This is a genomic window from uncultured Hymenobacter sp., from assembly GCF_964243305.1.
Classification (GTDB): domain Bacteria; phylum Bacteroidota; class Bacteroidia; order Cytophagales; family Hymenobacteraceae; genus Hymenobacter.
Window position 1 is genome coordinate 1 of the sequence record NZ_CAXTEF010000021.1, and the last position, 53712, is coordinate 53712.

Here is a 53712-nt window from a genome sequence, read left to right on the forward strand (position 1 = left end):
TAGTATGAGAGTTTCCGAAGCTCTTGATCTAGGTTCGATTCCTAGCGCGACCACTGAGAAGGCCGTTTCCTCACCGGAAACGGCCTTTTTGCATTTAGGGAGGCAGTTTCTGTGGCAGTTTACCGAATCTGCGCCCCACTCCTATCCGCTTCGCGCTCGCTGAGCCGGGTTTCGACGTTGGCCGTGTCCTCGGCATCCCAGTCGATGCGCAGCCGGGAAGGAATGCGCTCGATGCCGTCGCGAATCTGGGTTAGCAGCTGCTCGGATTTATCGGCCCCGCCGGCAGCGGGCGCCGGGCCGGCGGCCGGCGCGGCGCCAGTTACGCCCCCCTCTTCGTAGTAGCCGCCCGGCCGGCGGCGCACCGGGGCGCCGCCGCGGTGCAGGCTCGTGTCGAGCAGCTCATCGACCAGCTCGCGGTTGTTGGCGTAGGTCGAGCGGGATAAAATCATGTAGGGCTCGCCCCGCTCCCACTCGCCCAGGTGCTCGCCGGTGGCCCCGTCAACCATGCGGATGCCGCCCCCACTGTGCAGCTGGCCCGCATTCGCTACGCCGGCGGTGGGGTTGATTTTGCCCCCGCTGGCGAAATGCCGCACCTTCTCGCGCCAGCTCAGCTTCGGGCCGACCACCCCGCCCTTCGCGAACTCTGGAATGGGGGTAGCAATGATTTTAGCGACGCCGGCGGCGGCCATCAGGCCGGTAGCAATCTGAAGCGGAATATTGGGCGCGGCCTCGATGACGGCCAGCGTACCCGAAATGATGGCCTGCGCAATCGCAAACTGCTTTTCCTTTTCGGCTGCCTGCTTTTTAATGGAGCGCGTTTTCGCGTCGTAGTTTGATTCGATGGTGGACTTTTGCTGCTCGTAGGCGTCCTTGCTGATGACGCCGGCCTTGTACTCCTGGTCGAGCTTCAGCAGCTTGGCTTTCTTGTCTTTCTCGGCGCGGGCCAGGGCCTTGTCCGAGCCGATTTTCTCGAAGTCGCCAACCACCTGCACGGCCTGCTGGGAGACTTGCAGGCCAAACTCGGCCGTGGCCCTGTTCCGGCTGCGGGCGCGGTCGGCGAATTCCTCTTCCAGCACGTCCTTTTCCTCCAGGTAGCGGCGCGAGATGGCCAGCTTCTCGGCTTCGGTCAGGTCCGCCTGAAACAACTCGGCCGCGTACTGGCTGTCGAGCTTGGCGCGCTGGGCGGCCAGCTCGTCCTCATCGGCGCGCTTGCGCGCGTCGCTGCCCTCCGGGGCGCGCTGCCCCGCGCGCTGCGCCCGGCTCAGAGCAATGTCCTGGTCAATCTGCTCGATGCGCCGGACAATCTGGCCCTGCTTCTCGACCCGGTCAGCCTCCAGGGCCAGCAAGTCCTGCTGAAGCTTGGCCTGAATCAGGCGGCGCTGCTCGGCCACCTGACTATCCGTGCCCTTGAGCTTAACCGACTCGGCCGCGGCGGCAGCGCGCAGCTCCTCGGCCCTACGCTTATACTCGTCCTTCTCCAGGGCGGCCTGCCGGCGCAGGATGTTGGCGGCGGCTTCGGCTTCTTCGAGCGCCGCTTTCTCAGCCTCCTTTCTATCGGCTTCGGCCTGCTTGCGGGCGTCCTCGGCTTTTTTCTTGCGAAAGTCAGCGTTGAGCTTGTCCAGCTCCAGCTGCGCTTTGCCCTGAATCAGCACCCGCTCGTCGGCGGTTTTCTTGGCGTCCGCCAGCTCAATGTCGCGGGCCACCAGCACGAGCTGCTTCTTCACCTTCAGCTCCTGCTCACTGCCCTCCTGGGCGGCGGCCAACTGGCGCTGCAACTGAATCTCGCGCAGCTTGAGCTGCTGCACGTGGTTTTTCTGCTCTTCCTCGGCCAGGGCGGCGGCCAGGTTGGCGGCGGCCTGCTTTTCACGCTGGAGCTTGTCGGCGGCGGCTTTCTGGTCGCGGGCGGTGTTGTCCTGCTGGCGCTTTTCCTCGCGGCCGCCCTGGGCGGCGTGCTCCTTGGCCTGCTGGGCAGCGAAGCCCTCGTTGTAGGCTTTCGAGACGTCGCCGCCGGCCTTTTTCAGCTCGGCCAGGCCGGCCTGAATCTGGGCCGGGTTGAAGGTGAAGATGCCGGCCAGCAGGTTGCCGATGCCGCCCAGCGAGGTCAGGGCCACCTCCTTGATGTTGGTGAACACGAACCTGGCCACATTGCCCAGGCCCGCGATGGTTTCGCGCACCCGCTCGCTGCGCTCGTAGAGCGTGATGAAGCCGCCGACGAGCAGCGCCACGGCGGCCACGACCAGGCCAATAGGGTTGGCGGTCATGGCCCCGTTGAGCAGCCGCTGGGCAATGGCGCTGGCCCGCAGCGCCACGGCCCGGCCTTTTTCGACCACTGTGCCGTAGAGCGTGGCCGCATTAGTGGCAATCTGCTGGGCATTGAGCGCCAGCAGGGCCACGGCCAGCCCCTTGAGCACGGCACTGTTCTCGCGTACGAACGCCGGGATACCTTTCAGAATGGCCAGGAACAGGCCTGAATACTGAAGGGCAGCGATGTAAATCGGAATCAGCTGCTCCCCCAGCTCGCGCCGGTACTGCGCGAAACCCTTCTCGGCCTTGGCAATCTCGGCGGCCGAGTTGGTGTTTTTCTTGGTGAACTCCTCCGTCAGGCTCGTGCCCTTCTGCATCTCGGCCGCGGCCAGGGCCTGCTTCTGGCGCACGATGTCGGTCTGGTTGGCCAGCAGGCTCACCACCTTGGTAGCCTCCTGGCTCTTGATGCCGAGCTTGTCGAGCGTGGCCACAATCTCCGTGTTGCTGGCGCCCTTGAGGCTTTCAGCCAGCTTAAGAATCACCTCGTTAGGGTCGGAATTTAGCAGCCCTACGAACTGCTTCTGGGTCAGGCCCAGCTGCTTGGCGAAGCCGGCCGTGTCCTTCGAGGCGGTGAGCAGCACGTTGGTGAGGCCGCCGCTCGAAATCTCGGCCGACAAGCCCAGCTCCTGAAAGGCGGCGCCCAGGCCCAGGGTCTGGGAAATCTGCGGGGCCAGGTCGCCGAGCTGGCCGATGCGGGCCGCAAATTCGGCCACGACCGGCGCCGTGGCCGCGCCATCGGCGCCCAGGGCGTTGAGGGCCGAGCCAATTTTGGTGATGGCCTGGTCGGGCTTTAAGTCGGCCGTCTCCTTGAACAGCTTTTGCAGGCCGCCAATCTCCTTGGTCACCTGGTCCACGCCGCCGGTGAACTCGTCGCCCAGGGCGACAACGGCCTGGTCCACGGCGACGGTGAATTCGTCCACGTCGGCGGCGGCCACGCCCAGCTGGCCGCCGGCAATGGCAATGCCCTCCAAATCTTCCTGCGTCGTGCGCGTGTCGATGCCCTCCAGTTGCTCGCGTAGGGCCTTGGCGCCCTCCGTCGTGACGCCCAGGCTCTTTTCCATGTCGGCGATGGCATCCGAGCCTTCGGCCGCGGCGTCGATGCTCTCGGAGCCCAGCTGCCTGAGACCACTGACCACGCCCTCGATGCCGAGTTGAATGCCGGCGAAGGCGGCCGACTTCTTCACGAACGAGAGGAAGCCGTTGCCGCTGTTTTCCAGCTCCTCCTTTACCTTCCGGGCTTCGTCGCGCACCTGGGCCAAGCGCCCATCCACCTCGGCAATTTGCTTGGCTTTGTCGGTGAAGGCCTGCGTGCTGGGCGTGAGCGTGAGCAACTCACGGTTAAGCTGGCCCGAGAGGGCCCTGAGCTGGTTGATGTTGAGCGAGGTCAGCCCGATTTCCTTCTGCAGCTCGCCCATGCGGGCGGTGACCTGGCGCAGCTCCTGGTTTTTATCGACGTACTCCTGGGTGCCCTTGCGCAAGCCTTTGAGGTCTTCTTGCAGCACTTTGGACTTGCGGCTCAGGTTGTCGAGTTCGGTGCGCGACTGCGAGCCGTCGATTTCGAGCTTAATCTGGACGTTATCCTGTCTGACGTTAGCCATGATGCGATTAGAGGCGGATGAGGCCGGCGATGTGCTGGCCGGTCTGGGCGGCGTAGCGGGTGGTGACCGCGTCGATGAAGCGGTTGATGCTGGCGTAGAAGGTTTTGGCGAACCAGCGCTTGGGCCGCACCTCGCTCTTGTCGCGCAGCTTGGCGCGGGCGATGCCCCAGGCGATGCGGTTGATGGCCATGCTCGAGGTGGGCGACACCTTCGAGCGGTCCGTGTAGCCGGGGATGTAGTCGAAGCGGGCCAGGCCCACTTTGCGCACGAACTTCTCAATCTCCTCAATGGGCGGGGCCTTGGTGCGATTGAGGCCCTTCATGTCGCGGATGCGGCCGTACTGCTCGAAGGCGATGCCCATGCTGGCCACGTGCTGGGCGCTGGCGGCCACGACCTCCGAGCGCAGCGACTGAAGCAGCTGCTCGCTCAGCACGAGGCCCTTAGCCTGAATGGCAGCGGAAAGCAGCGCCAGCGCCCGGGCGGCGTAGTTGCCCACTTCCTCGTCGAGGATGCGCTTAAAGTCGGCCTGGAAGTCACTCATGCTCCCAAGATGCGGGCGCAGGCCAGCGGGGAGTAGGACTAAAAATGCCCCAGCGGAGGGCCAGGGCATTTTGTACTATTTATAATAGTGATAATAGCACAAATTCACATGCCGGCCGTATATTTGTTCCGATAGTCAGCACAGTAAACAAGGGCCGCCCCTCGCGGCACGGCCCTTGTAGCCTACTTAATCCAATGAGCGGCTGCCGATAGGGCGCTGCCACTCACTAGAAACCCCACGAGCCACTTGACTAGCTCAGGGGGTAGTCGGAGCCTGACCTTCAGGTCGAGCCCCGTCTTCGCACGTTCGTCTCTCATGTTGGAGAAAGAAGTTAGGTGCTTGTTCCACCTGCTTCTTTAGAACCCTGGCCGTCCTACCGGCCAGGGTTCTGTCTTTTTAGGGACTAGCCGAGGTGAGGTGGAGTAACCGTGCGATAAACCAAAGGTAGCACCTACATAGCGGTACCAAAAACCTTAACGGGGCATACATAGCAAAACATATATGCTCTGCTCGCGCGCGCCCGCACACGTATTAATTGATAACATATACTAATTATATTAACAATACGCGCGAGGGATTTTCTTGAAAAAATATTTTTCTGAAGGGCTAAAAAATTTACACTATCTCTAATTTACCCTTGAACAAGAGGTTTCAAAGCATTATGGCTAGCAGGCGCTTGCGCTGCCAGTAGAGCAGCCCGACCGCCGGCACGAGCAGCCACCAGTAGCTCAGGCCGCTCTTCGTAGTGGCCGTGGCCGAGGCATCGGGGCCTACCGCGCCCGCACCGCCTCGCTGGCCCTGCTTGCGGGCATCCGTGGCCGTGCTGCCGGCGCCGGTCGCTACCGGCGCCTGGGGCTTGCTGATGGCCACGGCCCCGGCGCCGGCAGCCACGGTGCTTTTGTGCAGCTTCACTTTGGCCGGGGCGTGGCCGGCGCGGGCCAGGTTGGCGGCCTGGGCCTTTTGCCACTGCCGGCGCTGACGCGGGCTGGAGCCGGCCGGCGCCGGCACTAGGTACGCCGGCAGCTGGGCCAGCGAGTCGAGGCTGACCGAGCTGCTTCGGGAGGTGGCCGGAGCCTCGGCTTCCGCCACGAGCCGGTTCGTGGTGCAGCAGGCCAGGCTTAGCGAACACAGGGCGATGAGGAGGGCTGTTTTCATGCGTGCAGGTAGAGCGCGGCTTCGCGGGCGCGGCGGGCGGTGAGGCCGGCGCTGGGGCGCAGCAGCTTGGTTTTAGGGTCAGTTACTTTGTTCCAGGCCGCGAACGCGGCCGTGATGGCGGCGGCCGTGGCGTTGCCGGCATTGGTCAGGCGCAGCACTGACGACTTGTCGAAGCCGCCCGTGCCGATGTTGAAGCACAGCGACACCATCGCATCAAACTGCTGCTGCGTTACTGGGCGCGTGAGGCGCCGGGCCACGTGGGCGCCGTACTGGCGGCTCACGTCCTGGCGCAGCAGCTCCGTGGCCTGGGCTTCAGTGAGGCGCGACTTATAAAGCTTTTCTTCGCCGGCCACTAGCACGTGGCCGTAGCCGATAGTGGGGCGGCCGGCCTCACAGCGGTACCAGGTGGCGCGGAAGGATTCCTCGCGCTTAATCAGGGCCAGGCCCGTTTCGGAAATCTGCCTCATAAGCTACTCTTTTTCGGCTTCGCGCCGGCGGCGGGCCTGCTTGGCCTGGTTGAAGAAAATGGTGTGCAGGCTCGTGGTAGCCGTCTGCTCGTAGGTGCCGTAGGTGCCGCGCTCGGCCAGCTCGGCCAGCAGCTCCAGCGCCTCCGTGCCGTCGCTGCTGGGCGGCGGGGCGGGGGCGGGCCCCGCCCCGGGCGTCAGCTTCTTAAATAAGTCGGGATAGGCGCTGTGAATGAAGCGCTTGGCCTGGAGGAAATGGTGCAGCACGACGATTTTTACCCCTAGCGGCAGGTCGGCCAGCTCCTGGGCGCGGGCCTCCGCGATTTTGCCGTTGTACTTCTCGCGGCGCTGGCCGTCCCACTGCGGGTCGTTCACGTCGAGGCTGGCGGCCTGGGGGCGGCAGAGCGTGGCTACGAGCTGGTCGAGGGCCTGCGGGCCGGCGGGCTGGCGCCCCGGCCGGGCAAACTGCTGAAAGAACACGCAGGCCATCGCGTACTCCACGAGCACGGCATCGAGCAGCTGCGCTTCGGGCAGCAGGTAGACCCGGCCCCGGTGGCGGAAGCTGGCCAGGGCGCTGGTGTTGACCTCCTCGCGCCAGACCCAGCCGACCTCACTCAGCAGGTCCCAGAGCTGGTCGGCCGTGAGGCGGCGCACGTCCTTATCCCGGAGCTTGGGGCACCAGGCGCGCACGATGGCCAGCCGGGCGGCGGCCGAGTCGGGGCCGGCCAGCTGCGGGGCGGCAGCCAGCAGCTGGGCCTGGCTCAGCTCGGCCCAGCGCTCGGGCAGGTGGTGGGGGCGGCCGTCGAGGCGAAACGTGGGCATCAGGCGGCGGGAAGGGCGGGTTGCGGTTCAGGCTCGGCTACCGGCTTCGGCAGAGCCACTGTCGCCTCAGCCGCCGCCTCAGCGGCGCGCGTAATGCGCTTGCCCAGCAGGTCAGCGACCTCATTATCAACCAAATCCAGCTTGCCGAAGGTGATGATGAGCCGGCGCATGTGCACGATGACGAAGGGAGCCAGGGCCAGCTGGGAGAGGAAAAACAGCCCCTTCTCGTGCTGGGAAAAGCCGTGGGCCAGGGCCAGCAGCACGGTGTAGGCCATCAGGCGCAGGGCCAGGTTGCGCGGCACCAGGCGCTTGCCGAGCAGAAAGTTGTTGGTCACCACGTCGAGCACGACGAGCACCAGCAGCAGGTAGTAGGTGTAGGCCGGCGACCAGATGTGCATCTCCACAAAGCCGCCGAGGCCGGCGGCGCCGATGGCCAAGTACTGGAGCATTTCCAGGGGTTCGAGTTTGAGCAGGCGCAGCATCAGACGCGAAAGGAGGGGGAGTTGGAATTGTCGGGCAGCTCGGCCGCCCAGGGCTCGTCGCCCGGAGCCGTGCGCCCGGCGTCGACCAGGCGGTTGAGGCGTTCGAGGTACTGCGTGGCCAGGCCCTGCGCCCGGCGGCTGAGGCCGGCCACCACCTCGGGCGAGGCGGCCTGGCGCTGGCGGATGCCGTCGTTGTCGCTCAGCACCCGGATGCCGGCGCCGGTGACGCTCACCGAGAGTTCGGGCAGGGCCGCAGCCATCGCCCCGTGCGCCAGCGCCGGGCGCACGGCGGCCAGCAGGTCTTTATCGGCGGCGCTGAGCGCCGGGCCGGCGGCCAGGGCTTCGTGCAGCGCGTCGAGGCGCTCGTTGCCCAGCAGCGGGCGCAGGTCCAGCTCCTCGACCCGCGAGAGGAACGGCAGCAGGGCCAGGTAGGCGCGGCGACTGTTCTTGATGCTCAGGTACTTGCCCAGCTCGTGGGCATTGCGCAACAGCTGGGCGCGGCTTTCGCGGACGGTTTCCGACTCCGCGTACTCGGGGAACTCGGCGGCCTTGAACTCCAGCCACACCAGGGCCACGTCCAGCAGCTGGTCGGCCTGCTCGGCGGCGGCGTCCACGAAGTTGTGGTACACCCATTGGCGGGTGGGCGTGGCGTTGCCGGCGCTCTGCTCGACCAGGCCCAGCTCGCCCATGGCCACGGCCAGGAAGGGAGCGGCTTCGAGCACGGCATAATGCACCAGCGGCGCCCGCAGGCGGGTGCGCAGGGCCAGGTAGTCGGCGCTGAGCTGGGCCGTGGGCTCGGCGAGCTTTTCGAGCAGCTCCAGCCCTACGGCCGGCGCCAGGTGCTTGGCCTCGGCCTGCTCCACGAAGGAAAGCAGCGTCTCGAAGCGCAGGTTTTTGTGCAGCGTGCCCAGGGCGGCCTTCAGCTCGTCGGTACTTGTAAACAGCATTGACAACTTAACTTATAAGTGAAGTATGGCCCTACATCGACTGGTTGACGGTCTTCTGCTTGCCCGTGGGGTTCTCGGCAATGGTCACGATGTCGATGTCCTCGAAGCCGAAGACGTGCTCGGGGTTGAAGCCCATGATTTTCTTGGCCGCCTCGAACTGGCCCAGCAGGATGCGGCGCTTGACGGGCGTGCGCAGGGCGATATGCAGCTGGTAGCTGATGCGCTTCTCGCTGCCGCTACCCCCCATTTTGCTGCCGGTGTCGATGCCAGCCAGGCTGGGGTCGATGCCGTGGCCGGAGGTGTGGGCGATGTTGGCCTGGTTGTTCACCGAGTCGTAGGCCTTGTCGGTCATCTTGTTCTCGATGGGCACGATTTCCCAGCCCGGCAGCGACTTGCCCTGGGCATCGACGCCGAACTTGCTCACGAAGGCCTTATCGACGTTGTCGACGCCGGCCAGCATCGTGTTCATGTTCTCCATCAGCTCCTTTTCGGCCTTGGCCTGGGCCTTGGCGTCGCCGAACTGGAGGAAATAATCCTTCGGGATTTTGATGTGGTACTTGACGTTGTAGCCGTTATCGAGCCCGGAGGAGTGGTATTTGGGAATTTTGTTGCTGACCTCCGTCCACTTGCGGGTGCCCCACCAGGCGGTGGAGTCGTAGTACTTCTGCCCCGGCGTCCAGTCGCGGCCGTGGTAGATGAAATCGCCGTACCTGGCCGGGTTGCGGCGGTCGTAGGCCGGCAGGGTCTTCACCTCCGAGGCCTTGAAATTGGCCCAGTCCGGGTGCAGGTGGTACTTCTCGGGCCGGCGGGCCGTGGTGACGGCGGCGCGCACCGTGGGCGCGTCGAAGGGCACCATGTCGCCGACCGACGAGGCGCCATCGAGCGAGAAGGCCGTGAAGTAGTTGCCGAAGTACTCCAGGTTCATGGCCGAGCTGGCCAGCACGAAATCGGCGTCAATCAGCTCCAGCCACTCCTCCATTTCCCGGTCAAGCACCGGCTCCAGCACGAGCTTGCCGGCCACAATCTGGCGGGTGAAAATGCCCAGGCGCGAGCCGAGCAGAAAATCCCGGCTCGTGAGCAGTAGCTGGGGCTTGAGGTGGTTGTTGAACACCAGCTTGAGCATCTCCTGCGGCTGCAAGTTGCTGGCGCCCCAAGGCGCGATTTCCAGCCCGCCGCTCTTCAGCGCCGACTGGGCGCCGAAATTCACGTCCTGGCCCTTGCCGCCGGCAAACTCGACCACCGCCCCTACCCCCTTCAGGACGTAGAGGTCCTCCCCTATTTGTTGGATGTTGTCCGTCATGTGGCTAGGCGTGGCGGATGAGCACCCCGTTGTAATGCGTGAGCAAAATGATTTTCAACCCCAGCGGCTTGCCCGTTTTCTGGTCCACGACCTGGAGGGTGCCCTTTTCCTTAACCTTGTAGCGGAAGCCGCCGCTGCCGGCAGCCGGGCCGGGGCCGGCCCCGCTGGCGCCGCTCTTGCGCAGCGTGGCCTTGCGCCCCTTCGTGCCGTCCGTTTTGTAGTACTGAAGCGAGAAAGTGCGGGGACTGCCGTCCGCCTCGCCCAGGTCAATCTCGGCCAGCACCGTGCTGATATGAATGCGTTCCATAGCCCTCAAGATGTCGCAGTTGCCCGCCGGCCCGTAGGACGGAAATAGTAAAACCGCATTTTATTGCGGCTTTGGGGGGTAGGCGCCCGAAAATCAGCGCCTTGACGCCGGAATTGCCCGCTTTTTTATTGTCTGACGCACGCTAGAGAGCGCGCCCTTTAGCATCCGGCAATTGCCAGAGCGGCAATTTTTAGGGAATATATGAACGGGGTGTCCGGCTGGCGCGGACAGCAAAAAGGGCCCTGGCAATAGTGCCAGGGCCCTTTCTTAGTACGTTCAAATGGCAATTGCCGCTAGTAAGTCTGCCTCATGTCCTACCTGTCTTAGCCGCGGCCCAGGAAGTACACCTGGTAGGAAGTATCGGCCCGGCCGAAGAGGTGGCCGTACTTCCGATAGACGATGTTGTCGAAGCAGTCCGAGAGGTGAGTAGCGCGCTCCTGGGGGATGTTCATCTTCTCACTGTTTTTGTTCTTCTTCCAGTCGGGCGTGATGGGCGACTGCTGAATGGAGATGATGAGAAACTTGGCCTTGTTGCGGTTGATGCGGATCAGGGGTAAACGCGGGTTGGTCTCGGCCAGCAGCTCGTTGATGGCAATGTGCTTGAGGCGGTGGTCGGGGTCGAGGCCATCGACCATCACCTCCGAGGACCAGCCCCGCTCCTGAAGCTTGAGCTGAATCTGCTGGTAGTAGGTCAGGTTGGAGTTCGCCTGCTTGTTGTTGCCGTTCCTATCCCCGTAGATAATGAGGTGCTTGGCCTGGTGGTCCTCGTAGTTGTCGCAGAACTTGGCAACCAGCGCATCGAGGACGCTGGTGGTGCTCTGGGTCACCCACAGCGCGTCAAGGGTGCGGAACTCCATGCCGTGCTCCTGGTGCAGGGTCAGGGAGGTGAAGGCCGCGTTGAAGTCAAAGCTGGCCTCTAGGGGGCGCTTGCTATCACGGTCGCTGTCCGTGGGCAGGGTCAGGCCCGTGGCCTCGTCATACTCGTAGGAGTAGGTTTTCCAGACCCCGTGCTTTTCCTCGTTGAAGGCGGGGTAGAAGGAATTAGGCAGCTTGGTGAGGCGCTGGTTCATCACCTCCACGTCCCACTCCAGCTGGCTCATGCCGTTGCGCAGGTTGCGCAGGTACTTCTCGCCCAGCACGTCCACGTTGTCGTAGGCAGTGGATTCCAGGAAGAAATAATCTTCCGGCTCCGACTTGGCCAATTCTTCCGTGTTGAACACCCACTGGCCCGAAGGCAGCCAGGGCACGGACGTATAGTCGCAGAGCGTTTGGTGCAGGTAGTGGCTGAAGCGGTAGATGTTGCCCCGAATCATGGGGCTCAGAATCTTGGTCACGTGCTCGTGCCTGACCAGGCCCGACTCATCGATGTGGCCGCCGTCGAAGTTGCCGCCCCGGTTCAGCTCGGAGCGGTCCATGCTCAGCAGCTGCACGGTGTAGCCGTTGATAAACGAGACGACGTTTTCGTAGGTCTGGGGCGGCTGATAGGGCTTGAGCCAGTCCACCGGGGGGCGCTTGCCGATGACGTAGTGCCCTACCCCCAGCTTGTCGTTGTACTCGCGCAGGCCGTGCGCCTTCCACGAGTCCTCCATCGCCGGCACCGTGTTCAGGCGCAGCTGCGTGTAGGTGAGGCCCGCCAGGAACACCTTGGCGCGGGGCAGGTAGTTCATCTCCATGCGGGTCTGGTGGCCGGCCACGGACGTTTTGCCACTGCCCCTACCCCCCACGTAAGTCCGGCGCTTCTGCCGGGCGCTGAGAAATTGCCGCTGCTTGTCGTTGACGTAGACGCGGCGCTGCTGGTCCTGGAATTTGCTACTCCGCATCCTCGTAGTCGGTGTAGTCGGTATCTTCCTGCTGCTGCTCGCGCAGCACGGCCGGGTCGGTGGTGAACATCATCGGCACGGGCACCAGGAAGGCTTTGGGGTCCATGCCCGCCTTTTCCGGCTCGAACAGGCCTTGCAGCTTGTCGGCATTCTCCTGGGCGCGAATCGCGGCCGCGTAGTTGCCGTCCTTGCGGGCCAGGTTGGCCAGCAGCTCGTAGCGCTCGATGGAAATCTGCCGGCGGCCCTTGCGGTCGATTTCGGCGACGCTGCCGTAGAGTTCGGTACTCTCGCGGATGATGGCGTAGAGCTGGGGGGTGCTCAGCTCGTACTCCTTCTCCAGAGCCGAGAGTACCTGATTGCGCGAGAAGCCGAGGCTGGCCAGGTTGTAGGCCTTGCGGTAGCGACTTAGCATGAGCAACTGCTCCTCGCTCAGCTCAGCGCCCTCAAAGAGGAAATTGCGGTATTTATCGAGCTTGTCGGGCTTGCCGAGTTGTTTCTGGGCCATAAAAAAGCGGGGTTGCTACCTAAGTAGCAGCCCCGCTCAGCGCGCCCGTAGGACGTAATTAGCCGGTTTACTGTGACATTTACTGTGACATTGAATGTCACAGTAAATGTCACAGTAAACCGGCCACAGCCTGCGCCGGCACCGGCCGGATGGTCAGGCAGCCGTCCTCGACGACGATTTCCACTTGGTCGCCGCAGCCGAAGCCGGCGGCTTCGAGCCACTTGCCCTTGAGCAGAATCTGAGCTACGGGCGACTGGACGCCCCACTTGCCGGCGCGCCAGCGGCGCTCAATGCGGAGGTTACGGGTATTTTTCATGCTGTTGTGGGATGAGATGAAGGGGTGAACTGATGATGTAAAGGTCTTCATACAGAACGAGTTACAGAAATTTAACAACCTTTATTTGTTGCTGGAACAGCATTTTTTTCGGCTTTCTTGTAGCTTTACAGCTCATTCTTCGACAGTGAGATGACGAAGGGTGAACTGAAATAGAGGCCCCGGCAATTGCCGGGGCTTTTATCATTTAAAACGGCGGCTCTTCGTCCTCTTTTGACTGCTGGGCCTGTATCAGACCGAGCAAGTCACTGGCAAACTGGTAGGTGAGCCGGAAGCCGGCCACGCGCCGGAAGGAGGCCGCCAGGCGCTGCCCGTAGGTGTCGGGCGCGTAGGTGTGCTGGCCGCCCGGATGCGCCACGATGAAGGCCCACAGCTCATCCGGGGCCAGCTCTACCCCCCCTTCGTGGCTCAGGCCCTGGGCCTGCACGTCGAGCGGCTGGCCGCCCGGCCGGCAGTAGCGGCGCAGCAGCTGCGGCGTGAAGTGGGCCGCGTCGCCCCAGCGCCGCAGGCTGGCCTCACTCGTGGCCACGAGGCCCGCCGCGATGCGCCCCCACAGTGTGGCGTCCGGCTCCTGATCACCGCCCACCTCCACGTAGGTGCGCAGCAGCGTCATCGGGCAGTTGCTCTGCTCGATTATCCACTCCATCAGCTCCTCGCCGGGCAGCGCCGGCGGGGCGGGGCGGCCCTGCCCGTCGAGCAGGGCCAGGGGCTCCAGGCCGTAAGCTGCCAGCAGCTGGGCCGTGCGCACGTTGAAGTGGCGCTGCTGCCCGACTACCGACGCGAAGGCGTAGTAGCCGGGCTCATCGAGGCCGCGCTTGCGCATCACGCGGCTTTTCTGCTCTCCCCTACCCATCCGTCGGCTCCGCTGAGGGGGTAGGGATTTCCAGCGGGAACATCGACGGTACGCCCTGGCTGCTCACCGCTTCCATCGCCCGGTGCCGGTACTCCGCCTCCTGCGGCACGGAGCCCGACCGGTCGAGCTGCGTGCCTTCGGCGAAAAAATGCTTCCAGCCCCTCCCCAGCCGCCGGCCGCGCTCGTTGTGCTTGTCCAGGGCCACGTCGGGCACGTCCAGATGCACGTGCTCGTGGCGCATCCAGTGGTAGAGCAGCGCGTGGTCCACGACCCGGCTTTTGGGGGCGCGGCAGAGCATCAGCACGGCGTGGGTAAGAAACAGCCGCTCGGGCTGGTTCTTATCCTCTTTCTTAACAGCTTGCAGCTTGTGGTGCTGGTAGAGCGCCTGCACCTCGGCCACGATGCCGGGCTGGGCCAAGCCTACATCTTCTGAGGCCATGATGCGCAGCCGCTTCCAGGCGTACTCCACGTAGCCGGAATTAAACAGCTCCACGGCCCAGTACATGGCGTCGTCTTCGAGGCCCCGGCGGATGGACTTTTGCAAGGCGCTCGACACCTCGAAGAAGTCGTAGCCTTTCGCGGTCTTCAAATTGTATTTGGACATACTTTTTTTAGCAAAGCAGCGGCTAGGCCCCGGCCAGTTCGGGCCGGGGCACAGGACGCTAAGCGGGAAATGAGAGGGTTAGGCGCGGGCCAGGTAGAACTGGTGCGCTTCGATGTGACGGCCGATGATGAGGCCACTGGGCGTGGTTTTCAGAGCCTCCGTGGTGTGGTTATAGATGTCCCACAGCGTGCCATTGCCGAAGTTGGTTTGCTCGCGCAGCTCGCCGCGAATGATGCGCAGCTGGGCCTCGCTCACCACGGATTCCGAGTAGAATAGCTCGCCCAGGATTTCGTGAATCAGGCGCGGGTTCACTTCGACCTGCTTGAGGCGGTCGCTGTCAGCCTGGAGCTTGCGGTAGTGGTCTTCGAGGCGGTCGGCCGCCTTGCCCAGCATCGTGTTCAGCTCCTGCACGACGTTACCCTGGTGCATTTGCAGGGCCTTGAAGTCGCCGGCAAACATCATGTTCGAGCAGACGATAACGCGCGAGCCGCCCACTACGCCGACCTGCATACTCTTGTCGTAGGAGTTGCGAAAGCCCAGGCACATATCCTGCTCGCCGTTGAGGCCCTGCACCGTCACGTGGCCGAACATCTGCTGGCCCTTGCGATTCTCGCTATAGCGCTCGTCTTTCACGACCAGGCCGCGCTTATCAAGCTGCTCCTTGACCGAGTTAATCAGGTCGAGGTGGCTCAGCGGCGAGTACGTTTTCGTACTCGCCGGCACCTGGGCGCTCAAGATAAGCTCCAGCGCCTCGGAGCGGAAGGCCTGGCGCTCGGCCGGCGTAACCTGATGCACTGACTCCGGGGCCGCAACTTCGGCCACTACGACCACGGCCGGGGGGGTAGGCGCGGGCGCCTCGACTACTAGGGCGGCCTCGATGGAGGCAATGGGGGCGGCGGCTACTGCGATGCGGCGGGCCTTGCGCTTGGCCGGCTGGGTGCCGGCGGTCTGGGGTTGCACTTGCTTCTTCATGGGGTTTGTGAGATGAGGTTGTAAAGTGGTGAACTGATGATGTAAAGGTCTTCATACAGAACGAGTTACAGAAATTTAACAACCTTTATTTTCATTTATTTTCTAATAAAATTCTGGCAAAAAAAAGCCCCGCGGCGGGTGCTGCGGGGCTTTTGCGTCGAGATTTTAATTAACCCAACTAATCCTCTCTGTGACCTTTTTCGAATACTATAAGTAAGTCTCCAGATGCCATGATTGACAGCAGACATTTGAAATCGATTCGGTTGCCTATTTCAAATTCATGGCCGATAGCACTACAAGCAGAGCGTACACTAAGAGGGGAGTCACTTTCCTCATCTTGAGCAATCAAACCTTCAAGTGTAGCCCTGTTAATAAGAGCTTCCCTAGCTGTGTCTGAGTGGCGGAATTGCATAGTCGTCGCTTGCTCCGTACTAAGCCATAGCAAGAATGGCTCGACCTTCGTGAATTTCCGTAAGTCGTCTTGAGTCCTGTTAGCAATCCTACTACGGCTCAGCTTTCCTACTAAGCGCTGATTAAAATCGCTTCTATTCCATTCCTGGTCTTCCATAGCTTCGGGTTTAGTGAATACCTCTAAACACAAGGTAATCATCAAAACGGCAGCTTCATCGTCTTCTGAAACTGGTGCTTGCGCTTGGCCAGCACCGAGTCTTTCTTCTCCTGTACCGCCTCGCCGAAGCACTGGCGCAGCAGCTCAAAGTCCTGGCGCTCGGCGTCGATGTTGCGGAACTCGGCCAGGCCGCCCTGCCCAACGAACGTATCCTTCTGGATGAAGCCAAACCGCATATCCTTCCAGATGAGGCGGTGGTAGTAGGCGTTCAGGCAGGAAATCCAGTAGTCCTCGTTGCAGATGATGCTGGAGTTGTACCAGAGCTTCGAGCCGGCCAGCAGCCCGGTGGCGCAGCCCGTCACGTAGCCCGTCAGACTGAGGGGGTTCAGCGTCTTGTACATCGTCGGGTTGGGGTTCGAGTTGAAGCCCCACAGGTAGGCGCCCGCCTGCTTGGCCGCGTAAGCCGTCTCGGCAATGATGGCCAGGGCCCGCGTCTCCCCGATGCTCACCGGCTCGCCGGCCGGCAGGTACATGCGCCGGAAGTCGGTGATGTCGTCGTCGAGCATGAGCAGGTTGCCGAAGTGCTGGTACATCCAGTTGCGCTTGGCGGCCAGGCCAACCACCGAATCGGGATGCAGCACAAACTGCGCCTGCGGGTGCGCAGCCCGGTACTCGGCCGCCTGGCTCGCGGGCACGCACACGATGGCCGAGGGAAACAAAGCCAGCGTAGCCAGGCGCCCGGCCCGCTTGTGGCTGGGAATGACTACTTCAACTTGCATCGCTCGGCGAAGGCCTTGGCCTCAATAACGTGGGTTTGCCCTACTTCCTGGCTCTTGTAGCTGCGGCGCTTCTCCACGCCCAGCAGCTCGCGCACGTTGTTCTCATCAATCTCATTGCGGCAGACAATGATGTAGGCGCTGTACTTCTCCGAGAATTCGGCCACGATGGGAAACTCCGGGGTTGCTTCTTTTTTGCCGTTCGCGTCGGCGGCCAGCTGCTCATCGATGGCGCCCAGCATCACGCCCATCTCATCGAGCACGTCGGCGTACTGCTCGCGCAGGATGTCATCAATCCACTCCCCCTCGTTCACGTTCGAGGCCAGGATGATTTTCTTGCGCACATCCTCGCTCAGCGCCTGCTCCGGCACGAGCACCGTCACCTCGTAGGCCGGGCCGTAGAGGCCCAGCAGTAGGTTGTGGCGCTTGTTGAAGGTCAGCAGCACGCCATCGGCATCGACCGTGGCCGCCTCAAAGGTGCCCAGCTCCTGAAGCTTCTGCTCCAGGCGTCGGCGCTTGGCCTGGCTGATTTTGCCGAACGGGTTATTCTCCAGCGGCGTGAGCTGGTCGAGGCGGCGCTGCTCAGGCCGCCACTTAATGGTTGTCTGTTCCACGAGGGGTAGGAATGGGTAGGGATGGGTCGCGGTGCACAGTGCGCGGCGCGGCCGAGGGGTAAGGATGAGTGCGGTAGTAGTTGCGGCGGCCAGTTACGCCCGGCTGGCCCGCGCAGCTGCTCAGCAGCAGCACGGCCCCGAAAAGCAATCCTTTCATTTGGGACGGGGCGTGTAGTAGCTGCGCATTCGCGCCCGGTGGGCCTGGCGCTGGGCCTCCTCCAGGCTGCGCGGCGCGCGGCGCGGCAACCGGTCAGTGAGGCAGCAGCTGCTCAGCGCGCACACCAGCACTACCAGCAGCGCGCCGATGAGAAGGGCCAAGGTGCGGCGCACTTGGCGCCGGCCGGCTAGTGGGGGGGTAGGCGTCATGCCGGCAGCTGCTTAATCTGCGTTTCCAGCACGTCAAGTTCCACTAGTAGCTTGGCCACCTTCTCGGCCTTCAGCGCATCGTCGGGATGCTTAGCCGCTGCGGCTTTGGCCTTGCTCACCTGGGAGCGCAGGTTGCCGCGCTTCTGGAGCAGGTCGGCCCGGTCAGCCGGTGCGGCTGCGACGTCACCGGCGGCAGGGGGGGTAGGCAATTCGGCCACGGGTTCACCGGCCAGCAGGCTGCGCCGCTTCCCCGAGAGGGCGTTGTACTGGTTTTGCAGGCTCAGGATTTCGGCCACCACGCGCGGCCCCTCCCCTTCCGGCAACTCGCCCAGCGTGTTGCTCAGTTGGCAGCGCTGGTTGTAGACCTGTTGCATGAGCCGGGTTAGGTCCTCGACCTGGCCACGGGCGGCTTCGGGCACCTGCTCAACGCCGGGGGCCGGCTCTTCGGGCTGGGTGAGGGCGGCTACGGCCAGGCTGGCCAGCGCGGCGGGCACGGCCTTCTGCACGGCCTGGGCGAAGTGGCTCAGCACCTCGCTCACGTCCGCGAGGCGGCCACCGCAGCCGATTTTCACCAGCTCGTAGCGCAGCTTTTCGTGGTTGTTCGCGGACTCCTTGCGCTGGAGCTGGCTCACCAGCGAGCGGTTGCGGCCGTGCGCTTCGAGCAGGCGCACGCCAGCGCGGTAGTCGGCCGCCTCACCGGCTTCGAGCCACTCAATAACTTCCTCAAGAGGGTTTTCCATCGGATAGACTAAGATTTCAGGTTGATTGAAATCAAAGCTATCCGATTCGCTTACCGGCCCGTAGGACGGAATTAGAGCTGGTCGAGGCGGTCAGCGAAGCCCTGCACCACCTGGATGCGGTCGTGCTCGGCCACGTAGTTCAGGGGGTCGCGGTACTCGTCCCGCCCTTGCAGCACCAGGTGCGCTTCCTCCAGCCAGGTGGTAAGGGCCTTGCGCAGCTTGCCCAGCCGGATATCCTGCTCGGCCAGGTAGTCGGCCAGCGAGGGCAGCTGCGAATCCGCAATCTGGTAGGGGTCAGTGGGGGCCATCCGCGGGGCGAGCCCCTGGAAAAGCCGGAGGAATCGCTGCGAATACCTGCGCGACTGAACGCGGCAGATGTTACGGGACTTTCACCCGCACGCTCCTCCGGCCGGTTCCTGGGGTAGGGCACGGCCGCAAGCGTTCAGTCAGCATCAGCAGGGCAACAGGTATTCGCGCTGCGAAGATAGCCTAGCCACTGGTAAGCCAACAAAAAAAGCCCCGCCGGTTGGGGCGGGGCTTTTTTTACTACTTACGACCGGGCAGGCCTTACTTGTCCTGCTTCTCGCTGGCGGCCTGGGCCTTGGCCACTGCCGCCGGCGTCTTAGCCTTCAGAATGTGGGTCTTGCCCACCAGCTGCTCGGCCATCTCGTCGGTGATGTCGGCCAGCTTCACGAAGTCACCGTTGAAGTTGATGCCCGACAGACCACTGGTGTTGACCAGCTCGTACTTACTAAGTGCCATGTGCTTGACTACTAGAACGTGAGGAATAATTTACCTGCCTGACGCGGCCGGGGACTAGCTGCCCGGTACGGCCATTACCGGGATGGCGGCCGTGTAGTAGTAGGGCACGTGGGTAAAGCCCTCCCCCGCGAACTTGAAGTCCGTGCCGTTCTTGTCGGTGCCCTTCTTGCCCGACTTGTAGTCGTGCTCGAACTTCACGCCCCGGCGCTTGTCGCCTACCACGCGCTGGTAGCCGTTGGAGTCGCGGCCAATTACGACGAAGTCGCCGTTCAAGGCCGCCTGCACGACGGCGTCAGTCGAGGCCGAGCCGCGGGGCACGTACACGCCCAGGTCGTGGGCGATGCTCTGGTTGCCGGCATCCCCGGAGCTTTTGTGGTTGACCTCGCCCGAGTCGGCGGCAAATTCCCACGGCACGAAGCCGCAGCCCGGCTTGGGCACAATGGCCGTGCTCAGGGTCACCTTGTCAGCGTCCGGCTCCGGGAAGGTGAGAATGTCGCGCCGGCGAATCACGTGCAGGTCGGTCAGGCCGCCGGGGTTGGGGCAGTCATCGAGCACGATGCTCGTGATGGGCACCACCACGCAGGCCAGGCTCACGCCCGTGGCGCCGCCCACCAGGGCGTGCAACACGTCGGCGCCGTGGGGCACGGCCAAGGCCAGCGCCAGCGCCTGGGCGGGGAAGACGGTGCTCACCAGCGTGAGCAGGCCGACTATAAACAACACCATCGTAGCGATGGAAAACAGCTTTTTCATGGGGGTAGGGAAAGTTTTTATAAGTCAGAAATGGGGTATCGACCGTGAGATGAGGCAGTTGAACTGAAGCCCGGCTAGGCCCGGCTACCTGGTCGGCAGCCGGGCTTTGCTGGCGGCATTACTCGGCCGGCTCGGCGGCGGCGGCGGCGCGCAGGGCCACCCCTTTGGCCAGCGTGAGGTCCGTGGTCCAGACGTACTCGGCAATGGACAGGTCCGCCGAGGCCTCGAAGTCGGCCATGATTTTCACCACCCGCTCCGCCTTCTCGACGGTGAAGGAGTCCTGCTTACTGAGCTGACCCGTGAGCCACACCAGGTTTTCCTGGGGCGTAATCATCATGCCGCCCGTGGAGGCCAGGCCGGGCTCGGCCACGATGCGGATGTTGGTGCCGTCGAGCGTGGTGTGCTCGAAGCCGCCGGTGTTGTTCGTGTTCGTGCCGAAGGTGGCGCGGTAGTCCCGGTTGTAGAACTTGGCGACGGTGGGCTCGCAGAGTAGCACCAGGTTGGTGTTGACCAGGTGCGAGGGCACCTTGTCGGCCAGGCCTTCGAGCTGGTCGATGGCGTTGGCCTGGGTCACGACGTCGCCGTCGAAGATGTTGCCGGCCGGCACGATGCCGGCATCGGAGAGCAGCGGCAGGATGCCGTCGAACACGCGGTTGGCCTGGTTCGAGTCTTCGCGGTACACGCCCTTGAAAACCGCCTCCAGGTGCATTTCCTCCTTGCCCTTGGCCGCAATCATGTCCATGATGTACTGCTGGAACGGCACGTCGTACACCTCGCCGCGCTTGCTCTTGGCAATGCGGCCCAGGTAGCCCTTCCACATGGAAGTAATCTGCTTGGGCGTGAGCTTGAAGTCAATCTTGCACGAGCGAACCTTGCCGATGCGGTTCTTGAACTTCACGGCACCCTTCGGGGTGAAGGTGTCTTTGTTGCCCGGCTGGAGCACCGAGTCAACGAACATTTGGGTTAGCGCCTGCTCATCCTGCACATCGACCAGCAGGCCCATGTAGGTGAGAAAGCTTTGGTTGGTGATGAGAATCTGGCTCAGCAGCGTCTCTGAATCACGGGTCGAGTACGATTGAAGACGAGCGGGCAGGCCGCTGAAATCAACCCCGGTTGTTCCTGCCATGGTAGTTATCCTGGAAAGGGTGAGGTGGAAAAATTGAAAAATGAATGCGTTGGGGCGGGCTTATTTTTTCTCGCCGAGGCGGCTCTTAACCCGCGAAATCTGGGCGGCAGCCTCCAGCTCGAAGGCGGCTTTCGGCTCAGTGCCGTTGTCGTCGAGCTTGTTGCTCTCGTCCTCGCTGCGGCCGTCGGTGGCCTGCTGCGCTTTCTTCCAGCCTTCGAGCGTGGCCACCTTGCCCTCAGCGGCAGTCAGCTTGCCCTGGGATTCGGTCAGCGCGCCCTGGGCGACGCCCAAATCGGCCGTGGCTTTGTCGAGCGAAGCCTGCACCGTGGCCAGGCTGCCCTCGGCCGTGGTGGCGCGCAGCTCGGCGGCGGCGCGGGCCTGCTCGACGCCGGCGATTTTGTCGTCGGCGGCCTGCAGGTGGGCTTCGGTGACGGCCTCCTTATCGGAGCCCATGCCCAGGAAGCCTAGGATATTGGCGAACTTGTTTGCCATGCGGAATTAAAATTTTGGGTGAAGGAGGAAGCGGAGTTGCCCGCCCCCTGGCCCGACTGGGCCAGCTGGGCGGCTTTGTTGACGGCGTCTTGCAGGGAGCCGATGGCATCCACGAGGCCGTGCTTTTTGGCTTCGGCGCCGCGGTACACCTTGCCGGTGAATACATCTTCTTTGGTCGAGAGCTTGCCGGCGCGCCCGCGCTCGACGGCCGCGATGAACGTCTCGCCAATCTGGTCCAGGTCGGCCTGCACCACGGCGCGCACGGCGTCGCTGAGCGGCTCCACCGGGTTGAGGCGGGCCTTGTCCACGGCGCGGGTCGAGCGCAGGATTTCGACCTTGTAGCCCTGCTTCTCCAGAAACACGGTCTGGTCGATACTCATGCAGAGCACGCCCAGGCTGCCGGCGTAGCCGGTGCTCGCGGAGTTGAGGAAGATGTAGCTGCACTGGGCAGCAATCCAGTAGGCGGCCGACGCCACCAGGCCGTCGCCGTAGGCCACCACCGGCTTGCTGGAGCGGCGCACGGCCTCAGCGAATTCCTCCGTGCCATCGACCTGCCCGCCGGGCGAGTCGATGTCGAGCACGATGGCCGACACTTCCGGGTCGCGGCTGGCGGCCTGGAGCATCGACACTAAATCCTTGGTGCCCAACGAGCAGTAGCCCCCGCGCTTCTGGATGGTGCCCTGCACCGGGATGATGGCCACCTTCGAGCCAGAGGTGTTGGCGCTGCCTGCGCGGCCGCTGGCTCCTACAACTACGCCGTTGCCGGCCAGCACCTGGGCCAGCACCTGGGTCAGGCCCACGGCCAGGTTCAGCCCGGACTCTGGGGAGGCGGGGGCCAGCGCAACGCCGGCGCACTCGCCGGCTTGGCTCACCCACATCGTGGGGTAGCCCTGGGCGTCCACGTGGGGGTAGCGCCGGGGCCGGGCCTCGTCAGCCGACAAGGCCGACAAGCCCTTCCCAATCCGCGCCAGGATGCGCTCCTTGGCGATGGAGTAGAACTTCGATTCAAGGGCCCAGGCGGAGCTGGTAAGCAGGTCGTACATAAAGGGGCCGCTTAGGAGGCGGCATACAAGGTTAGCCAATTAGGCCCCCGACCCATAGGACGGATTTAGCATTCACGAAAAAGCCCCGCCTTATTAGGGCGGGGCTTTGGCGTTAGGGGCGGCGCGTGGCGTGCCAGACGACGCGGGCCACGCCGGCGAGCAGCAGCCCGGCCGCGGCCCGCGGCAGCCCGGGGGGTAGGCTCCTCATGCGAAGCGGCCCATCGCGTCGGCTTGCTGAATGTGGTGCAGCAGCAGCGCGCGCAGATTGATTTGCTGCGTGTCGCGCACCAGCAGGAAAAAATTACCTTGCAGCATCGTCGGCAGGTGCTCAAATTTGGCCTGCTCGGCTTCCCAATCCGCGCCGAACTCCGGGCTGCGAATGGCTAGAATCCGCCCGAAGTCGGGGCTGGCCGGGTCGGAAACGTCCACCAGCGTATCGTTGTCGGCCGTCAAAAAATCGGGATAGGAGTCCGGCAGCGGGTATTGCAGCCGCTCGCCGTAGCCGTCCCCGTCCGGCGAATACAGCCAGATTTTCAAGTCAATGCGGGCGCTGGGAAACCCGCGCTGGCTATCGTCGTGGGTCAGGCGCAGGAACTCGACGCGCTGCTTGACCAGCAAATCGCCCTGGCGGCGGTCGCAAACGTCGAGTAGAATCGGGTCGTGGGGGTAGGGCTGCTGGGGCATGAGGAGCGGAAAAAGGAGGGGCTGAAATCGGGGGTAGGCACTTACGAAATGGGGTAGCTGGCCAGCAGCACCTGCTCAATCTCGGCGCGGTAGGGGTCCGTCAGGTCGTCCAGGTAGACGCGGGCGTGGTAAATAGTGCCCTGCCAGGTATAGGAGCTGTTGGTGTCGCCGCCCAGCGTGAAGGTGTCGGACCAGGTGCGCGGCGGCAGCCCGCCCGGATAAAGGCTCAGGTTTTGCAGCTGGCCGTTGAGCCAGAGCTGCAAATTATTATTAATAGTATTATTGTAGAGCTTGGCCGTGAGCAGCACCACGCGGCTGTTGGCCAGGTTGGCGTTGAACGTCCAAAAGCCGGAGCCGTAGCTGTTGAGGCCAATAGCCCGGTTCGGCGTGACTTCGGTGCCGGTATAGCACAAGTCCGTGCGGGTGCCGTCGAGAACGTAGGTGCCATTGGCTTGGCGGGTGCCGGTTTGGATGGCGCACATCATCTTAAAGCTGTCCACGGCCGCGGCCTTGGAGAACACTAAGAAAATAGTGGCGACCGGCGCCAGGCCCAACCCCGGCACGGGGAAGTTCTGAAAGGCATTCGTGAGCGGCCCGCTGACCAGCAAGGCCGCGGGCGGGCGCGGGTCTTTGCTGAGGATGCTGCCCAGAAAGGCCAGGTCGGCCAGGCTGTGGGGGTGGGACGAAGGCATGGCTTAGGATTCAGCGCCGTAGGCGGCCCAGATGGTGTTTTCGGCCGGCTCGGCGCTGCTGCTTATGCAGCGCAGAGTCAGGGCCGCGGATTTAAGCGGGCCCAGACTGCTGGGCTTGACGCCCACGAACTTCCACGCCGCCAGAAAGCTGAGCGCCAGCGGGGTATTCGTGGTATTGACCAGGTAGAGCTGCACGTAGCGCAGCGGGGCGCGGTTGAGCGAGGCCGTGAAGCTGACGGCGCCGCCGACGTTGAGCAGCTGCACGGTGGCGCCGCTCAGGTCCACGCTCATGCCCGCGCCGTTGTAGGCGAGCGTGCTCAGCGTGTCGGCGGCCTGCTTGCCGGGCAGGGCGGCTTCTACTTGGCTTACGCGCAGCTTTAGGGCGGTGTCGTCGTAGGCCGCGGCGGGGGTGGCACTCGCGCCGAGGCGCTTATAATTGGCGTTTGCCTGCGTCGAGCTGGTGCTTAAAAACGGCTCGACCTGCGGGTTGGTCAGGTTCGAGCGGGGGTAAAAGTCGACGCCCTCGCTGTTGAATTTCAGCTCGCCGGCCAGCAGCTGCTGCCCCGGCACGAAGGCCGTGGCGACGGCGGGGCCGGCCGGGAGCGGGCTGGTGGCGTCCGTGTTCAAGTCGTAGCCCACCAACTCGCGGCCCAGCGGCAGCCCCAGCGGGTAACTGACCAGGTAGCCGGTCGGCTCCAGCTCGGCCATCGTCAGGGCGCGCACGCGCACTTCGGGCAAGCGCACCCCCGCCGCGTTCACCCGCTCGTGCACCACGTAGAGGCGGCCGGGCACAAAGCCGCCGCGCAGGCTGCGCAACTCGGCCAGGCGCACGAACTGGAAGCTCACGTAGGCCGGCGTGGGCCGGGCCACGGCCTGCCAGTTATAATCCCCGTTGGCGCTGGTCGGGGCCGGCAGCTGGCCCGCCACGATGGATTGAAACAGCAGGAACGTGGCCAGGAACTGGTGGGTGACCGTGAAGCCCACCGGGTAGCCCGGCGGGGTGCCGTTCTGGTTGAAGGTGGCGCTCCAGGGCGGTACGCTGGCTACCAGCGCCTGCTGGGCCTCGTCGGAGTCCAGCAGCACCCACCTGGCCCCAATCTTCTCCCCGCCGAACTCGCGCCACACCACCAGGTCCGGCGCGGCACGGCCGTCATAAATCAGCTCGTAGCGCTGGTGGACGCCATCGGGTCCAAACTCCACCAGGCATTGCGCACCCAGGGCCAGAAATTGCGTTTTCAGCCCCGTGAGCAAGTCGCCGCCGTACTCGTCATCCACCCACGCGGCCGAGTAGAAGCGGGCAACCTTGAAAAAGTCGGGGCGGTCGTTGGGGCCGGGCAGGTCAGTGCCCGGCACCTCGTTGCCCGGCACCTGCGGGTCGCTGGCCGGCAGCAGGGCCGAGTCCACCAGCTCGCTGAGCACCAGGCGCATGTCGGCCGGGGTGATGTCGCCGGTGTCATTGTCGGGCAGGCGGTCTACTATCAGGTCGCGCAGCTCTTCTCGCTCACGTTGGGCCATGTCAGGTATCAGCTAAAGTCCAGGGAGAAGCCGGCCGACCAGGCGCGGCGGGTGGCCGGCCGGTTGATTTCCTGCTCCAGGTAAAAGGGGGCCCGCACGGGCAGCTCGCCGGCGAAGGAAAATTGCAGGGCGTTGCGGTCGGTGGGGCGCTTGCCGGTTTCGGTCCCCACGAGCAGGCGCAGCGGCCACTCAGGCGTACCAGCCAGCTTGGTGCGGCCGTTGCCATCCTGGAAGGCGACGAGGTAGCGCCCGCCCGCCAGCGTGGCTACGGCCTGGCTCACGTCCGGCGCGTCCGCCGGCACCAGCAGCACCAGCTTGGCTTTATAAAACAGGCCCTGCTCGTTTTCGCCGGGCTCCTCGTCGTAGCCGGCCGAGCCATCCAGGAAGTACACGTCGGCGTACTGCCGGGAATCGAGCAGCTCCAGCGCCTGGCTGATGCGCCCCCCTGCCGGCGCCGGGTAGCGGCGCACGTTCGCGGCCGGCCACAGGCGCAGGGCGCCCAGCGACAAGCCCCCGATGTTGGGGCAGTAAGTGGGCGGTATGGAGCGCGGCGCCAGCACTAGCGGATGGTCAGCTCGATGCTCGAATACTTCACCAGCTCGCTCATCAGCTGCTCAAAAGCTTCCCGCGAGCGGTAAATCTTGGTGTTGCTGGGCAGCTTGGCCAGCCCGATGAGCAGGCAGCCCAGCGTGTCGGCGCTCGTGTTGCCGGCGTGGATGCGCACGCCCGCGAAGCCAGGCACCGCCCCGAGCAGCGGCATGAGCTGCTTGAAGCGCCGGCTGATGCTGAGCGTGACGGGGTAGGTGCCGGCGCCGATGGCCGTGCGGCCGGGCACCTTGGTGGCCTTGGGCCCCCGTACCTCGTCTTCGAGCGTGTAGCAAAAAAACTTGCCGTTGAGCGACAGCTCCCCGATAGTGCAGCCATTGGCCGACGCCGCGCGCCGCACCTCTAAAAATACTTTCATGCTCCCAAGAAGCTTCGCGCGCGCACCGGCGCGTAGGCCGGAGCCGAAGCGGAGCCGGGCGGGAGCTAACCAAGAGCCAGCGGCGGCAATTGCCGGCTGGTGCCGGATGCGGGCGGAGCGGAGCGGACCGGGCCTGGGCCACAAGTGGCAAATCCTGGGCCCCTGGCGGCAACTCTTTTTTTTGAAAAAAGAAACCTGCTGCTACGAGGCACGTACCAGTTCGGCCCCAACGGGTTTGCGCAGCGGCACCGTGGGCGAGAGCTTGCGCACGAAGTATTCCACGCCGTCGAGGCGCACCTTGCGGCTCAGGTCGAGCCGGCCCAAATCGAGTGAACTCAGGCGCAGCGCCTGCTTCACTACCACGCCCCGGCGCTGCACCTCCAGCCAGCCGCGCAGCAGCTGGACGTAGGTGCCGGCCGGCCCGCTCAGGCGCAGGCTCAGCTGACCAACCGTCTGCCCGGCCTGGTTGGTGTGCAAGGGGGTAAGCAAGGGATAAAGGCTGGTGCCGTCGCTGGCCGGCTGCAGGCCGCGCCAGAACAGCAGCCGCAGGGCCGTGGGCCGTCCCGGAGCCGTCGGGTCCAGGTTGCCCGGCTCGAAGCCCGGCCGCCGCATGGCCGGTACTTCCATGAACTCGGTAGCCCTCGGGTCCAGCTGGTAGGCATTCGCCGGGTCGAGTTGAAACGGAGCCCGCCCCAATTGCGTGAAGGCGAAGCCCTGGGCCTGCTCCGGGCCGCCGGCGCCCCCTACTTGGACGCCATCGAGCTGCTCGGCCAGGAAAAACCAGCTTAGCTCCGTCGTAGAAGCGGCGGAGTAGGTGGCGCGGCTCCGGTAGTAGGCGCCCGCCTGCCGCACGAGCCGGGTTTCGGGCGGCAAGCCGACCAAGCCCACGCGGGGCAGTTCGGCCAGCGTGTCCACGGCTGGTCCGAGCGTGGCCGGGTCGGGCGCCTGCTGCAGCAAGTCCTTGGTCAAGGCGTCGTCGGGGTCGGTTTCATAAACCAGCTTCAGGGCCGACGCGCCGGCAATCTCCACCTCGGCCGGGCCGGCCAGGCGCCCGGTCCAGTCGTCGGCTTCCGCCGCCGGCGTGGCCACCAGCTCGTGCAGGTAGCGCGTGTACACCAGGCCCGTGGCCGGGTCGGTATCCACTACTACGCCCAGGCCGCGGCGCAGGGCCAGCAGCAGCTGCGCTACGCTCACGTCGGGCAGGGCGTCCGCCAGGCGAAAGCTGCTTTGCAGAACGCCGGCCGGGTCGGGCCGGCCACTGAGGGCATTGTGGGGGCTGACAATGACCAGCTCCCCTAGCTCGCCGGGTAGAAACCGCGGCTCGTCGAGGCGCTGTCCGCTTTCCTCGAAGATGCAGCGCAGCACGTAGCGCAGCCGCGGGAAGGGGCAGGCCAGCTGCCCGAAGACCGGCAGGACAATCGTCTCGCCCGAGGGCGTGGTGGGCTGCACCGTACCCAGGCCTCCACTGCCGAAAATGTTGGGCAGCGTCAGCCGCACCCGCTGGTAGCCAATGAAGCCGTTGGGCGTGAACGTGCCGCCGGCGGGCAGCCCGTAGGCGTTGGCGGCGTTGGAGTTGGCCACCCAGGGGTTAAGCACGATGGGCGGCACGGCCGCCGGCGGCGGGTCGGTTGCGGCCGGGGCGGGCTCGTAGAAATTATCCACCCGAACCGGGGCAAACACGTAGTCGTAGCTCTCGGGGTGGCGCACCACCTCGTTGGCGTGCAGTACCCAGCCCGGCACCTGGAGCAGGCCGCCCACCTCCCCGCCCCCGTAGGGCTGAGCCGGGGGCATCTGGCGCAGGCCACCGTACTCGAAGGAAGGAATGGCCCGCCTACTCAGGGCCGCGGCTAATCCGCCGAGCGTACCATTCAGGCTCACGCTGTACTTTTTCTCGCCGGCCGAGCGCACCCGCTGCGTACCCAGCAGCAGGGGCAGCCCGTCCAGGCGCAGCTCGGCCGGCAGCTCGGCGCCGGGCGGCTGGTCGGCGTCGAGGCGTTCGGGAAAGCCGTAGAGCGGGCCGTTGGGGAAGGCCGGGATGCTGAACGAGTACGCGAACGAGCCGCGCACCACTTCCTCGTCAAAGAGCGGTGAGTTCAGCTCCAGCTGCAGGCTGGTGCCGGGGCTGAGCGCGACCGGCCGGCCGGCGGAAGAGAGTTCGAGCATGAGGTAAGCTACAAGCTACAGGTGAACAGCAGCAGCGCACTGCTGAGTAGCGCGCTTCTAGCGCAGGGAAGCGTAGGCGCCAGGCACGAACGCGTAATCGAATTCCAGCACCACGCCGCGCAGCGCGTCGGTATCCGACTCGAAGAGCAGCTGGCGCCTGGTCAAGTCCAGCGGCAGCAGCCGGCCGCCGGCCGGCTGCCACTCCCACACTTCGCGGGCGAGCATCAGCTCCTGGAGCCAGCGCAGCTCGGCTGCCGTGAGCCAGCCCGTGGCCAGCTTGAGCTTGCGCTGCGCACTCACGTCGAACGTGAAGCGCTCGGCCGCGGGCGCCGGCCCGGACCCGCTGCCGGGGGGTAGGAAGGGCAGCTCGGCGCGGTCAGCGGCCACTTCGAGCACGGCTTCGAGCCGGCCCTCGGTGCGCAGCGTGTCGAAGCCGCCGAGCGAGTTGGTGAAGAGCAGGTAGCGGCTGCGCTCCGTGGCGGCCACCACCTCATAGCGGGCTTCGGCGCTGAGCGCCACGCCCTGCTCGGAGTACAGGCGCACCACGACGGTGGTGCCCGCGCCGCGCGGGCGCACGGGAATGGCCAGCAGCTGCCCTTCCACGATATATACCAGCTCGGTTTCCGTGGCCGGCAGCAGCTCCGCGCCGGCATAGTGGCAGCGCACTTCCACCGCGCCCGGCGCGCCGGGCGGCACGAGCCAGAACAGCCACTCCGGCTGGACGGCGGTAATGGTCTTGCCCGGACCGGGCTGCCAGCTCAGGAACGGCACCCCATCGGGCCGGGCGAGCCGGTACTGAAAATAGTCGACGTCGCGCAGCTCGGCCGGCAGCGCCCCGCGCAGGGCTATGCGCAGCGGGCCGTTGACGAAGGCCGCCGGGCGGCCCGGCGCCGGCACCACGGCCGTGCGCACGAAGTAGCCCAGCAGTTGCGTGGAGCAGTCCACGACCCGCGCAGATGCGGCCGGCGGGGCGAAGGCGCGCAGCAGCGGGGCCAGCAGCGGGTCGAGGCGGAAATTGACGCGGCCGAGGTGGTCGGCCTGCCGCCGCAAGCTCATCACCAGGCTAAAGTCCGCCAGGCCGCGCCGGCTCTCGGCGTAGAGGTGAAGCACGACCTGGGCGCCCGCCGGCGCCGAAACCGAATACCAGATGGGCTGCAAGGCCAGGTCGATGCCGGCGGGCGGGCCCGCGGGCGCGGCCGCCGGCGGCGGCGCGGCCACGAGTACCTCCACCGTGCGGGCGCAGCTGCTCACGCCCATGTCCTGGGCCTGGAGCACGTGGCGGCCGGGGGCCAAGTTGTAGAAGCGCGGGCTGAGCTGCGCCGGGCCGCCGTCGAGGCGGTACTGCACCGCCCCGTGGGCCGCCTGGGCCTGGGCGAGCAGGTCGGCGCCGACGGCCGTGGCGGTCAGCTCGTAGCTTACCACCAGCTCACACGTGGGCGGCTCGGCCGGCACGAAGCCGCAGCTGAGGCTGTTGGCCTGGGGCTCCACCGTGAAGCCGCCAAAGCCATCGTGCACGTAGCTCAGGCGCGTGGTGCCCTCGCACTTACCGAAAAACTCCCCCTCGTAGCTGAAAGCGTACTGGTCGGGCGAGTTCTGGTCCTGAAACGAATCATAGGTGCCCACGCCGTGGCCGACGGTTTCGGTTACCTCGTCAAAGTGGTACGTGTCGCTGCGGTAGCGGGTGCCGTAAATACGGTCGTCGTTCTCATCAACGTAGTTCTGGGGCTCGGAGTAAGCTTGCAGCAGTAGAATCACGGCGCTACCACTCCTTCCTGCGCGGGCTGGGCCTGCCAGCGGCTTTCCTGGTAGGGCAGCGGCACGTACTGCTCCAGCGTGAACTCCAGGCGCCAGCCGATTTCGTTGTCCACGGTGAGCGTGGCCACGGGCTCCAGGGGGTGCTCATTAAGCGAAAAACTGAACTGGCGCGCCTTGCGGTCGCGCACCATGCGGCTGAGCACGTCCAGGGCCAGGCCTTCGGTTAGCGCCCAGCCCGCGTCCTGGGCCTCGTAGTCATCGGTGGGCACCCCCAGCAGCACCACGAAGGCGCAGTGGCGGCGGCCCAGGGGGGCGGTGCCGTCTTTCTCGCTCAGGGCCAGCGTGGGCGTCTCCAGCCACAGGCAGGGGTAGGTAATGCCCGAGCGGCTGCCGCTGATGATGCGCCCGGCCGCGCCGTGCACGAAGCTCTGCAGCTCGACGTGCTCGGCGGCCAGCCGGCGGAAGTAGTCGATGAAGGCGGGCAGCGTATTCGGGTTAGCGCACATTAGTCGGCCGCGGCGTAGTCGGAGAATAATTCTTCGGCCTGCTCGCCGTAGAGCATAGCGAAGTGGCCGTTGGCCTTGAGCACCTTGTCCTTGTAGTCGCGGAACACCTTGCGCGCGGCCTCCAGGTCGTAGTCGGAGGGGTTAATTTCGTAGAGCTTGAAAAAGGAGCGCAGCGCGGCGCGCTCGTTGCCCGTGACGGCAATCTGGCCCTTGACGAAGAGAATCAGCTGCTGCTGGAAAAACTTGTCGAGCGTCTCGCCCATCTCCCGCAGCGACTCGAGCGTGAGCACGTAGTGCTTCAGGGCCGTGGGCAGGGTCAGGCGGTAGCTGGCCTGCTCGGACGGGGCCACCACGCGGTGCAGCTGCCGGTAGGGCTGCTTTTCCACGTTCATGGCCACCATGCGGCCCAGGAAGGTGTTCTGGTGAATCTGAAGCGGCTCGGGGCCGAACTCCTTTAAAAAGTACTGTTTCACATGCGGCCGCATGGGAATGGCGAATGCCGGGGCTTTGCTCACGGGGGGGGTAAAGAAGTAGGAGTGCTTCAAATCTAGCGGGGTGGGGTGGCCGGTACTAGGACGCCTCTGGCGGGGCCGCCAGGGGGCTCAGCTCACCGCGCCGGACCAGCGCGGCCCGTACCTTCTGCACCGTGAACTTGGAGCACTTAGCGATTCCCATCGCCTCACGAATGCTAATATCTCTACGCAACAATTTAGCCACTTTGTCCCATTTCTTTAGCAAGGCCTCGTCGCCCTGGGTCGTGCCGACCGGGCGGCCCTTTTGCGCCCCCTCGGCGTAGGCTTTGGCCTGGCCGGAGCGGATGCGGTGGCTGGTGCGCTCGGTTTCCATCTCGTCCACCTCCATGAGCACCGTCATCACCAGCCGGGCAATGGGGTTGGGCTTGCCACCCGGCAGCAGCGAGCCGAGCTGAATGTTGAGGGCGAAGACCGACACGCCCAGGTCGGCCAGCTCCTCGACGATTTTGCGCGTCTCGCGGGCCCGGCGCCCCAGGCGGCTCAGCTCGGTGACCAGCACCTCTTTGATGCGCCCGGTTCGGGCCAGCGCCAGCAGCTCATCCAGGTCGGGCCGCCGGCTGCGGCTGCGGCGCGAGCCGCTGAGCTTCTCGGCAATCGTGGCCACGACCTGCTGGCCGCCGCGCTCCGCATGACGTTGCAGGTCCACGAGCTGACGGCCGAAGTCCTGGGCCTCGGAGGAGACGCGGGCGAAGAGCACGACGGGGGTAGGCGCCTCGGGCGGCTGGGTCATATTAAGCAGGTGGTTTTCGCAGCCCGGTTTTTCAGCGTGAAAAACGGCACCGGCGGGCTCGTTTGGGGGGTGTTTTGCGGCAACACTTAAAACAGTACACTCTCAGCCGGAGAACTTGATGAAGCGCTCCAGATTCAGCGACTTCTGGTGAAACTTGCCCAGCACCGCCGGCAGCTGCTCGCCCCCTACGATGCTTTGCAGCGAGGTTTGAAACTCGCGCAGCGCCACCAGCTCGGCGTAGGGTACCCGCAGCAGCCGCGGCCTGGCCGCTCGCCCAGGGCGCAGGGCCTGCCAGCTCTCCGACTCGTGGCGCCGCAGCAGCCGGCGGCGCAGCAGCTCCAGGGGCGTCAGGGCCAGCGCCTCCTGCCAGTAGAGCTTCTGAGCGTAGTCGGGCCGGCTGATGGCCTCGGCCAGGTAGCGGCCGATGGCGTGCGCCACGACGAAGGCCTCGCCGCGGTGCAGCGGCACGAGCTGGTCAAGGAGCGGCAGCTTCATCTTTTAAGCGCTTTTTTAAGCTGCGGGCTTCCGCATTATTGGCTTGGATACAGCCCCTGAGCACCTTGGCGTTTGCGTACTCATCCTCGTCAATGAGCTGAGGGATGGCAATGCGCATCTGGGCGTTGTCAGCGGCCAAAAATTCGAGGCGAGCAAGGATTTCTGCGTGGGTCATTTGGAAAGCGCAGCCAAGGCTTTGCCGCGGGCTAAGATGATGCGCTCCTGCTGCTGCTCTTTTCCCGCCTCGCTCAGCGTGGCGTCGCGGCCGGCGGCTCCGAGCAGGCGCCGCGCCGCGGTGCGGATGTCGCCCTCACTGGCGGTGGGCGGCAGGCCCAACACGGCTGGCCAGGGCTCGTCGGCATTGGGCGCCCCCGTGCGGGCCGGCGCCAGGGCCAGCAGCCCGCTAAAGGTGCCGCGCAAAATATCACTACACCCCCAGCGGTCGAGCCCGCGCAGAGCTTCCACAGTTTTGCGCAGGGCCTGCACGTTGTGCTCGATGGCCGCCCACTTGTCCGAGGCCAGCACGCGCTGCCCGTCGAGGTACGTGAAGTACACCGCTACGCCGGGGTCCGTGATGCCGACCTTCTGAGCGTATGGCTGCCCATTGGCCTTCACTGGCAGGTTAGAGCTGACGATGACGCCGGTGGCGCCCAGCTGCCGCAGCTCGTCGTAGAGGCCTTTTAAGGCGTTGCCCAGCAGGGTCTTAAAGGTCGCGCTGGACCGCTGACTTGTGCGCGGAAACTGCACGGGCCATTGCAGGGGGTAGGCCGTGATGGTCTTGCCGGTTTCGTCGGTAGTATAAGTGCTCATGGGGCAGGCAGTGGTTCAGGGTGGAATAAATCCAGCACCTGCGCGGCACCGGGGTATTTGGTCGTGGCCGCCGCCTGCGCGGCCGTCACGGGCTTGTCATAGCGCACGTGGCACTGCTGGCACATCAGACCCAGGTTGGCATCGGAGTGGTCTACCAGCGAGTGGTCGAGGTGCACGACGTTGAGCAAGATGCGCAGGAACCGGAAACCAGCCGGCGGGGCGGCGCCCTCGGCCAGCTCGTGGAAGCGGCCGGCCGAGTCGCGGTAGCCGCCGGCGTGATTTTCCACCCGGCAACAGCGGCAGCGGTTGCCGTCGCGGGCCAGGATGCGGGGCCGCACTTCCTTGCGCCAGCGCTTGGGGTATTTGAAGTAGTCGAGCGGCATGTTAAGAGGCGGTGACCGGCACGGGCTGATAGTAGCCGGCCCATTCCAGAATCCTGTACTGGCGGCCGTGAGTGCGTTCGCAAATTCGATAGTAGGCCAGTTGCTCGCCCAGGCGGTTGCGCAGCACCCGCAGGTACTCCAGCCCGGCCGCATCGTTGGTGTAGGAGTAGAAGGTGCATTTGCGCTGAATGCCCGCCGCCGCCGGCGTGCCCGGCGCCCGCTCCTGGAACACGGCCCAGAGCCAGTAGCTGGCCGTCTGGCTGAGCTTGCTCGGCTCGGCCCGCCGGGGGGGCAGGGGCTTGCTGGGCGGGGTTTTGGTGAGGAAGTCGTTGAAGTCCTTGTAGCCGCGGTACAGTTCGTTATGGGCCTGCACGCGGCCGGCCGGCAGGGCCTGGCGCAGCAGGCGCAGCGCCCGCTCGCCGGCCGCGTCGTTGTCGCCGAACCAGTGCACCACGGGCGCCTCCAGCAGCTGCGGCAGCGACTCCATGAGCAGGCTCACCGAGTTGAGCACCAGCACCGTGCTGTTGAAGTACGGCCGCTTGTAGTAGGTCAGGGCGCTGAGGTAGTCCATGAAGCCCTCGAACACCACCACGCCCGGCTCGCGGCCCGGCAGCCAGGTCAGGCCCTTGCCGCCGATGGTGCCCTGGAACTTCGGGCTGCGCACCTCCCAGCCAGCCGCGGTCTTCCAGCCCAGCCCGAAGTACGGCTTCTCGCGGGTGCTGCCGGCGGGGCGGTAGAATATCTGCTGCAAGTGGGCCAGCAGCCGCTGGCTGCGCTGCACCAGGCCCCAGTCGATGCCGCGGCCCGTCAGGTACTGAGTCAGCGCCGCCCACTGCAAGGGCTCGGTGCGCACGTCCTCGAACGTGAGCCGGCCGCTGCTAATCTGCCGGCCCTTGGGCACGGGCGGCAGGCCCGCCAGCTCCTGGGGCGTGGCCAGGTCGGCCGCCCAGGACCGCAGCACCTGGCGGGCCTGCGGCAGGGCAAAGCCCGTTAGCAGCATCACGAGCTTGAGTACGTCGCCGCCGGCGGCTTTTTGGCCGGGGTCCGGGGCCATGCCGAAGTCGGCCCACACGTTTTTATGCTCGCTTACCACGAAGGAAGGCGTTTGCTCGTCGGGCCGGAAGGGCGAGATGAAGAAATGGTTGCCGCCGGCGGAATGACCCAGTTGCCGGTGGCCCAGGCGGGCCATCAGGTGCAGCAGCGACACCTGCTTGTCGGCCGCGCGGGCCGCTTTGGCAGAAAGCGGAAGCGGTGATGACACGTTTTTTTAATTTTTGGGTAAAGCGGCCCCTACCCACGCGCCGGGAGGCGGTAGCCAGGGTGTAAAACCGGCCGCGCGCTGCGGCCCCCCTGCTTTTTTTTCTAGCCAGCCCTGGCTTATGCACCCTGGGGCTGTGGAGAAAACGTCCGAAAACCGACGTTCCTATGCTTCATAGCTTTCTTGGGAGGTCTTCATCCTATAAAGCCACCCAAAATGCCCGCTTTGAGTTTTTTAAGTAGGCCGCCGGCCCAGGTTAGCGAAATTTTGGGCCAGGGCGCGCAGGGCGGCCAGGCCCTGCTCCGGGGTGACCAGGGGCAATTCGGGCGCCTGGGCGGGCCGGGAGGCTAGTCCCGCGGCCTGCACCACGGCTGGGACCGCGTCGAAGACGATGAGGTCAGGGCAAAGCAGCAGTTGCAGGCCGCCGCGCACGTGCACCTTGCCCCGCAGGAAGCCGTGCTCAATCAGGGTCAGGATGTGACGGTAAGCAGTCTTGGGGTCCAGGTTCTGGCAGCGCTTGGCCAGGCTGCTGCGGGTAGTCTGGATGGCCAGGTTGATGGGCCGGGGAGCCTGGCGCCACTGGGCCAGGAAAATGGTGAGAATCTCCTTCATCGTGTGCAGCACGTTGCCCTTGAGGCCGGGATTGCCGGCCTTGAGCGGCGAGCCCAGGTGCTCGGCCAGGTGGACGGGCGGCGCGGCCGGCCGAATGGGGGCCGGGTTGCGGAAAAAGCGCGTGAGCTGCTGCCAGGTCTGGAGGTAGTTGATGCGGAGCTTAGGAGTAAAAGCTGGTCGATACATAGAGAGGAAAAGGGGTAGGGAATGGATAGGTAATTGGTTTTCCCGGCCAGTGTCGAGCTGGCATCTGCGCGCTAGAGGGGTCTCCCCTACCCTTCCACAGGTGGCGCGCCGGCTTCGTTAGCCGAAGGGAAAAAGAGTGATGGTTCGTTAGCTACTCCGCCACCCCTCCTTTCTTTAGCCCGACCAGCAGGTACTCCCGCGTCAGGATTTCGAGCACCTGCTTGCTGTTGGCCTCGACATTCATTTTCCGAATTGAATAGTCGATTTCCAGCTTCACGCACGCCAGCAGCATGACGCGCACCCATTCGTGCACGCCTTTGGTTTGGATGCCCGTGCGCTGCTCCATTTCATCCTTGATGGTCTTGGCTACGGCGAGTTGGTTGGACTCGGTCATGGCGCTGAAATCAAGGGTTTTGATAGTTACCTCAGCCATCACCCAGCCCTCCTTCCTGCCGGTGGCGCTGCTCTTCCCAGTCCATGCCCAGGTAGAAAATGTCGTCTACCGTGGCCACCTCGACCGTGAAATACTGGTTTTCGCGCACGTCAACGATGCGGGCGAACTGCTTCAGGACGCTGTCCTGGCCGAACTTGCCGACCAACTCGCGGAAGCGCTGCTGCTTGGACTCGGCCAGGCTCAGCGTGAAGCGGACCGGGCGCTCATCAGACGGCGCCAGCTGCGCCTCCAGCAGCTCGTTCTGCCGCTCCAGGGCCTCGGCCGTGCGCAGCGCAATGCTGAGTTGCATCAGCTCCTTATCCTGCTTGCGGCCTTCCTCATCAAAGAGGAAAAGCGCCGGGTTGCCGACCCCGAGTTCCTGGCGCGAGTAATCGCGCAGCGGCGTGAGCGTAACTTCCCGGCTCATCGCTGCGACCCTCCTTCCTGCTGGCTGGCCGGCGCGGGGCCGGTCGGCTCATCATCTTCCAGGAGCCAGCGGCAGCGCGAGCCAGCCGGCGCCGGGGGCGGCAGTTCGGCCAGCGGGCGCACCTGCACGGGGCGGCCAGATGCCGCGACTAGGTGGCGGGCGGCGCGCAGCACCTCGGCGCTGGCCGGCACGGAGGTATATAAGTTGATGGTTTGCATGGGGTTAGGCAGCGGTTTGCAGGTAGGCGAATCCGTCCAGAAGGGCCGTGGTGGCGCGGCGCTGGGCTGCGCGCGGGCGCAGCTCCTGCACGCGCTGGGCGTGCAGCTTGCTGAGCGTGTGCACGCGGCCGCACTCGGTGCTGAGCGCGTCGGCTTCGGCGAAATCGGTGGTGAGGGCCAGGCGGGCGCGCAGGGCGGCCAGGCGGTGGCGGTAGGCGCGAAGGGCGGCCAGGTGGTCCGAGAGGCTCAGCGACGCGAAGTCATCGAGCGTGAGGGAGGGAATCAACATGGGGGTGAGATGAAAAAGGGTTAGGTGAACTGAAATGGGAGAATCAGGGCGTCAGGCCACGCGCAGGGCCTTTTCGGAGGGCTGCGGGGGCGATTTCTTGTGGCGGGTAGGCTTGCCTTTCGGCGGCGGCTCCGCGCTGCTCAGCAGCTGCGGCCGTACGGTCACGCCCAGCCCTTGGGCGTAGGCGTCCACGTCGGCGCGCTTGAAGCGCAGGCCCTGCCCGAAATCATGCACCGGCAGCCAGATGCGCTTGCCGCTGCCGTGCTTCTCGAAGCGGCCCTCGGTGTACCAGGACTTGACCACGCGGCGGTCAAAGCCGGTGTAGGCGGCCACCTGGTTGGTATCGAGCAGGTCGCCTGCGTGGGGGCCGGGCTGCTGGGCCAGCAGCTCGGCCACCTGGGCGAGCCACTGCTGGCCGAAGCGGGCCAAATCGGCGGGGGTGAGCAGCTCCACGTTCATGGCTCTACAGGCTGAAGGTGGGCGGGCAGCAGCGCGCCGGAAGCCAGCGCGGCGCGGCGGGCCTCGGCGTAGTAGACGTTGCTGAGCAGCAGGAAGCGCGCCTCGCGCTGGCGGTTGACCTGCGCCTTATGCACGAGGCCCGCGTGCATCATTCCGCGTGCATCCAGCTGGCCCAGGAGCTGAAAAATGCCCCCCTCGCCCGGCACGAAGGCGTAGCTCACCCGGTAGAGGGTGTCATCGGGGCCTCGCCAGGCCGCTTCCAGCGACGTGGGCGCCACGCCGCCCTGCTCAGTGACAAGAAAGCCCATGCGGCGCAGCCACGCCGCGAGCGGGCCGGCTAGGTTGTGCGGGCCTTTCGGCGCGGCCGGGGGGGTAAGAAGCGGCTCCACGAGATTAGGAGAGTTGAAGCTGTTGCTGACCCTTCTGCTTCATGTGAGCCGGTATGTCATCTTCAAAAAGATAGATATGTGTCCCTTTGAAGTTTTCCTCTAACCACGAGCGCAGAACGCGGGCTTCTGTTACCGTGATAGGCTGATTGCCTTTGTTTCGAAAGAGCTGTGTGAAGCGCTTCGCGCTCATGCCCCATTTCTCTAATTGTACATCGGTCAGTCGGGGCTGGTGCAGCCCTAGCTTGCCGAAAATCTCAGAAAGGCGGTTGACTGGCTCCATGTTATTCCTGTTTTGGCGGGCTTTATTTTGAAAATCACAGCCGTCTTTTCATCTTTGAGGTGTGATAACGATGCAATACTAACACATTTGCCAATTATTCACAAATGTGTGAGGGCAAAAATGACATCATTTTTACAATGTTGGGTCATATTCTTCAAAAAGCTATAAAAAATGCTGACATTCCCATATCTGATGCTGCATCATATATGGGAATCAGTGAGACGAATCTGTACAGGCTCTTCAAAAAAGAGAGTTTTGAGGTTTCATATTTGAAAAAGGCGGCGGCATTGCTAAATCTGCCCCTCACATATTTCTTCGAGGATGATGTGCCAGGGGCCACTACTCAATCTGGCACTTACAACCAAGCTGGCAACGGCAACACCCAGAAGATTAAGACCAGCAAGGCCCCCTCGCAGGAGTTGGCCGCCGACCTGGCCGCCTGCCGGCGGGAGTTGGCCCTAACTCAGGCGCTGGTCGAGAGCCAGAGCGAAACCATCACCCTGCTGCGCGCCAGCTACAACCGCCCCAACTAACATGCTCGGCCAGCGCCTAAAAGATGCCATCCAGGCTTCCCCGCTCACCTTTGAGCAAGCCGCCGCCGCTATGCAGGTGAGCCGGTCAGGGCTGGACAAGGTCTGTCTGAAGGAAAGCTTTGACGTGAGCTGGCTGCGCAAGGCCTCGGCCGTGCTGGGGCTGCCGCTGAGCTACTTCCTTCCCGAGATGGATGGGCCGCCGCACGCGGCCGTGCTAGCTGCGTGCCAGCAGCAGTGCCAGGAGCTGCAAGCCCAGTTGGCCGAGGCGCGGGCCCTCACCGCACCCGCCTTGGCCCAGGAACTGGCCACCACCCGGCGCCGGTGCCGCGAACTGGCCGACGAGCGCGACCAGACACTGGAGACGCTGGCCACCAAGGAGCTTATCATCACTCAACTACGAGCACGTCAGCCTCGGCCAGCCCATGCCTTGAGCGGCAGGCCGCCCGCCCCCAAACGGAAATCCTAAACCGGCCACGCGCCAGCTATAACCGTCCTCAATTATCAATTAATCAATGAAATCAACTCTACTTGTTCTACCCCTCCTTTTCTCCCTCACTGCTACTGCCCAGAAGCTAATGGCAACTGCGCCGCCCAAAACCTACCGCGTGGGCCCGGAGCGAGCGCCGCTTTATCGCAATGTGGCCGATACGCTCAAATCCCCTTCAACCCACCTGCCAGCCAATGAGGAAGCGACGGTGGTAGGCCAGTTTTCGCCACGCTGGCTCGTAGTGAAGCGGCAGGGCTTTCTGTATCTGGCGCCCAGTGCCCGCCTACGGGCCTCGGATGCCCCGTTTACCTCGGCGGCGCTGCTCGATGGCACGGCCTTACCCTTTGATGAGACGACCCACCAAATCACCTATCAGGGCGTCGTGGACGTGCCGGGCCTGACCAAAGACCAACTCTATGTGCGCGCCCACGAGTGGCTGGCCAAGGCCTACCGCTCGGCCAACGACGTGATTCAGATGCAGGACAAGGAAGCTGGCCGACTGGTAGGCAAGGGCACCACGCGAGTGATGGTGCGAGGCTATGACGCCGGGTATGTGCGCCATACCCTCACTATCTACTTGAAGGACGGCCGCTATAAGTACGTTCTCACCGACCTAAGCCACGACGCGCCGGGCCTCAAGAATTTCGTATCGGGCGGTCCCCTAGAGCGCCCCAACGGGGAAGTAATGGTAATGGGGGGTAAAAAACAGTGGGACGAGGTTCGCCGCGACGCCGACCGCGACGCCCGGCGCCTAGTGAGTGAGTTGCAAACCGCGATGAGCGTCAAGGCGGGCAAAGACCCCAGCGATTTCTAACCCAACCCTAAAAAAAATGCCCCACTCCCACTACGCCTTCCGCGCCTTGTCCTTCGAGCAGCAGCTGCCGCTGGTGTGGCAGGAAGGCACGTTCCTGGCCCGGCGCTGGGAAGAGGAGGATGGCGTGGCGCTCTACCAAATGGATGACGGCTTCTTCTGCGAGGTGTACCTCGAGCTGGAGCACTACAAGGTGCTGCGGCTGCGCACCTTCACTAGTTCGGCCGACCTGGAGGATTATGCCTGCTACATCCGGCTGGATGACTTGAGTGAACCGAAACTCTAGGGTTCTGTGCGGCAGCTACAATCGACTGAACTGAACCACTAAACGACTCTGATCTGTGGCAAAACCCACTACCGGCATCAAAGGCTTTATCCGTCTCACATCGATACGAGACGAACATTTGTTGATTGGCCTTCATAACATCTCGACCGTTCGACCAACGGGCGAAAACTGCTTACTCCTTTTGATAAATTCTCCTTATGTGCAGCATATGGGCTCGCATGAGTTACATATAAAAGAGAGCTTTGAGGATGTAGCTCGTCTTATTAGTGAAGCACAATAACTATGGCAAAACCAGTCAATGCTATTAAGGGCTTCATTGAAGTCACGATTCAGGGAGATTCTATTCCGATGCTCATCCCGCTCCATAATATTGCTGGCGTCACTCAGCGTAATAGCATTACAAAAATTACGGTAATAAAATATTTCGCTGGAGTGGATGTCAACAGTCATACAGTCCTTGTGGCACAATCATATGAGGAAGTGCTAAGACGTATCAAAGAATCTGCACAATAAATAGTCTTTTATTACTTAGCATAATTAGCATGACAGCTAAAGAGAGGAACGAATGTGTTGACGCCTGCGAACATATTCAAGCACTGGACATCGAGGCACTAGCTGCCAAGCAATACAATAATTTAAAATTAGAAGAACTCGAACAGTTCAGCCTGCCTGAGGTAATCAATATGCTCAAACGGGCTGTTAAACAACTTTTAAACCAGCTCCAGACAGATAACTGGAAGCTCTTACCCAATGAAGTGTCTGACCCAGCGATCAATCTAACTGGTGCTAAGCAGAACGTTGCAAAATTAGAAGACCAAATAAGTTTTATACATTCCTCACTTCTAGACGAGGATTCCTTCACAAATTGGTTACCTGAACTACTTTTCGTAGTTAGGTATGAGATGCACCACGGATTTTGGGACCGCGCCGAAGCACGTGTCCACAGTCCTGATGAGCTAGCATTGAGCGAAGCGCAAACGGAGGTAGGGTTATTGATTCAACAACTCAAAAATGGCCTGAACGAAGCCAGTGAGGCACACAAGCGTCTTGAGGAGAAAACGCAGTCAATCAACGAATTCCAGCTTTTAAAAGAAAAGCAGTTCACAGACCTTGATGAAAATCTTGATTCCCTAAAAATATTACTGTCCTCTGTCCAAGAGTCTGAAAAACAAGCTGCTGTAGGTAACGGTAAAATATCAACGTTGTTAGAGCAATCCGACAAAACGCTGGAAGCATCACGTAAAAAGATAGCACAAGACCGCAAAACTTTCCATGAATTAGAGTCACATATTGACCATTTAACGCATCAGTTTTCGCAACAATTACAAGATCTTAACGTGCAAAGCGAAAGTTTTGATGGGCTAATTGATTCTGCTCGTGAAAAAGAGCAAAATATACTTGCTCAAGAGAAAGAAATTATGCGGCTTATTGGCCATGCAGCCGATGGTCGCTTGGCTACAGCCTTCAACGACCGAGAAAAAGCAGTAAGCAGTCGAGTTGACTGGTGGCGTACGGCAAGCCTATGGGTCGTGCTTCTTGCTATCTGTTGGATTGTCGCAATTTTCTTTATTAGCCCAATTCAAAGCCAGAATGGCATCAACTGGGCTATCATGGTGGCTAATATAGTCCGTACTGCTCCCGCGTTTATTCTTGTATTTTTCTGCCAATCTCAGTACACCAAAGAGCGGAATATCCAAGAAGAGTATGCCTTCAAAGCTGCCGTTTCCCGCACGGTTACGTCATATGCTGACATGATTGGCACAGGAGAAGTAAATGAGCGGGTGAAAATGCTTGTCGATACCATTCAACGCATCTACTCGCCGCCAGTACTAGGCAAATCTGTTGAACCCATTTCACTCAAGTCCGAGCACATTGCTCAGACCGCAAAGAGCATGTCTGATACAGCGCAAAATCTAAAATCCGCTGTGACAGATATACTGAAACCTTCTAAATCAACGCCAGAAGTTTAAACTACATAAACTCGCATTAAAGCTACAAATCATGACTGACCAGCAATACAACACATTAAGAAACATGATGCAAGAGTTGCTTGAAAAGCAAAAGGTTGTTCTCAACAATCAAGTCATCACAGGAAATAAGCTGAATGCCTTACAGCAAGATGTTAACAGCATTAAAACTTCGGAGGGCAGAATTTTGGGAGAGTTAGACCGTATCAAACGCAACACGAATAAATAGTTAACTAAATAGTCTGATGAAAATCAGCCGGCAGCTGCGCCTGGACCAGCTCAACGCCGACGGGCAGGCCCCGATTCAGCTTACCATTACGTGGGAGGGTAACCGGGTGCGCGTCGGAACGGGGGCCACGGTGCTGCCGGCGCACTGGGATGCAGAAACGCAGCTACTTAAAACCATCAACGGCACGGCCCACAGCAGCATCAACCCCCGCCTGAACCGCGCCACGGAGGCCGCCGGCGAGGCCCAGGAAACTGCCCGCAAAGAGTTTCGCCGCCTGCCTCTGGTCGAGCTGCGCGCGGCCGTGCTCAGGTCGCTGGCCCTGGCCGAAGCCTCCCCTACCCCTGCCGCAGCCGAGCCGACAACTGCCCCCGAGTCGGCGGGCTTCCTGGCGCTGATGAGCGAGTGGATCGAGCAGTACCGCCTGCGCTTCAATCCGCGCACCCACCTGCCCATCTCGGAAACCTACATCCGGGCCCTGCACTCGACCCGAAGCCGGTTCGTGGAGTTTGCGCAGTTCTGGCCGCGGGAGCTGAGCCTGGCCAACATGGACCAGGGCTTCTACCACGACTTCTACCGCTACGAGCGGGAGCACCTGGGGCAAAAGCTTAACACCTTCGGCAAGCACATCAGCCGGCTGGGAGCCTTTCTGGAATGGTGCGAGCAGGAAAAGGACTTGGCCGTCAACATCAAATACCGCAAGTTTCAGGCCCCTACCGAGTACGTGGGCGTGGACGCGCTCACCGAAGCCGAGCTGCGCGGGCTGCAAGCCCTCGACTTTTGCTCGGCCGATATGGCCACGCGCCTGGTCGAGCTGCGCGGGCAGCAGCGGGCCAAGGGCCTGCTGCCGCAGCAGGCCAGCTTTCAGCAGTGGGCGGCTACGCTGGAGCTGGCCCGCGACAAATTTTTGCTCTGCTGCTACACCGGCCTGCGCATCAGCGACGCCGAGCGCCTGGGCTGGCAGCACATTAAGGGCCAGGTCATTAAAATCCGGGCCGGCAAGAATCAGCACGACTGCTACATCCCCTACTACGATGACGAGCTGTTTCACCTCGTGGCGCTGGTAGCCCGCTACGATGGCCGCGCCCCGCAGGGGCTGCTGCTGCCCACGTGCAGCCACGTCAACGACGCCCTCAAGCTCGTGCAGCAGCTGGCCGGCATCCGCCGCCTCTCGCTGAGCACGAAGCTGGGCCGCAAAACCTTCGTTACCCTCAAGCTCTACCAGGGCGTGCCGGCGCGCACGGTGATGCAGACCACGGGCCACACCACGGAAAAAGCGTTCAACCAGTACGTAGGCGTCGACACGCTGGAGCTGCTCAAGGCCTTCGTCACCAAGTCGCCGGGGATGCGCCGGCACGCGGCATAAGAGAGGCAGTTTGAGTGGCAGATTCGCTGTAAACGAGTGTCAGCTGATGAATAAGGACGCGCGGGTTTGGTAGTTTCTAGGCCGGCCAAGCAACATTTAGGTACATCTTATGACAGGGGTACGCGGGCGGGCAATCCTAGCGCGACCACTAAAAACCCTCTCTACAAGCTGTAGAAAGGGTTTTTTCGTACCTGGAGTACAGTATAGGGTACAGATTGACTTTTTGAATTTCTCCCCTAGCGGCCCTCAAGGCTAGCTAGTCAGAGGTCGATTCGTTGGAGCAGTAAGCTGAACTCATCGAACGCAGGCTGAGCTTCGCACGCGGCAACAGCTCTTCGCGACTGAAGCGCCAGGGTGAGTAGCTGACTATCTGCCCCAGCATATCACATCTCTGCTCCGCTCTGCTGCTTGACAGCACGCTGGCCCGGTTGGCCCCGTCGCTGAAGCCGCCCGGCAGGCCCACCGGGCGAGTGGGGACGAGCAGGGCCGGCGCCTGGACGCGGGCTATGACCCGAAACAAGTACGTAACACGCTGGCCGCCCTGGGCTACACGGCCCACATTCGGTCCCGGAGTCAGGAAGCCCAAGCCAAACAGGCGGACCAGCAAGCCCGCCGCTGGGTCGTGGAGCGTCCCCATTCGTGGCTCAACCGCTTTCGGTACCTGCTCATCCGCCGGGCCAAATAGCCCGAGAACCGCCTGGCCATGCTCCATTTTGCTTGTGCGCAAATCACCAGGCACAACTACCTATTTGGATAACTTCTAAATCGAACCGCCGGTGCGCATCGGCAAAAAAGGCTTGAAAATCCGAGCGGTGGCCCGTGCCGCCGGACTCCTGCTCCACTCCTGCGTAGACCGTGTAGCCGTGCGCTTGCGCAAAACGCCGCAGCTCGGGCAACTGATTCTCGGTGCTCTGCCCTTTGTCCTTGGTTGAGATGCGGACACACAGAGCGACGGTCGTCATGTTCCGAAGGTACTCCAATAAAGGCTAGCCGAAAAAGTCTCTCAAAAAGCGTCTCTACGCGCTGGAAACACCAGCGATGAAACCATTTAGTAAGGGCCTCCTTCTGGAAGGAAGTGGTCGCCTCGCGCCAACGGCCCGGCCTGTGCAACTAGCCTTTGGGCTTGCTAAGGACGCTGCACCACGGTTGGTGCCCACCTTAAGAGCGCACGGTCAGCCGCCACCGACGTATTTTGCCCCCGCCGGCGATGTTTTGCGCCGCTGAGCCCGTGCTAGTTTCCTCCCGCAGCTATTCCTTGCCCCATGAGCGTTCCTACTGAAGTCTTCGTACACCACGTCTTGTTTTACACGAACGCCGCGGCCAGCGACGCCGACCGCGGCCAGCTGCTGGAAGGACTGCATAAACTACGGAGCATTCCGACGATCAAGCTGGCGCATATCGGCACGCCGGCGGGGACTGACCGCGCTGTCATTGAGCGTACTTATACCTACTCGTGGCTGTGCTTGTTTGAGAGTGCCGCCGATGAGCTAAGCTATCAGCAGCACCCGATTCACGACGAGTTTCGGCGCCACTACGCGCGCTACTGGGAAAAAGTCGTCATCTACGACGCGGTAGGGCCGACGCTAGTCGCCTAGGCTACTGCCAACGAGGCGGCGGCCGCCCCTGGTGTGCTCATTGCGCGCCGGGGCACGCTCTTTGCCCGTCACCAACTCCGCACCAACCGTTGGCTACCCTGCTCAGGTGCGCTGGTGCCTGGGGTGCGCCCGGCCACGCATTCAGCTGTTTTCCATCCTTTTCGCTCTCTTTCTTGTTAATGGTCACTGCTGCTCGCATCCCCTCACCTGCCAGCCAGCCGCCCCTGCCGCCCAGCAAGCGCGCCCGCCTGAAGGAAGTGCTCTTTTTGAGCCAAAACATTGTGCGCGGCAATCTGCTCCACAACACCGGCGGCGGCTTTCAAGTCCTGCGCCTGCTCTCGGTGCATAAAATGCGGGCTGGTCTGCTCGCCGCTGACCACCCCTGGGTCACGGGTTTGGCCCCGCAGGACCACTTGCCCATCTGGCCCCGCAACGTGGTGTTTCGCACCCCCGTGGGTCGGCACTGGGCGCAGCCTGACTACCAGCCCGAGCCCGACGAGGTTATCGTGAGCAAGATTGGCAAGTTCCTGGCCGCGATGGTGAAGAAATCGGGGGCCACGCCCGAAATCCCGCATGGTCCTACCCGGCGCATGCCCCATGCCATTAACTACCTGCACGGGGCCGTCCACTACAATGGCCTGACCCTGCTTTTCAACCACTTCGCCGAGGCCATGCACTACCTAGCTGATCCGCAGTTCCGGCGCGAGCTGCGCCGGCTCGTGCGGGTAGAGCAGCGGGAAGTGACGCTCGTCTTTCGCGAGCGGCACTACGACCCAGTGGAGTTCGCTTACTTCTCGGCCTTTGTCATGTCGCACCTGCCCTGGTTTGCTAACGTTAATGGGGCTGGTCGCAAGGTGATGTGGGGCAATCCCTCGCCCTACCCCGCCGTGAACATCATCACCGGCGCCTGGGTACCGGATATGGAGCGGCTGCGGCACGGCGAGACGGAGAAGATTGTGCGCCCGCCACTGGAACCCGGGCGCTACTTTCAGGGCACCTACGGCGTGTCGACGCGCAGCTTTTGCACGCTGGAGCGCACGCATGCGTTTCTGATTAATGGCTGGGTGCGGCGCCGGGGCTTTCAGGCGGGGCTTTACTTCGTGGACCGCCGCCGCCTGGAGCCGGAACGGTACCGGGCTTATCGGGAATCAGGGGGGCTGGCGGGGCCCACTAACCAGCCCCTGCCGAATCCCTTACGCCGGAGCCGCTTCGCCCGGCCATCGCAGTAGCCCAACCTGGAGCCAGCCAGGCCATACAAAGCCCGCTCACTAAATTGATGCGGCTCCAAAGGGGTGCCTTTTAGAGCCAGGCGCGTCATACCTGCTAAGGAGCACTGGTTGCAGCTTGCACAAGGCTGTTTAGCCCACTGGAGCCTAACACGTGCCAGTGCCAGGTCCTGGTGAGTTGCGCCTAAACGCCGGTGAATTTCACCGTCACGATGGGCTGGGTTTCGTCGCACCGGACCAGATAAGGTTGAGTGTCTGGTAACGCCGCGGAGTCTTTATAAGCAAAGTCGAAATAGGCAAAGTCGAACTTCTGCAGCAGGCTGCTGTCAACGGCGGCGCAACGGCGGGTGAAGCTGATACTAGCCAAAGCCCAGTTGCCGGAACCGTAATCCGTAATGCTGGAGCCGCAACTGCTCGTGCGCGCCTCGTCGCGGAAGCAAGCCAGGGTCGGCCGGGCCCGGAAAAGCAAGCAGGAATGAGGGATTTGGACTTCGCTCCGCGACGGGCTAAGTAGCAGCAGGGGCAGCGAATACGTTGAATTAACCGTCGGGTTTGCTTAACCGCGCAGGATGGGAATTAGAACAGCTAAGGACGCCGGCGGAAGGTAACCGCATGAGAAAATGGAAGGGGGGGTAGAAACCTTCAGGTTGGCTATGCAAAGCCTTGCATAAACCAAAAATAAGCGGCTATCTTACCAGCCAATCAATTTTGCAGCTCAAAGCAGGTAGCGAGGCGCACTATTGGAATCCTTACTGATAATGGCATTGCAGGATAAAAAAAGCCAGTTGACAGCGTCGTAATAGAACTTGCTTTTTGCCTTCTTCTCTACCTTTCTACCTCTCTATTGTCTGCTCTACTTCCATTTCAGCTCACGGGCAAGCTAGCGTTGATTACGGGCGGCGGCACCGGCCTGGGCCTGGGCATTGCCCGCGCCTTTGTGCGGGCCGGGGCCCGGGTGGTGCTCACCGGCCGCCGCGCCGACGTGCTGGAGCGGGCCTGCGCCGAACTAGGCGAGGCCGCCACGTTCCGGACCAACGACCTCAGTGAGCTGGCCACGCTGCCGGAGCTGGTGCGCGAGGTGGAAAGCACCCTCGGTCCGCTGGATATCCTGGTCAACAACGCGGGTATCAACCTCAAAAAGTTCGCGCTGGAAGTGAGCGACGAGGATTTTCAGCGCATTCAGCAAACGAACGTGGCCGGTTTGTTTGCCCTCACCCGCGAGGTGGCTCGCGGCATGGTGGCCCGGCAGTCGGGCTCCATCATCAACATCACCAGCATGGCCGCCCTGTACGGCCTCTCCCAGGTGGCGCCCTACTCGGCTTCGAAAAGCGCCGTGCTGGGCATGAGCCGGGTGCTGGCCTCCGACCTTTCCCCCCACGGCGTGCGCGTCAACTGCATCGCGCCGGGTTTTATCGATTCGCCCATGCTGCGCCAAGCCCTGGATGCCGACCCGGCCCGCCAGCAAAAGGTGCTGGGCCGCACCCCCCTGGGCCGGTATGGCCAACCCGCCGACGTCGGCTACGCGGCGGTGTTTTTGGCCTCGGACGCCGCTCAGTTTATTACCGGCGTCAACTTGCCCGTGGACGGGGGCAATTCCATCGGCTTCTAGCTTCCTTCTTCACTCCCTGCCTAACGGCTGTTTCGATGTTCTTCGACCAATCTCTCCGCTGGTTTGGCCCCGCCGACCCGGTGTCGCTGCGCGACATTCGGCAGGCGGGCGCGGCGGGCGTGGTGACGGCCCTGCACGAGCTGCCCAACGGCGCGGTCTGGCCGGTGGAAGCCATCCGGGCGCGCCAGCAGCTTATTGCGCGGGCCGGCCTGCGCTGGAACGTAGTGGAAAGCGTGCCCGTGCCCGAGCAGATTAAAACCGCCGGCCCGCGCCGCGACGAGCTGCTGGCGAGCTACGCGCAGACGCTCCGCCACTTAGGGGAGTGCGGTATTCGGACCGTGTGCTACAACTTCATGCCCGTGCTCGACTGGACCCGCACCGATTTAGCCTACGAGCTGCCGGACGGCGCGCGGGCCCTGCGCTTCGACCAGACGGCTTTTGCCGCCTTCGATTTGCATCTGCTGCGCCGGGCGCGGGCCGCGGCCGACTACGACGAGGCCCGGCAGCAAGCCGCGCAGCTTTATTTTGATGGCCTCGATGCGGCCGGGCGTCAGCAATTGCAGCGCACCATCCTGGCTGGCCTGCCGGGGGCCGAGGAAGGCTACTCGCTCGAATCATTTCGGCAGGTGCTCGACACCTACGCCGACATCGGGCCGGCGCAGCTACGGGCCAACCTCCTTTATTTCCTGGCGGCCGTGGTGCCCGCCGCGGAGCAGGCCGGGGTGCGGCTTTGCATTCACCCCGACGACCCACCGCGGCCTATTCTGGGGTTGCCGCGCGTGCTGAGCACGGCCGCCGACGTGGAGGCCGTCTTCCGGGCCGTGCCCTCGCCCCACAACGGGCTGACGTTCTGCACCGGCTCGTTCGGAGTGCGCGCGGACAACGACCTGCCCGCCATGTTCACTCGCTTTGCCGACCGGGTTCACTTTCTGCACCTGCGCAGCACTCAGCGCGAGCCCGCCGACGAGTTGAGCTTCCATGAGGCTGGCCACCTGGCCGGCGACGTGGACATGTACGCGGTAGTGCGCGCCGCCGTGCTGGAAATGCGCCGCCGCCAAGCCGAGGGCCGCCCCGACCATAGCCTACCCATGCGCCCCGACCACGGGCATCAGCTGCTCGACGATTTAACCAAAAAAACCAATCCGGGCTATTCGGCCATCGGCCGCCTGCGCGGTCTGGCCGAGCTGCGCGGCCTGGAATTAGGCATTCAACGGTCATTGGGGCCGCCGGCCGCCGCCTCGCCCGCTTAGCTGAAAAACCATGAAGCCTTTTCTGGATGCTGATTTCCTGCTGCGCACGGCCACGGCCCGCACCCTCTACCACGAGTACGCGGCGGCCCTGCCCATCCTGGACTACCACTGCCACCTGCCCCCGAACGAGATTGCCGAAGACCGGCAGTTTGAGAACCTGACCCAAATCTGGCTGGCCGGCGACCATTACAAGTGGCGGGCCATGCGGGCCAATGGCGTGGCTGAACACTATATTACGGGGGCGGCCTCGGACTGGGAAAAGTTCGAGAAGTGGGCCGAAACCGTGCCCTACACCCTGCGCAGCCCGCTCTACCACTGGACCCACCTGGAGCTGCAGCGCTACTTCGGCATCACCGAGCTGCTGCGCCCGCAGAGCGCCCGGCACATCTGGGAGCAGGCCAACGAGCAGCTGCAAACGCCCGCCTTCTCGGTGCGGAGCCTGCTGCGCCGCCTAAACGTCCAGGTCGTCTGCACGACCGACGACCCGGCTGATTCACTGGAACATCACCAGGCCCTAGCGGCCAGCGACTTTCTGCTACGGGTGCTGCCCACGTTTCGTCCCGACCAAGCCCTGGCCGTGGAAAATGTAGCGGCTTACCACGCCTACCTGCGCAAGCTGGGGGCCGCGGCCGAGGTAGATATTCAGACGTACGAGGACCTGCTGCTGGCGCTACGGCGCCGGCACGACGTGTTCCACGCCCTGGGCTGCCGGCTGTCGGACCACGGTTTGGAGCGCCTCTACGCCACGGACCACACCGCCGGGCAAGTCAGCCGGGCCTTCCACCAGGTACGGGCAGGCCAGGCGCTGAATCCGGGGGAGCGTGACGTTTTCAAGTCCGGCCTGCTGGTGGAGCTGGCCCGCCTCGACCATGCCCGCGGCTGGACCCAGCAGTTTCACCTGGGCGCGTTGCGCAACACCAACACCCGCCTGCGGCAGCAGGTAGGCGCCGACGCGGGCACCGATTCCATTGGCGACTTTAGCCAGGGCCGGCACCTGGCGGCCTTTCTCGACTGCCTCGACCGGCAAAACGAGTTGGCCCAAACTATTATCTACAATCTAAACCCGGCTGACAATGAGCTAATGGCCAGCATGGTGGGCAACTTTCAGGATGGGTCCGCGGGGCCGGGCAAGATGCAGTGGGGCGCGGCCTGGTGGTTTCTGGACCAGAAAGACGGCATGGAAAAGCAGCTCAACGCCCTCTCCAACCTGGGTTTGCTCAGCCGTTTCGTGGGAATGCTCACCGACTCGCGCAGCTTCCTTTCCTACCCCCGCCACGAGTACTTCCGGCGCATCCTGTGCAATCTGCTGGGCCAGGACGTGGAGAACGGCGAGCTGCCCGCCGACCTGCCCGGCTTGGGCCAGCTGGTGCAGAACGTCTGCTACTACAACGCGCAGCGCTACTTCAAATTCGACCCGGTGACGACGCCTGTCCCGGAACGCGACGCCAACTAAGGCCAGCTTCCTCTTTACTCCATCTTCCGCCGAAGCAGACGCCGCGACCTTTCCCAACCGCATGAAGCACATCACGACGTTCGGCGAAATCATGCTGCGGCTCTCGCCGCCCCTACACTACCGGCTGGAGCAGGCCGCGACGCTGGACGCAACCTACGGCGGCGGCGAGGCCAACGTGGCCGCTTCCCTGGCCGGCTTCGGCCTGCCCGCCGCCCACGTCACCTGCTTGCCGGACAACGCCCTCGGCCGCGCGGTCGGGCAGCAGTTCCGCGGCTTGGGCGTGGACATGCGCCACGCGGTTGTGAGCCCAGGGGGCCGGCTGGGCCTGTATTTTCTGGAAGTAGGGGCTTCGCTGCGCCCCAGCCGCATCGTGTACGACCGGTTCGACTCGGCCTTCGCCCGGCTGGACCCGGCGGCTTTTAACTGGTCCGACATCTTGCAGGACGCCCAGTGGCTGCACTGGACCGGCATCACGCCCGCCGTGTCGGCGCCGGCCGCGCGGGCCTGCCGGGCGGCCATCACGGAGGCCCGCCGCCGGGGGCTGACGGTCTCGGCCGACGTAAACTACCGCCGCAATCTGTGGCAATATGGGCAGCGGGCACAGGACGTGATGCCCGAGCTAGTGGCCGGCTGCGACGTGGTGGTCTGCTCGGAAGATGACGCTAAAGATTTATTTGGCATTCAGGCCGAGCCCGGCGCCACCAACGGCTTTGCTTCGATGGCCGGGCAGCTGATGCGGCAGTTTCCGCAAATCAGGCAGGTGCTGGCTACCCGGCGCGAAACGCGCAGCGCCTCGCACGAGCGCATCAAGGGCCTGCTTTACGAGGCCGGGCAAGGCTACCTGGAAACTCCTTTCTTCGACATCACGCCCGTCGTGGACCGCATCGGGGGCGGCGACGCCTTCCTGGCGGGCTTTATTTATGGCTCGCTCCAACTTAATTCAACCGCCGGGGCGCTGGCCTTTGCCACGGCCGCTTCTGCGCTCAAGCACACCATTGCCGGGGACGTAAACCGGGCGACGGTGGCCGAGGTGGACTACCTGATGCAGGGCAATACCTCTGGCCGCCTCTTGCGCTGAAAAGTCGCTGAAGCTGAGCGTTGAAGACTAGAAGAATTACGTGCTTTTAGCTTCATCACCAAAGCTTCAGGCTTCCAACTTTATTGTACCACCTGTCACCAGAGCCAAGGTAGCGGCTGGGTGCCAACGCTACGGGTGGCCCTGGACGCCAGGTGCCGCTGCCTTGTCCATTCGCCTCGCCAGCCTGCTGGCCGCAGCTCACCCTTTCGCCGCCTACCCCCCTATGATGAGCCTGCCTAACGCTGACAATCCCGGCAAGTACCGCTGGACCGTGGTGGCCCTGCTGTTCTTCGCCACCAGCATCAACTACCTCGACCGGCAGGTAATTGGCCTGCTCAAGCCCACCCTCGAAAGCGAATTTAGCTGGAGCGAAACCGACTACGGCCACATCGTGATGGCGTTTTCGGCGGCCTACGCCCTGGGGCTGCTGCTGTTCGGCCGCGTGATTGACATCATCGGCACCAAAAAGGGCTACATCATTTCCATCATCGCCTGGAGTGGCGCCGCCATTGCCCACGCCCTGGCCACGAGCACCGCGGGCTTCGGCGTAGCGCGGGCCGCGCTCGGACTGGGCGAGGCGGGCAACTTTCCGGCCGCCATCAAGACCGTAGCCGAGTGGTTTCCGAAGAAAGAGCGGGCCTTGGCCACGGGCTTGTTCAACTCCGGCGCCAACATCGGGGCCGTGGCCGCGCCAGTCATGGTGCCCTGGATTCTGGGAGTTTACGGCTGGGAGCAGGCCTTCGTCATCACCGGCGCCACCGGCTTTATCTGGCTGGCGTGCTGGTGGCGGTTCTACGAAACCCCGGCGCGCCAGCCCAAACTCAGCCCCGCCGAGTACGCCTACATTCACTCCGACAACGAGTCCGAAGAGCCAGCCGGAGGTGACTCCGGCGCGGCCATCTCCTGGGGCCAGCTGCTGCGGGTGCGCCAGACCTGGGCCTTCGTGTTTGGCAAGCTGCTCACCGACCCCATCTGGTGGTTTTTTCTGTTCTGGCTGCCCTCCTACTTCGCCACCTCGTTTCAGCTCGACTTGAAAAAGCCCAGCCTGCCCCTGGTCATCGTGTACTCGGCCACGACCATCGGCAGCATCGGCGGCGGCTATTTGTCGTCCTACCTGATTAAGCGCGGCTGGAGCGTATACCGGGCCCGCAAGCTGGCCATGCTGCTGTTTGCCATCCTGGTGGTGCCCATTATGCTGGCCCGCTACGCGACCAGCATCTGGGCGGCCGTGGCCCTGATTAGCCTGGCCGCCGCCGCGCATCAGGCCTGGAGCGCCAACATCTTCACCACGGCCTCCGACATGTTTCCCAAGCGGGCCGTCAGCTCCATTGTGGGCATCGGTGGCATGGCCGGCTCGGTCGGCGGCATTCTCTTCCCTCTGCTGGTGGGCTATCTGCTCGACTCCTACAAGGCGGCCGGCAACCTGAACGGCGGCTACAACATCATCTTTCTGCTCTGCGGCTCCGCCTATCTGCTGGCCTGGGGCGTCATGCACCTGTTTGCCCCGCGCATGACGCCCGTGCAGCTCGAAGCCCCCGCACTGACCGCCGCCCGGCCGTAGCGCGAAGCTTTTGCTTCGCGCCTCACTGTCCACCCCGCCCGGCGAGAACCCAGGCCGGCAACTGCTCTAAGCTGGTTATTAAGTTGAAATAAACCTCGAACAACTAGTATCTTGCCCTTCCTACTCCGCCAACCTACTACTATGAAAAATCGCGCACTCCTGGCTGCCGGCGCCTGCGCCGTGGGGGCGGCCCTGGCGTTTAAGTCGCCGCGGCCGGCTCCTACCCCTACCCCCCCCG

General features: G+C 63.4%; 67 protein-coding genes and 1 pseudogene (1 of these 68 only partly in view). 17 read left to right on the forward strand and 51 right to left on the reverse strand.

All coding sequences use genetic code 11. The features are described 5' to 3' along the window. Positions 1-119 precede the first annotated feature (119 nt). The 49 genes from ACFE70_RS12630 to ACFE70_RS12870 form a co-directional block, all read right to left on the reverse strand. Positions 120-3902, reverse strand: a complete 3783-nt coding sequence (locus ACFE70_RS12630; protein WP_375418112.1) for a hypothetical protein — start codon at positions 3900-3902, stop codon at positions 120-122. Positions 3903-3909: 7 nt separating this feature from the next. Next, the gene (locus tag ACFE70_RS12635; RefSeq protein ID WP_375418113.1) at positions 3910-4443 is read right to left on the reverse strand and encodes a hypothetical protein; all 534 of its coding nucleotides are present in this window, start codon (positions 4441-4443) and stop codon (positions 3910-3912) included. Between the two features lie 651 nt (positions 4444-5094). After that, positions 5095-5598 carry a hypothetical protein gene (locus ACFE70_RS12640; RefSeq protein WP_375418114.1) on the reverse strand — a complete coding sequence of 168 codons (504 nt, stop codon included), beginning with the start codon at positions 5596-5598 and terminating at the stop codon, positions 5095-5097. Continuing rightward, on the reverse strand, positions 5595-6065 hold the full coding sequence (locus ACFE70_RS12645; protein WP_375418115.1) for a lysozyme: 471 nt from the start codon (positions 6063-6065) through the stop codon (positions 5595-5597). The genes ACFE70_RS12640 and ACFE70_RS12645 overlap by 4 nt, the downstream gene beginning before the upstream one ends. A gap of 3 nt (positions 6066-6068) precedes the next feature. Beyond that, complete coding sequence (locus ACFE70_RS12650) at positions 6069-6884, reverse strand: hypothetical protein (protein WP_375418116.1); 816 nt, start codon at positions 6882-6884, stop codon at positions 6069-6071. Then, positions 6884-7366, reverse strand: a complete 483-nt coding sequence (locus tag ACFE70_RS12655) for a hypothetical protein (protein ID WP_375418117.1) — start codon at positions 7364-7366, stop codon at positions 6884-6886. The genes ACFE70_RS12650 and ACFE70_RS12655 overlap by 1 nt, the downstream gene beginning before the upstream one ends. Next, positions 7366-8313: a DUF6712 family protein gene (locus ACFE70_RS12660; RefSeq protein ID WP_375418118.1), complete on the reverse strand. Its 948-nt coding sequence runs from the start codon at positions 8311-8313 to the stop codon at positions 7366-7368. Before ACFE70_RS12660 ends, ACFE70_RS12655 begins: the two co-directional genes overlap by 1 nt. A gap of 31 nt (positions 8314-8344) precedes the next feature. Further along, positions 8345-9613 carry a hypothetical protein gene (locus ACFE70_RS12665; RefSeq protein ID WP_375418119.1) on the reverse strand — a complete coding sequence of 423 codons (1269 nt, stop codon included), beginning with the start codon at positions 9611-9613 and terminating at the stop codon, positions 8345-8347. A 4-nt stretch (positions 9614-9617) separates the two neighbouring features. Continuing rightward, a complete protein-coding gene (locus ACFE70_RS12670; RefSeq protein ID WP_375418120.1) occupies positions 9618-9920 on the reverse strand; it encodes a hypothetical protein in 303 nt (100 codons plus the stop codon). Positions 9921-10243: 323 nt separating this feature from the next. Further along, positions 10244-11740: a hypothetical protein gene (locus ACFE70_RS12675; RefSeq protein ID WP_375418121.1), complete on the reverse strand. Its 1497-nt coding sequence runs from the start codon at positions 11738-11740 to the stop codon at positions 10244-10246. After that, positions 11730-12245, reverse strand: a complete 516-nt coding sequence (locus ACFE70_RS12680) for a hypothetical protein (RefSeq protein ID WP_375418122.1) — start codon at positions 12243-12245, stop codon at positions 11730-11732. The genes ACFE70_RS12675 and ACFE70_RS12680 overlap by 11 nt, the downstream gene beginning before the upstream one ends. Before the next feature lie 109 nt (positions 12246-12354). Further along, the gene (locus ACFE70_RS12685; RefSeq protein WP_375418123.1) at positions 12355-12561 is read right to left on the reverse strand and encodes a SymE family type I addiction module toxin; all 207 of its coding nucleotides are present in this window, start codon (positions 12559-12561) and stop codon (positions 12355-12357) included. A 205-nt stretch (positions 12562-12766) separates the two neighbouring features. Further along, positions 12767-13405, reverse strand: a complete 639-nt coding sequence (locus tag ACFE70_RS12690; protein WP_375418124.1) for a hypothetical protein — start codon at positions 13403-13405, stop codon at positions 12767-12769. Positions 13406-13424: 19 nt separating this feature from the next. Continuing rightward, the gene (locus tag ACFE70_RS12695) at positions 13425-14036 is read right to left on the reverse strand and encodes a hypothetical protein (RefSeq protein ID WP_375418125.1); all 612 of its coding nucleotides are present in this window, start codon (positions 14034-14036) and stop codon (positions 13425-13427) included. Positions 14037-14114: 78 nt separating this feature from the next. Then, a complete protein-coding gene (locus tag ACFE70_RS12700; RefSeq protein WP_375418126.1) occupies positions 14115-15008 on the reverse strand; it encodes a DUF932 domain-containing protein in 894 nt (297 codons plus the stop codon). A gap of 609 nt (positions 15009-15617) precedes the next feature. Continuing rightward, positions 15618-16355, reverse strand: a complete 738-nt coding sequence (locus ACFE70_RS12705) for a hypothetical protein (RefSeq protein WP_375418127.1) — start codon at positions 16353-16355, stop codon at positions 15618-15620. After that, the gene (locus tag ACFE70_RS12710; RefSeq protein ID WP_375418128.1) at positions 16340-16966 is read right to left on the reverse strand and encodes a hypothetical protein; all 627 of its coding nucleotides are present in this window, start codon (positions 16964-16966) and stop codon (positions 16340-16342) included. The genes ACFE70_RS12705 and ACFE70_RS12710 overlap by 16 nt, the downstream gene beginning before the upstream one ends. Next, complete coding sequence (locus ACFE70_RS12715; protein ID WP_375418129.1) at positions 16947-17123, reverse strand: hypothetical protein; 177 nt, start codon at positions 17121-17123, stop codon at positions 16947-16949. The genes ACFE70_RS12710 and ACFE70_RS12715 overlap by 20 nt, the downstream gene beginning before the upstream one ends. After that, positions 17120-17332, reverse strand: coding sequence for a hypothetical protein (locus ACFE70_RS12720; protein ID WP_375418130.1), 213 nt, complete (start codon positions 17330-17332; stop codon positions 17120-17122). The genes ACFE70_RS12715 and ACFE70_RS12720 overlap by 4 nt, the downstream gene beginning before the upstream one ends. Further along, entirely contained in the window at positions 17329-18072 is a 744-nt protein-coding gene (locus ACFE70_RS12725) for a hypothetical protein (RefSeq protein WP_375418131.1), read from the reverse strand. The genes ACFE70_RS12720 and ACFE70_RS12725 overlap by 4 nt, the downstream gene beginning before the upstream one ends. Positions 18073-18143: 71 nt before the next feature. Beyond that, positions 18144-18380: a hypothetical protein gene (locus ACFE70_RS12730; RefSeq protein WP_375418132.1), complete on the reverse strand. Its 237-nt coding sequence runs from the start codon at positions 18378-18380 to the stop codon at positions 18144-18146. Positions 18381-18639: 259 nt separating this feature from the next. Then, positions 18640-18834, reverse strand: coding sequence for a hypothetical protein (locus ACFE70_RS12735; protein ID WP_375418133.1), 195 nt, complete (start codon positions 18832-18834; stop codon positions 18640-18642). Between the two features lie 54 nt (positions 18835-18888). Next, positions 18889-19584 carry a hypothetical protein gene (locus ACFE70_RS12740; protein ID WP_375418134.1) on the reverse strand — a complete coding sequence of 232 codons (696 nt, stop codon included), beginning with the start codon at positions 19582-19584 and terminating at the stop codon, positions 18889-18891. A gap of 118 nt (positions 19585-19702) precedes the next feature. Then, on the reverse strand, positions 19703-20710 hold the full coding sequence (locus ACFE70_RS12745) for a hypothetical protein (protein WP_375418135.1): 1008 nt from the start codon (positions 20708-20710) through the stop codon (positions 19703-19705). A gap of 60 nt (positions 20711-20770) precedes the next feature. After that, positions 20771-21202, reverse strand: coding sequence for a hypothetical protein (locus ACFE70_RS12750; RefSeq protein ID WP_375418136.1), 432 nt, complete (start codon positions 21200-21202; stop codon positions 20771-20773). Beyond that, a complete protein-coding gene (locus tag ACFE70_RS12755) occupies positions 21175-22245 on the reverse strand; it encodes a S49 family peptidase (RefSeq protein WP_375418137.1) in 1071 nt (356 codons plus the stop codon). The genes ACFE70_RS12750 and ACFE70_RS12755 overlap by 28 nt, the downstream gene beginning before the upstream one ends. Before the next feature lie 204 nt (positions 22246-22449). After that, positions 22450-22929 carry a hypothetical protein gene (locus ACFE70_RS12760; protein WP_375418138.1) on the reverse strand — a complete coding sequence of 160 codons (480 nt, stop codon included), beginning with the start codon at positions 22927-22929 and terminating at the stop codon, positions 22450-22452. 41 nt (positions 22930-22970) lie between these two features. Beyond that, complete coding sequence (locus ACFE70_RS12765; RefSeq protein WP_375418139.1) at positions 22971-23621, reverse strand: hypothetical protein; 651 nt, start codon at positions 23619-23621, stop codon at positions 22971-22973. A 3-nt stretch (positions 23622-23624) separates the two neighbouring features. Continuing rightward, positions 23625-25136, reverse strand: a complete 1512-nt coding sequence (locus ACFE70_RS12770) for a hypothetical protein (protein ID WP_375418140.1) — start codon at positions 25134-25136, stop codon at positions 23625-23627. A gap of 8 nt (positions 25137-25144) precedes the next feature. Then, the gene (locus ACFE70_RS12775) at positions 25145-25696 is read right to left on the reverse strand and encodes a hypothetical protein (protein ID WP_375418141.1); all 552 of its coding nucleotides are present in this window, start codon (positions 25694-25696) and stop codon (positions 25145-25147) included. Then, positions 25696-26100 (reverse strand): DUF5675 family protein, encoded by a 405-nt coding sequence (locus ACFE70_RS12780; RefSeq protein WP_375418142.1) that lies wholly within the window; start codon positions 26098-26100, stop codon positions 25696-25698. The genes ACFE70_RS12775 and ACFE70_RS12780 overlap by 1 nt, the downstream gene beginning before the upstream one ends. Positions 26101-26301: 201 nt before the next feature. After that, positions 26302-28263 (reverse strand): hypothetical protein, encoded by a 1962-nt coding sequence (locus tag ACFE70_RS12785; protein ID WP_375418143.1) that lies wholly within the window; start codon positions 28261-28263, stop codon positions 26302-26304. Between the two features lie 57 nt (positions 28264-28320). Next, positions 28321-30018 (reverse strand): hypothetical protein, encoded by a 1698-nt coding sequence (locus ACFE70_RS12790; RefSeq protein ID WP_375418144.1) that lies wholly within the window; start codon positions 30016-30018, stop codon positions 28321-28323. Then, positions 30015-30524 carry a hypothetical protein gene (locus tag ACFE70_RS12795; RefSeq protein WP_375418145.1) on the reverse strand — a complete coding sequence of 170 codons (510 nt, stop codon included), beginning with the start codon at positions 30522-30524 and terminating at the stop codon, positions 30015-30017. The genes ACFE70_RS12790 and ACFE70_RS12795 overlap by 4 nt, the downstream gene beginning before the upstream one ends. Next, positions 30524-31069 carry a hypothetical protein gene (locus ACFE70_RS12800; protein ID WP_375418146.1) on the reverse strand — a complete coding sequence of 182 codons (546 nt, stop codon included), beginning with the start codon at positions 31067-31069 and terminating at the stop codon, positions 30524-30526. The genes ACFE70_RS12795 and ACFE70_RS12800 overlap by 1 nt, the downstream gene beginning before the upstream one ends. Before the next feature lie 25 nt (positions 31070-31094). After that, positions 31095-31787 (reverse strand): recombinase family protein, encoded by a 693-nt coding sequence (locus ACFE70_RS12805; RefSeq protein ID WP_375418147.1) that lies wholly within the window; start codon positions 31785-31787, stop codon positions 31095-31097. 102 nt (positions 31788-31889) lie between these two features. Next, a complete protein-coding gene (locus ACFE70_RS12810) occupies positions 31890-32282 on the reverse strand; it encodes a hypothetical protein (RefSeq protein ID WP_375418148.1) in 393 nt (130 codons plus the stop codon). Beyond that, positions 32263-32457 (reverse strand): hypothetical protein, encoded by a 195-nt coding sequence (locus ACFE70_RS12815; RefSeq protein ID WP_375418149.1) that lies wholly within the window; start codon positions 32455-32457, stop codon positions 32263-32265. Before ACFE70_RS12815 ends, ACFE70_RS12810 begins: the two co-directional genes overlap by 20 nt. Beyond that, positions 32454-33092, reverse strand: a complete 639-nt coding sequence (locus tag ACFE70_RS12820; RefSeq protein ID WP_375418150.1) for a hypothetical protein — start codon at positions 33090-33092, stop codon at positions 32454-32456. The genes ACFE70_RS12815 and ACFE70_RS12820 overlap by 4 nt, the downstream gene beginning before the upstream one ends. Further along, complete coding sequence (locus tag ACFE70_RS12825) at positions 33089-33475, reverse strand: hypothetical protein (RefSeq protein WP_375418151.1); 387 nt, start codon at positions 33473-33475, stop codon at positions 33089-33091. Before ACFE70_RS12825 ends, ACFE70_RS12820 begins: the two co-directional genes overlap by 4 nt. Position 33476: 1 nt before the next feature. Beyond that, positions 33477-34736, reverse strand: a complete 1260-nt coding sequence (locus ACFE70_RS12830) for a toprim domain-containing protein (RefSeq protein WP_375418152.1) — start codon at positions 34734-34736, stop codon at positions 33477-33479. Between the two features lie 231 nt (positions 34737-34967). Further along, positions 34968-35531 carry a hypothetical protein gene (locus ACFE70_RS12835; protein WP_375418153.1) on the reverse strand — a complete coding sequence of 188 codons (564 nt, stop codon included), beginning with the start codon at positions 35529-35531 and terminating at the stop codon, positions 34968-34970. A gap of 151 nt (positions 35532-35682) precedes the next feature. Beyond that, the gene (locus tag ACFE70_RS12840) at positions 35683-35925 is read right to left on the reverse strand and encodes a hypothetical protein (RefSeq protein ID WP_375418154.1); all 243 of its coding nucleotides are present in this window, start codon (positions 35923-35925) and stop codon (positions 35683-35685) included. A gap of 31 nt (positions 35926-35956) precedes the next feature. Then, positions 35957-36391, reverse strand: coding sequence for a hypothetical protein (locus ACFE70_RS12845; protein ID WP_375418155.1), 435 nt, complete (start codon positions 36389-36391; stop codon positions 35957-35959). Next, on the reverse strand, positions 36388-36609 hold the full coding sequence (locus ACFE70_RS12850; protein WP_375418156.1) for a hypothetical protein: 222 nt from the start codon (positions 36607-36609) through the stop codon (positions 36388-36390). The genes ACFE70_RS12845 and ACFE70_RS12850 overlap by 4 nt, the downstream gene beginning before the upstream one ends. A gap of 4 nt (positions 36610-36613) precedes the next feature. Further along, entirely contained in the window at positions 36614-36898 is a 285-nt protein-coding gene (locus ACFE70_RS12855) for a hypothetical protein (protein WP_375418157.1), read from the reverse strand. Positions 36899-36949: 51 nt separating this feature from the next. Then, entirely contained in the window at positions 36950-37357 is a 408-nt protein-coding gene (locus ACFE70_RS12860; RefSeq protein ID WP_375418158.1) for a helix-turn-helix domain-containing protein, read from the reverse strand. Beyond that, the gene (locus ACFE70_RS12865; RefSeq protein WP_375418159.1) at positions 37354-37746 is read right to left on the reverse strand and encodes a hypothetical protein; all 393 of its coding nucleotides are present in this window, start codon (positions 37744-37746) and stop codon (positions 37354-37356) included. Before ACFE70_RS12865 ends, ACFE70_RS12860 begins: the two co-directional genes overlap by 4 nt. 4 nt (positions 37747-37750) lie before the next feature. Continuing rightward, positions 37751-38026, reverse strand: a complete 276-nt coding sequence (locus tag ACFE70_RS12870) for a hypothetical protein (protein ID WP_375418160.1) — start codon at positions 38024-38026, stop codon at positions 37751-37753. Positions 38027-38313: 287 nt separating this feature from the next. Between ACFE70_RS12870 and ACFE70_RS12875 the strand changes: the two genes are divergently transcribed. From ACFE70_RS12875 to ACFE70_RS12915, 9 genes and pseudogenes are all read left to right on the forward strand, one after another. Further along, positions 38314-38559 (forward strand): hypothetical protein, encoded by a 246-nt coding sequence (locus ACFE70_RS12875; RefSeq protein ID WP_375418161.1) that lies wholly within the window; start codon positions 38314-38316, stop codon positions 38557-38559. A gap of 1 nt (position 38560) precedes the next feature. Beyond that, positions 38561-39025, forward strand: coding sequence for a hypothetical protein (locus ACFE70_RS12880; RefSeq protein ID WP_375418162.1), 465 nt, complete (start codon positions 38561-38563; stop codon positions 39023-39025). Between the two features lie 109 nt (positions 39026-39134). After that, positions 39135-39860, forward strand: a complete 726-nt coding sequence (locus ACFE70_RS12885) for a DUF4468 domain-containing protein (protein WP_375418163.1) — start codon at positions 39135-39137, stop codon at positions 39858-39860. A 16-nt stretch (positions 39861-39876) separates the two neighbouring features. Beyond that, positions 39877-40143 carry a hypothetical protein gene (locus tag ACFE70_RS12890; protein WP_375418164.1) on the forward strand — a complete coding sequence of 89 codons (267 nt, stop codon included), beginning with the start codon at positions 39877-39879 and terminating at the stop codon, positions 40141-40143. A gap of 282 nt (positions 40144-40425) precedes the next feature. Next, the gene (locus ACFE70_RS12895; protein ID WP_375418165.1) at positions 40426-40656 is read left to right on the forward strand and encodes a hypothetical protein; all 231 of its coding nucleotides are present in this window, start codon (positions 40426-40428) and stop codon (positions 40654-40656) included. A gap of 29 nt (positions 40657-40685) precedes the next feature. Further along, positions 40686-42113, forward strand: coding sequence for a hypothetical protein (locus tag ACFE70_RS12900; protein WP_375418166.1), 1428 nt, complete (start codon positions 40686-40688; stop codon positions 42111-42113). A 31-nt stretch (positions 42114-42144) separates the two neighbouring features. After that, positions 42145-42339 (forward strand): hypothetical protein, encoded by a 195-nt coding sequence (locus ACFE70_RS12905; RefSeq protein WP_375418167.1) that lies wholly within the window; start codon positions 42145-42147, stop codon positions 42337-42339. Between the two features lie 16 nt (positions 42340-42355). Then, positions 42356-43702: a tyrosine-type recombinase/integrase gene (locus ACFE70_RS12910; protein WP_375418168.1), complete on the forward strand. Its 1347-nt coding sequence runs from the start codon at positions 42356-42358 to the stop codon at positions 43700-43702. A gap of 481 nt (positions 43703-44183) precedes the next feature. Next, positions 44184-44384: pseudogene (locus tag ACFE70_RS12915) on the forward strand (transposase); the annotation flags it as partial. Positions 44385-44430: 46 nt separating this feature from the next. Here ACFE70_RS12915 and ACFE70_RS12920 read toward each other — a convergent pair. Beyond that, entirely contained in the window at positions 44431-44664 is a 234-nt protein-coding gene (locus tag ACFE70_RS12920; RefSeq protein WP_375418169.1) for a recombinase family protein, read from the reverse strand. Between the two features lie 300 nt (positions 44665-44964). Here ACFE70_RS12920 and ACFE70_RS12925 point away from each other — a divergent pair, with 300 nt between their 5' ends. Together ACFE70_RS12925 and ACFE70_RS12930 are read left to right on the forward strand one after the other, a co-directional pair. Then, positions 44965-45297, forward strand: coding sequence for a Dabb family protein (locus ACFE70_RS12925; protein WP_375418170.1), 333 nt, complete (start codon positions 44965-44967; stop codon positions 45295-45297). 179 nt (positions 45298-45476) lie between these two features. Further along, positions 45477-46526, forward strand: a complete 1050-nt coding sequence (locus ACFE70_RS12930) for a hypothetical protein (protein ID WP_375418171.1) — start codon at positions 45477-45479, stop codon at positions 46524-46526. A 181-nt stretch (positions 46527-46707) separates the two neighbouring features. Here ACFE70_RS12930 and ACFE70_RS12935 read toward each other — a convergent pair whose 3' ends face one another. Next, positions 46708-46992 carry a hypothetical protein gene (locus tag ACFE70_RS12935; protein WP_375418172.1) on the reverse strand — a complete coding sequence of 95 codons (285 nt, stop codon included), beginning with the start codon at positions 46990-46992 and terminating at the stop codon, positions 46708-46710. 375 nt (positions 46993-47367) lie between these two features. Between ACFE70_RS12935 and ACFE70_RS12940 the strand changes: the two genes are divergently transcribed. The 6 genes from ACFE70_RS12940 to ACFE70_RS12965 all read left to right on the forward strand — a co-directional run. Then, entirely contained in the window at positions 47368-48132 is a 765-nt protein-coding gene (locus tag ACFE70_RS12940; RefSeq protein ID WP_375418173.1) for an SDR family NAD(P)-dependent oxidoreductase, read from the forward strand. Between the two features lie 35 nt (positions 48133-48167). Next, positions 48168-49382 (forward strand): mannonate dehydratase, encoded by a 1215-nt coding sequence (gene uxuA, locus ACFE70_RS12945; RefSeq protein WP_375418174.1) that lies wholly within the window; start codon positions 48168-48170, stop codon positions 49380-49382. A 10-nt stretch (positions 49383-49392) separates the two neighbouring features. Beyond that, on the forward strand, positions 49393-50835 hold the full coding sequence (gene uxaC / locus ACFE70_RS12950) for a glucuronate isomerase (RefSeq protein WP_375418175.1): 1443 nt from the start codon (positions 49393-49395) through the stop codon (positions 50833-50835). A 61-nt stretch (positions 50836-50896) separates the two neighbouring features. Continuing rightward, positions 50897-51913 (forward strand): PfkB family carbohydrate kinase, encoded by a 1017-nt coding sequence (locus ACFE70_RS12955; RefSeq protein ID WP_375418176.1) that lies wholly within the window; start codon positions 50897-50899, stop codon positions 51911-51913. A 226-nt stretch (positions 51914-52139) separates the two neighbouring features. Then, positions 52140-53474 carry an MFS transporter gene (locus tag ACFE70_RS12960; RefSeq protein WP_375418189.1) on the forward strand — a complete coding sequence of 445 codons (1335 nt, stop codon included), beginning with the start codon at positions 52140-52142 and terminating at the stop codon, positions 53472-53474. A gap of 141 nt (positions 53475-53615) precedes the next feature. Further along, positions 53616-53712, forward strand: the beginning of a protein-coding gene (locus ACFE70_RS12965) for a DUF1080 domain-containing protein (RefSeq protein ID WP_375418177.1). It continues 1310 nt past the right edge of the window; the window shows 97 of its 1407 coding nt (coding positions 1-97); it begins with the start codon at positions 53616-53618; its stop codon lies beyond the right edge, outside the window.

Coding starts and splice junctions, on each gene's coding strand:
- ACFE70_RS12630 (WP_375418112.1), bottom strand. CDS start 3,902: ATGGCTAACGTCAGACAGGATAACGTCCAGATTAAGCTCGAAATCGAC.
- ACFE70_RS12635 (WP_375418113.1), bottom strand. CDS start 4,443: ATGAGTGACTTCCAGGCCGACTTTAAGCGCATCCTCGACGAGGAAGTG.
- ACFE70_RS12640 (WP_375418114.1), bottom strand. CDS start 5,598: ATGAAAACAGCCCTCCTCATCGCCCTGTGTTCGCTAAGCCTGGCCTGC.
- ACFE70_RS12645 (WP_375418115.1), bottom strand. CDS start 6,065: ATGAGGCAGATTTCCGAAACGGGCCTGGCCCTGATTAAGCGCGAGGAA.
- ACFE70_RS12650 (WP_375418116.1), bottom strand. CDS start 6,884: ATGCCCACGTTTCGCCTCGACGGCCGCCCCCACCACCTGCCCGAGCGC.
- ACFE70_RS12655 (WP_375418117.1), bottom strand. CDS start 7,366: ATGCTGCGCCTGCTCAAACTCGAACCCCTGGAAATGCTCCAGTACTTG.
- ACFE70_RS12660 (WP_375418118.1), bottom strand. CDS start 8,313: ATGCTGTTTACAAGTACCGACGAGCTGAAGGCCGCCCTGGGCACGCTG.
- ACFE70_RS12665 (WP_375418119.1), bottom strand. CDS start 9,613: ATGACGGACAACATCCAACAAATAGGGGAGGACCTCTACGTCCTGAAG.
- ACFE70_RS12670 (WP_375418120.1), bottom strand. CDS start 9,920: ATGGAACGCATTCATATCAGCACGGTGCTGGCCGAGATTGACCTGGGC.
- ACFE70_RS12675 (WP_375418121.1), bottom strand. CDS start 11,740: ATGCGGAGTAGCAAATTCCAGGACCAGCAGCGCCGCGTCTACGTCAAC.
- ACFE70_RS12680 (WP_375418122.1), bottom strand. CDS start 12,245: ATGGCCCAGAAACAACTCGGCAAGCCCGACAAGCTCGATAAATACCGC.
- ACFE70_RS12685 (WP_375418123.1), bottom strand. CDS start 12,561: ATGAAAAATACCCGTAACCTCCGCATTGAGCGCCGCTGGCGCGCCGGC.
- ACFE70_RS12695 (WP_375418125.1), bottom strand. CDS start 14,036: ATGTCCAAATACAATTTGAAGACCGCGAAAGGCTACGACTTCTTCGAG.
- ACFE70_RS12700 (WP_375418126.1), bottom strand. CDS start 15,008: ATGAAGAAGCAAGTGCAACCCCAGACCGCCGGCACCCAGCCGGCCAAG.
- ACFE70_RS12705 (WP_375418127.1), bottom strand. CDS start 16,355: ATGCAAGTTGAAGTAGTCATTCCCAGCCACAAGCGGGCCGGGCGCCTG.
- ACFE70_RS12715 (WP_375418129.1), bottom strand. CDS start 17,123: ATGAAAGGATTGCTTTTCGGGGCCGTGCTGCTGCTGAGCAGCTGCGCG.
- ACFE70_RS12720 (WP_375418130.1), bottom strand. CDS start 17,332: ATGACGCCTACCCCCCCACTAGCCGGCCGGCGCCAAGTGCGCCGCACC.
- ACFE70_RS12725 (WP_375418131.1), bottom strand. CDS start 18,072: ATGGAAAACCCTCTTGAGGAAGTTATTGAGTGGCTCGAAGCCGGTGAG.
- ACFE70_RS12730 (WP_375418132.1), bottom strand. CDS start 18,380: ATGGCCCCCACTGACCCCTACCAGATTGCGGATTCGCAGCTGCCCTCG.
- ACFE70_RS12735 (WP_375418133.1), bottom strand. CDS start 18,834: ATGGCACTTAGTAAGTACGAGCTGGTCAACACCAGTGGTCTGTCGGGC.
- ACFE70_RS12740 (WP_375418134.1), bottom strand. CDS start 19,584: ATGAAAAAGCTGTTTTCCATCGCTACGATGGTGTTGTTTATAGTCGGC.
- ACFE70_RS12745 (WP_375418135.1), bottom strand. CDS start 20,710: ATGGCAGGAACAACCGGGGTTGATTTCAGCGGCCTGCCCGCTCGTCTT.
- ACFE70_RS12750 (WP_375418136.1), bottom strand. CDS start 21,202: ATGGCAAACAAGTTCGCCAATATCCTAGGCTTCCTGGGCATGGGCTCC.
- ACFE70_RS12755 (WP_375418137.1), bottom strand. CDS start 22,245: ATGTACGACCTGCTTACCAGCTCCGCCTGGGCCCTTGAATCGAAGTTC.
- ACFE70_RS12760 (WP_375418138.1), bottom strand. CDS start 22,929: ATGCCCCAGCAGCCCTACCCCCACGACCCGATTCTACTCGACGTTTGC.
- ACFE70_RS12765 (WP_375418139.1), bottom strand. CDS start 23,621: ATGCCTTCGTCCCACCCCCACAGCCTGGCCGACCTGGCCTTTCTGGGC.
- ACFE70_RS12770 (WP_375418140.1), bottom strand. CDS start 25,136: ATGGCCCAACGTGAGCGAGAAGAGCTGCGCGACCTGATAGTAGACCGC.
- ACFE70_RS12780 (WP_375418142.1), bottom strand. CDS start 26,100: ATGAAAGTATTTTTAGAGGTGCGGCGCGCGGCGTCGGCCAATGGCTGC.
- ACFE70_RS12785 (WP_375418143.1), bottom strand. CDS start 28,263: ATGCTCGAACTCTCTTCCGCCGGCCGGCCGGTCGCGCTCAGCCCCGGC.
- ACFE70_RS12795 (WP_375418145.1), bottom strand. CDS start 30,524: ATGTGCGCTAACCCGAATACGCTGCCCGCCTTCATCGACTACTTCCGC.
- ACFE70_RS12805 (WP_375418147.1), bottom strand. CDS start 31,787: ATGACCCAGCCGCCCGAGGCGCCTACCCCCGTCGTGCTCTTCGCCCGC.
- ACFE70_RS12810 (WP_375418148.1), bottom strand. CDS start 32,282: ATGAAGCTGCCGCTCCTTGACCAGCTCGTGCCGCTGCACCGCGGCGAG.
- ACFE70_RS12815 (WP_375418149.1), bottom strand. CDS start 32,457: ATGACCCACGCAGAAATCCTTGCTCGCCTCGAATTTTTGGCCGCTGAC.
- ACFE70_RS12820 (WP_375418150.1), bottom strand. CDS start 33,092: ATGAGCACTTATACTACCGACGAAACCGGCAAGACCATCACGGCCTAC.
- ACFE70_RS12825 (WP_375418151.1), bottom strand. CDS start 33,475: ATGCCGCTCGACTACTTCAAATACCCCAAGCGCTGGCGCAAGGAAGTG.
- ACFE70_RS12835 (WP_375418153.1), bottom strand. CDS start 35,531: ATGTATCGACCAGCTTTTACTCCTAAGCTCCGCATCAACTACCTCCAG.
- ACFE70_RS12840 (WP_375418154.1), bottom strand. CDS start 35,925: ATGACCGAGTCCAACCAACTCGCCGTAGCCAAGACCATCAAGGATGAA.
- ACFE70_RS12845 (WP_375418155.1), bottom strand. CDS start 36,391: ATGAGCCGGGAAGTTACGCTCACGCCGCTGCGCGATTACTCGCGCCAG.
- ACFE70_RS12850 (WP_375418156.1), bottom strand. CDS start 36,609: ATGCAAACCATCAACTTATATACCTCCGTGCCGGCCAGCGCCGAGGTG.
- ACFE70_RS12855 (WP_375418157.1), bottom strand. CDS start 36,898: ATGTTGATTCCCTCCCTCACGCTCGATGACTTCGCGTCGCTGAGCCTC.
- ACFE70_RS12860 (WP_375418158.1), bottom strand. CDS start 37,357: ATGAACGTGGAGCTGCTCACCCCCGCCGATTTGGCCCGCTTCGGCCAG.
- ACFE70_RS12870 (WP_375418160.1), bottom strand. CDS start 38,026: ATGGAGCCAGTCAACCGCCTTTCTGAGATTTTCGGCAAGCTAGGGCTG.
- ACFE70_RS12880 (WP_375418162.1), top strand. CDS start 38,561: ATGCTCGGCCAGCGCCTAAAAGATGCCATCCAGGCTTCCCCGCTCACC.
- ACFE70_RS12885 (WP_375418163.1), top strand. CDS start 39,135: ATGGCAACTGCGCCGCCCAAAACCTACCGCGTGGGCCCGGAGCGAGCG.
- ACFE70_RS12890 (WP_375418164.1), top strand. CDS start 39,877: ATGCCCCACTCCCACTACGCCTTCCGCGCCTTGTCCTTCGAGCAGCAG.
- ACFE70_RS12895 (WP_375418165.1), top strand. CDS start 40,426: ATGGCAAAACCAGTCAATGCTATTAAGGGCTTCATTGAAGTCACGATT.
- ACFE70_RS12900 (WP_375418166.1), top strand. CDS start 40,686: ATGACAGCTAAAGAGAGGAACGAATGTGTTGACGCCTGCGAACATATT.
- ACFE70_RS12905 (WP_375418167.1), top strand. CDS start 42,145: ATGACTGACCAGCAATACAACACATTAAGAAACATGATGCAAGAGTTG.
- ACFE70_RS12910 (WP_375418168.1), top strand. CDS start 42,356: ATGAAAATCAGCCGGCAGCTGCGCCTGGACCAGCTCAACGCCGACGGG.
- ACFE70_RS12920 (WP_375418169.1), bottom strand. CDS start 44,664: ATGACGACCGTCGCTCTGTGTGTCCGCATCTCAACCAAGGACAAAGGG.
- ACFE70_RS12925 (WP_375418170.1), top strand. CDS start 44,965: ATGAGCGTTCCTACTGAAGTCTTCGTACACCACGTCTTGTTTTACACG.
- ACFE70_RS12930 (WP_375418171.1), top strand. CDS start 45,477: ATGGTCACTGCTGCTCGCATCCCCTCACCTGCCAGCCAGCCGCCCCTG.
- uxuA (WP_375418174.1), top strand. CDS start 48,168: ATGTTCTTCGACCAATCTCTCCGCTGGTTTGGCCCCGCCGACCCGGTG.
- uxaC (WP_375418175.1), top strand. CDS start 49,393: ATGAAGCCTTTTCTGGATGCTGATTTCCTGCTGCGCACGGCCACGGCC.
- ACFE70_RS12955 (WP_375418176.1), top strand. CDS start 50,897: ATGAAGCACATCACGACGTTCGGCGAAATCATGCTGCGGCTCTCGCCG.
- ACFE70_RS12960 (WP_375418189.1), top strand. CDS start 52,140: ATGAGCCTGCCTAACGCTGACAATCCCGGCAAGTACCGCTGGACCGTG.